General features: G+C 68.3%; 42 protein-coding genes (2 of these 42 cut by a window edge). 9 read left to right on the top strand and 33 right to left on the bottom strand.

What is annotated here, in order from left to right:
- The 4 genes from H7F51_RS07080 to H7F51_RS07065 all read right to left on the bottom strand — a co-directional run.
- Positions 1-2,587, bottom strand: partial view of a hypothetical protein gene (locus tag H7F51_RS07080; RefSeq protein WP_185663530.1) — the 5' portion only. The gene continues 1,367 nt to the left of window position 1, outside the view; only the first 2,587 of its 3,954 coding nucleotides appear in the window; its start codon is at positions 2,585-2,587; its stop codon lies beyond the left edge, outside the window.
- Between the two features lie 760 nt (positions 2,588-3,347).
- The gene (bla, locus tag H7F51_RS07075) at positions 3,348-4,301 is read right to left on the bottom strand and encodes a subclass B3 metallo-beta-lactamase (RefSeq protein ID WP_185663529.1); all 954 of its coding nucleotides are present in this window, start codon (positions 4,299-4,301) and stop codon (positions 3,348-3,350) included.
- Between the two features lie 234 nt (positions 4,302-4,535).
- A complete protein-coding gene (glsA, locus tag H7F51_RS07070) occupies positions 4,536-5,522 on the bottom strand; it encodes a glutaminase A (RefSeq protein WP_185663528.1) in 987 nt (328 codons plus the stop codon).
- 164 nt (positions 5,523-5,686) lie between these two features.
- A complete protein-coding gene (locus H7F51_RS07065; RefSeq protein WP_185663527.1) occupies positions 5,687-6,400 on the bottom strand; it encodes a PP2C family protein-serine/threonine phosphatase in 714 nt (237 codons plus the stop codon).
- Positions 6,401-6,528: 128 nt separating this feature from the next.
- On the opposite strand from H7F51_RS07065, the gene H7F51_RS07060 reads away from it, so the two are divergent.
- A complete protein-coding gene (locus H7F51_RS07060; RefSeq protein ID WP_185663526.1) occupies positions 6,529-8,712 on the top strand; it encodes a serine/threonine protein kinase in 2,184 nt (727 codons plus the stop codon).
- A gap of 67 nt (positions 8,713-8,779) precedes the next feature.
- Here H7F51_RS07060 and H7F51_RS07055 read toward each other — a convergent pair whose 3' ends face one another.
- Genes H7F51_RS07055 through H7F51_RS07045 form a run of 3 tightly spaced genes read right to left on the bottom strand, consistent with a single transcriptional unit; the run spans position 8,780 to position 10,684 of the window.
- On the bottom strand, positions 8,780-9,211 hold the full coding sequence (locus H7F51_RS07055; RefSeq protein WP_185663525.1) for an ATP-binding protein: 432 nt from the start codon (positions 9,209-9,211) through the stop codon (positions 8,780-8,782).
- A gap of 4 nt (positions 9,212-9,215) precedes the next feature.
- Positions 9,216-9,554, bottom strand: coding sequence for an STAS domain-containing protein (locus H7F51_RS07050; RefSeq protein ID WP_185663524.1), 339 nt, complete (start codon positions 9,552-9,554; stop codon positions 9,216-9,218).
- Positions 9,555-9,568: 14 nt separating this feature from the next.
- Positions 9,569-10,684, bottom strand: coding sequence for a PP2C family protein-serine/threonine phosphatase (locus tag H7F51_RS07045; protein ID WP_185663523.1), 1,116 nt, complete (start codon positions 10,682-10,684; stop codon positions 9,569-9,571).
- A gap of 254 nt (positions 10,685-10,938) precedes the next feature.
- Here H7F51_RS07045 and H7F51_RS07040 point away from each other — a divergent pair, with 254 nt between their 5' ends.
- Both H7F51_RS07040 and cueR read left to right on the top strand, forming a co-directional pair.
- Entirely contained in the window at positions 10,939-13,275 is a 2,337-nt protein-coding gene (locus tag H7F51_RS07040; protein WP_185663522.1) for a heavy metal translocating P-type ATPase, read from the top strand.
- Positions 13,272-13,658, top strand: coding sequence for a Cu(I)-responsive transcriptional regulator (cueR, locus tag H7F51_RS07035; protein ID WP_185663521.1), 387 nt, complete (start codon positions 13,272-13,274; stop codon positions 13,656-13,658). Before H7F51_RS07040 ends, cueR begins: the two co-directional genes overlap by 4 nt.
- Before the next feature lie 158 nt (positions 13,659-13,816).
- Here the strand turns inward: cueR and katG are convergent, their stop codons facing one another.
- Complete coding sequence (gene katG / locus H7F51_RS07030; RefSeq protein WP_185663520.1) at positions 13,817-16,006, bottom strand: catalase/peroxidase HPI; 2,190 nt, start codon at positions 16,004-16,006, stop codon at positions 13,817-13,819.
- Between the two features lie 260 nt (positions 16,007-16,266).
- Between katG and H7F51_RS07025 the strand changes: the two genes are divergently transcribed.
- From H7F51_RS07025 to H7F51_RS07010, 4 genes are read left to right on the top strand one after another with little or no spacing between them, the layout of a single operon-like run.
- Positions 16,267-17,490, top strand: coding sequence for an efflux RND transporter periplasmic adaptor subunit (locus tag H7F51_RS07025; protein ID WP_221774032.1), 1,224 nt, complete (start codon positions 16,267-16,269; stop codon positions 17,488-17,490).
- 6 nt (positions 17,491-17,496) lie between these two features.
- Entirely contained in the window at positions 17,497-20,658 is a 3,162-nt protein-coding gene (locus tag H7F51_RS07020) for an efflux RND transporter permease subunit (RefSeq protein WP_185663519.1), read from the top strand.
- Positions 20,655-23,837 carry an efflux RND transporter permease subunit gene (locus H7F51_RS07015; protein ID WP_185663518.1) on the top strand — a complete coding sequence of 1,061 codons (3,183 nt, stop codon included), beginning with the start codon at positions 20,655-20,657 and terminating at the stop codon, positions 23,835-23,837. Before H7F51_RS07020 ends, H7F51_RS07015 begins: the two co-directional genes overlap by 4 nt.
- Positions 23,834-25,231, top strand: coding sequence for an efflux transporter outer membrane subunit (locus H7F51_RS07010; RefSeq protein WP_185663517.1), 1,398 nt, complete (start codon positions 23,834-23,836; stop codon positions 25,229-25,231). The genes H7F51_RS07015 and H7F51_RS07010 overlap by 4 nt, the downstream gene beginning before the upstream one ends.
- 24 nt (positions 25,232-25,255) lie before the next feature.
- Here the strand turns inward: H7F51_RS07010 and H7F51_RS07005 are convergent, their stop codons facing one another.
- The 5 genes from H7F51_RS07005 to H7F51_RS06985 form a co-directional block, all read right to left on the bottom strand.
- Entirely contained in the window at positions 25,256-25,891 is a 636-nt protein-coding gene (locus H7F51_RS07005) for a nucleotide-binding protein (protein WP_185663516.1), read from the bottom strand.
- A gap of 100 nt (positions 25,892-25,991) precedes the next feature.
- A complete protein-coding gene (locus H7F51_RS07000; RefSeq protein ID WP_185663515.1) occupies positions 25,992-27,401 on the bottom strand; it encodes a uracil-xanthine permease family protein in 1,410 nt (469 codons plus the stop codon).
- Positions 27,402-27,411: 10 nt separating this feature from the next.
- Positions 27,412-28,773, bottom strand: a complete 1,362-nt coding sequence (locus H7F51_RS06995) for an 8-oxoguanine deaminase (RefSeq protein ID WP_185663514.1) — start codon at positions 28,771-28,773, stop codon at positions 27,412-27,414.
- A gap of 24 nt (positions 28,774-28,797) precedes the next feature.
- Positions 28,798-29,916 carry a purine nucleoside permease gene (locus H7F51_RS06990; RefSeq protein ID WP_185663513.1) on the bottom strand — a complete coding sequence of 373 codons (1,119 nt, stop codon included), beginning with the start codon at positions 29,914-29,916 and terminating at the stop codon, positions 28,798-28,800.
- 67 nt (positions 29,917-29,983) lie between these two features.
- Positions 29,984-32,512 carry a TonB-dependent siderophore receptor gene (locus tag H7F51_RS06985; protein WP_221774031.1) on the bottom strand — a complete coding sequence of 843 codons (2,529 nt, stop codon included), beginning with the start codon at positions 32,510-32,512 and terminating at the stop codon, positions 29,984-29,986.
- A gap of 366 nt (positions 32,513-32,878) precedes the next feature.
- On the opposite strand from H7F51_RS06985, the gene H7F51_RS06980 reads away from it, so the two are divergent.
- Entirely contained in the window at positions 32,879-33,805 is a 927-nt protein-coding gene (locus H7F51_RS06980) for a LysR family transcriptional regulator (RefSeq protein WP_185663512.1), read from the top strand.
- Positions 33,806-33,886: 81 nt separating this feature from the next.
- Complete coding sequence (locus tag H7F51_RS06975) at positions 33,887-34,417, top strand: phosphoribosyltransferase (RefSeq protein ID WP_185663511.1); 531 nt, start codon at positions 33,887-33,889, stop codon at positions 34,415-34,417.
- A gap of 130 nt (positions 34,418-34,547) precedes the next feature.
- Here the strand turns inward: H7F51_RS06975 and H7F51_RS06970 are convergent, their stop codons facing one another.
- The 20 genes from H7F51_RS06970 to H7F51_RS06875 all read right to left on the bottom strand — a co-directional run.
- On the bottom strand, positions 34,548-35,564 hold the full coding sequence (locus H7F51_RS06970; protein WP_185663510.1) for an adenosine deaminase: 1,017 nt from the start codon (positions 35,562-35,564) through the stop codon (positions 34,548-34,550).
- Entirely contained in the window at positions 35,561-36,862 is a 1,302-nt protein-coding gene (guaD, locus tag H7F51_RS06965) for a guanine deaminase (protein ID WP_185663509.1), read from the bottom strand. The genes H7F51_RS06970 and guaD overlap by 4 nt, the downstream gene beginning before the upstream one ends.
- Positions 36,859-37,779, bottom strand: a complete 921-nt coding sequence (xdhC, locus tag H7F51_RS06960; protein ID WP_185663508.1) for a xanthine dehydrogenase accessory protein XdhC — start codon at positions 37,777-37,779, stop codon at positions 36,859-36,861. The genes guaD and xdhC overlap by 4 nt, the downstream gene beginning before the upstream one ends.
- The gene (xdhB, locus tag H7F51_RS06955) at positions 37,776-40,085 is read right to left on the bottom strand and encodes a xanthine dehydrogenase molybdopterin binding subunit (RefSeq protein ID WP_185663507.1); all 2,310 of its coding nucleotides are present in this window, start codon (positions 40,083-40,085) and stop codon (positions 37,776-37,778) included. The genes xdhC and xdhB overlap by 4 nt, the downstream gene beginning before the upstream one ends.
- Positions 40,086-40,087: 2 nt before the next feature.
- Positions 40,088-41,506 (bottom strand): xanthine dehydrogenase small subunit, encoded by a 1,419-nt coding sequence (xdhA, locus tag H7F51_RS06950; protein WP_185663506.1) that lies wholly within the window; start codon positions 41,504-41,506, stop codon positions 40,088-40,090.
- Positions 41,507-41,508: 2 nt separating this feature from the next.
- Positions 41,509-41,838, bottom strand: coding sequence for a hydroxyisourate hydrolase (uraH, locus tag H7F51_RS06945; RefSeq protein WP_185663505.1), 330 nt, complete (start codon positions 41,836-41,838; stop codon positions 41,509-41,511).
- Positions 41,835-43,061: a urate hydroxylase PuuD gene (locus tag H7F51_RS06940; protein WP_185663504.1), complete on the bottom strand. Its 1,227-nt coding sequence runs from the start codon at positions 43,059-43,061 to the stop codon at positions 41,835-41,837. The genes uraH and H7F51_RS06940 overlap by 4 nt, the downstream gene beginning before the upstream one ends.
- The gene (uraD, locus tag H7F51_RS06935; protein WP_185663503.1) at positions 43,058-43,498 is read right to left on the bottom strand and encodes a 2-oxo-4-hydroxy-4-carboxy-5-ureidoimidazoline decarboxylase; all 441 of its coding nucleotides are present in this window, start codon (positions 43,496-43,498) and stop codon (positions 43,058-43,060) included. Before uraD ends, H7F51_RS06940 begins: the two co-directional genes overlap by 4 nt.
- On the bottom strand, positions 43,495-44,397 hold the full coding sequence (puuE, locus tag H7F51_RS06930; protein WP_185663502.1) for an allantoinase PuuE: 903 nt from the start codon (positions 44,395-44,397) through the stop codon (positions 43,495-43,497). The genes uraD and puuE overlap by 4 nt, the downstream gene beginning before the upstream one ends.
- Positions 44,394-45,578 (bottom strand): pyridoxal-phosphate-dependent aminotransferase family protein, encoded by a 1,185-nt coding sequence (locus H7F51_RS06925; RefSeq protein ID WP_221774046.1) that lies wholly within the window; start codon positions 45,576-45,578, stop codon positions 44,394-44,396. Before H7F51_RS06925 ends, puuE begins: the two co-directional genes overlap by 4 nt.
- Before the next feature lie 43 nt (positions 45,579-45,621).
- Positions 45,622-46,851: an allantoate amidohydrolase gene (locus tag H7F51_RS06920; protein ID WP_185663500.1), complete on the bottom strand. Its 1,230-nt coding sequence runs from the start codon at positions 46,849-46,851 to the stop codon at positions 45,622-45,624.
- Entirely contained in the window at positions 46,845-48,422 is a 1,578-nt protein-coding gene (locus tag H7F51_RS06915) for a gamma-glutamyltransferase family protein (protein ID WP_185663499.1), read from the bottom strand. Before H7F51_RS06915 ends, H7F51_RS06920 begins: the two co-directional genes overlap by 7 nt.
- 26 nt (positions 48,423-48,448) lie before the next feature.
- Positions 48,449-49,378 (bottom strand): 5'-methylthioadenosine/S-adenosylhomocysteine nucleosidase, encoded by a 930-nt coding sequence (locus H7F51_RS06910; protein WP_185663498.1) that lies wholly within the window; start codon positions 49,376-49,378, stop codon positions 48,449-48,451.
- The gene (locus tag H7F51_RS06905) at positions 49,375-50,736 is read right to left on the bottom strand and encodes an NCS2 family permease (protein WP_185663497.1); all 1,362 of its coding nucleotides are present in this window, start codon (positions 50,734-50,736) and stop codon (positions 49,375-49,377) included. The genes H7F51_RS06910 and H7F51_RS06905 overlap by 4 nt, the downstream gene beginning before the upstream one ends.
- On the bottom strand, positions 50,733-52,070 hold the full coding sequence (locus H7F51_RS06900) for an AtzE family amidohydrolase (RefSeq protein WP_185663496.1): 1,338 nt from the start codon (positions 52,068-52,070) through the stop codon (positions 50,733-50,735). Before H7F51_RS06900 ends, H7F51_RS06905 begins: the two co-directional genes overlap by 4 nt.
- Positions 52,067-53,206 carry an AtzG-like protein gene (locus H7F51_RS06895; RefSeq protein WP_185663495.1) on the bottom strand — a complete coding sequence of 380 codons (1,140 nt, stop codon included), beginning with the start codon at positions 53,204-53,206 and terminating at the stop codon, positions 52,067-52,069. Before H7F51_RS06895 ends, H7F51_RS06900 begins: the two co-directional genes overlap by 4 nt.
- An 84-nt stretch (positions 53,207-53,290) precedes the next feature.
- Positions 53,291-54,967 (bottom strand): FMN-binding glutamate synthase family protein, encoded by a 1,677-nt coding sequence (locus H7F51_RS06890; protein WP_185663494.1) that lies wholly within the window; start codon positions 54,965-54,967, stop codon positions 53,291-53,293.
- A 295-nt stretch (positions 54,968-55,262) separates the two neighbouring features.
- Positions 55,263-55,730 carry a hypothetical protein gene (locus H7F51_RS06885; RefSeq protein ID WP_185663493.1) on the bottom strand — a complete coding sequence of 156 codons (468 nt, stop codon included), beginning with the start codon at positions 55,728-55,730 and terminating at the stop codon, positions 55,263-55,265.
- Positions 55,731-55,816: 86 nt separating this feature from the next.
- Positions 55,817-56,287 carry a GreA/GreB family elongation factor gene (locus H7F51_RS06880; protein WP_185663492.1) on the bottom strand — a complete coding sequence of 157 codons (471 nt, stop codon included), beginning with the start codon at positions 56,285-56,287 and terminating at the stop codon, positions 55,817-55,819.
- 13 nt (positions 56,288-56,300) lie between these two features.
- Positions 56,301-57,671: the 3' portion of an ATP-binding cassette domain-containing protein gene (locus H7F51_RS06875; protein WP_185663491.1), read on the bottom strand. It continues 519 nt past the right edge of the window; only the last 1,371 of its 1,890 coding nucleotides appear in the window; its start codon lies off the right edge, out of view; it ends in the stop codon at positions 56,301-56,303.

The raw sequence follows: 57,671 nt of genomic DNA, 5'->3' as shown, positions 1-57,671 counted from the left end.
CGCCCTGATCCCAGCCGCTGTCGCCGTCGCTATCTTCCCACTTGTAGCCCGAAATGTCGAACTTCTCGAAGTTGGCGAAGTTGAAGGTCTGGTCGTTGCCCGAGGTGGCGACGATCGGATAGCCCGCCGTGCCCAGCGTCTGGACCCAGCCGGCCTGGTTCTGTTCGAGCACCTTGTAGCCGTTGTAGCTCTTGTCGAGCCCGGTGATCTCCCAGTAGCCGGTGGCGTCGGTGAAATCGAACTTCTCGCCCGCGTCCCACGTGCCGTTGCCGTCGCTCGTCTCGACCACGCCGTCGTTGTCGTTGTCGATGAACACCCGCCAGCCTTCGAGGCCGAGGTCACCGGCGTTGACCACGCCGTTGCCGTTCATGTCCTCGTACTTGTGGCCCGAGAGGTCGAACAGCTCGAAGTTGGCGAAGTCGAAGGTCTGGTCGTTGCCCGAGGTGGCAACGATCGGATAGCCCGCCGTGCCCAGCGTCTGGACCCAGCCGGCCTGGTTCTGTTCGAGCACCTTGTAGCCGTTGTAGCTCTTGTCGAGCCCGGTGATCTCCCAGTAGCCGGTGGCGTCGGTGAAATCGAACTTCTCGCCCGCGTCCCACGTGCCGTTGCCGTCGCTGGTCTCGACCACGCCGTCGTTGTCGTTGTCGATGAACACCCGCCAGCCTTCGAGGCCGAGGTCGCCGACGTTGACCACGCCGTTGCCGTTCATGTCCTCGTACTTGTGGCCCGAGAGGTCGAACAGCTCGAAGTTGGCGAAGTCGAAGGTCTGGTCGTTGCCCGAGGTGGCGACGATCGGATAGCCCGCCGTGCCCAGCGTCTGGACCCAGCCGGCCTGGTTCTGTTCGAGCACCTTGTAGCCGTTGTAGCTCTTGTCGAGCCCGGTGATCTCCCAGTAGCCGGTGGCGTCGGTGAAATCGAACTTCTCGCCCGCGTCCCACGTGCCGTTGCCGTCGCTGGTCTCGACCACGCCGTCGTTGTCGTTGTCGATGAACACCCGCCAGCCTTCGAGGCCGAGGTCACCGGCGTTGACCACGCCGTTGCCGTTCATGTCCTCGTACTTGTGGCCCGAGAGGTCGAACAGCTCGAAGTTGGCGAAGTCCATCCCGTCCTGGTCGTTGCCGGACGTGCCGACGATGCCGTAACCCAGTTCGCCATAGGTCTGGACGTAGCCCGCCTTGTCCTCCTCCAGCACCTTCATGCCGTTGTAGGCGCCGGTCAGGCCGGTGATCTCCCAGGTGCCGTCGGCGGCGGTGATCGCGAACTTTTCACCGGCGTTGTAGGTGCCGGAATTGTTGGCATCGATGAAGATGCGGAAGCCGCCAAGACCGGTGTCGCCGTTCTCGATCGCCCCGTCGCCGTCCATGTCCTCGAACTTGGTGCCGGAGATCGAATAGAGCTGGAAATTGCCGAAGTTGAGCGCCTGGGCAACGCCGAGATCGGCGTGCGTGTCGATGTCGCTGCCCTTGCCGTCGATATCGCCGTCAGTGAAGGTGATGACCGTCGGACTGACGGGGTCGGAATTGAGGTCGAGGTAGCCGCCGTAGGTGTTGGTCCAGACGGTCGGGTCCTGAAGCGTCTCGGCAATGGTCAGGGTATAGGCAATGTTCTGGATATTGGTGTCCGTGAAGGTCGGGACCTTGAAGGTGTACAGCCCGTTCGCGTCCGTTACCGCCGAAGCGGTGAAACTGTCCGAGACAGGGGGATTCTGGGTCTGGTTGCCCTTGTAGGTGATCGTATAGGCAACGGTGTAGTTGATCTGCCAGCCGGGGAGGACGCCCTCGCCCCCGTCCCACGCGCCGTCGCCATCGAGATCGTGCCACTTGTAACCGCTGAATTCGACGCCCGGAATCTGCTTGGCGACCGACCATTCCTCGAAGCCGTCGTTGGTCGCATAGTCGCCGTAGATGTCGCTGACCGTGTCGCCGCTGAGCGAGACGAGGCCATCGCTGGCGTCGATCGCGCCGATCTCGCCGAACGAGGAATAGAGGTAGACCACGGTGTTGTTGGTGGTCGTGCCGAAGCTGGCGACCGGGACATAGACGAAGAGGTCGGACTTGCCGCTGCCGGCCTGCAGCGAATAGTCGAGCAGGACCGACTTGTTGGTGCCGGTGTCGAGATTGTAGATGGGGGTCGTTGCGCCGGTGAAGGCGGGATCGGTGATCTCGGCGGTGAGGCTGCCGGTCGTGCTGGTGTAGATCTTGAGCTGGTCGAGCGAGATCAGCGGGCTGTTGTTGGTCTGGTTGATGTCCAACCGGAACTCGTAATAGAGCGTCCCGTTGATCTCGAGCGTCGGGATATCGGTGATCTTCAGGTTGTGCGTGAAGCTCAGCGACGTGTTCAGCTCGTAGTCGCCGTCGATCGGGCGGCCGCTGGTGTTGTAGCCGTCTTCCGTGCCGCTCGCCTGGAGGCGGACGAAGGCCTGGATCAGGCCGGTGCCGGATGAGCCCTCGGCCGGCTGGGTCAGGAACAGGGCACCGCCGAGTTCCTCGGTTGAATCGCCCGTCTTGGTGGTCAGGTCATAGTAGAATTGCGTGCTCGACGCGTTGCGATAGGTCGCGTCATCGTCGTTGAATACGAGCGTTACCATGACAGCCTCCAAGCGGTTCGGGCAGTGATCTGCCCGAAGTTCGGTCAAGCTGCGGCGGCCATACGAATGACCCCGCAGCAGCGACATTGGATGCGGCTGCGCCAGATATGTTCAAAGTATCACGCGAATACCAGCCTGATCGCCAGAGACGGGAATCCCCGGCGATTTATCCGCATTCGATGCCTTTGACCCTTTTGTTTGGGGAGCCGCGCTGCCTCTCCTTGCGAGAGACGAGTCGCCATGCTCCAAAGTTCGAGATTAATTATTGGTTAACTTTAAGTCAACTTGCAGCATGGCCGCAGCATGATTCAAGGGAACTGTTCGCTTACAGATGCTTACTCGGCTCAACGTGCGAACCGGCCTTGCCGTTCGTCGCAAATTGATACGCTCTTGGTCTGACCGCGCCGCTTTACCGCGGGCTGGACCGGTTCGCTGCGGGCGCAGCCGGGGTGGTGCGGCATATTGCGGATCGGCCGCCGGAGGCTGCGCCTTGGCTGGAGACATGATCGCGCCGTTTCGCGCCCTGCCCGAGGTGGGCGCCGTTTGCGTCTTCGATGCGGCCTATGCCAGTCATGTCGATCCGGCGAACCTGCCGGCGCGCAGCGCGGTAGGCCGAGGTGCGATTGCGGAGGAAAGCGGGATCGCGGGTCAAGCCCGGGATTACGGAAAGTGGGGGCATAGGTTCAGACCCATATCCCCACCTTTCCCGCCATTCACTCAGTCAGCGCGGATTCGCGGAACCGGACGCTGGCCGCGCAGATCAGCCCGCCGGAGGAGCGGCAGGCTTGGCCGTTGCTGCTGCGGCGGCGAGGGCTTCCTCTTCCTTCGTCTTGGCGCGGGCGAAGGCGGCCTCGGCCCGGTCGACGAAGGCCTTGTAGCCGGCGGGATCGACGAAGGCTTCGCTGTCGCCCGCCTTCCACTTGGCGTACTTGGTCGGGAGGTCGTAGTAATAGCCGTGGGGCCCAACGAAGATGTCGGCCGGGAGCGAGCGCAAGACCGCGAAGTTCTTGGCATAGTCCGCCACCAGGTTCGGATACTTGGGGTTGTTGATGATCTTCATCGCCCGGTTGGTGAGCGGGCCGCCGACGATCACCACCTTGCGCGCCTTGCCGTTCAGGTTGTCGGTAAAGGTCCAGGTCGTGTCACCCTTGGTATGGCCGGGGGTGAGATGGGCGGTCAGCGTGATCTCGCCGAGAGAGACCGTGTCGCCATCGTGCAGCACCTTGTCGACATGGGCGGCGGGGTAATATTCCTTGGGATCGTCGCCGTAGTTGTAGTCGAGCTTGCCGCCGGATTCGACGACGTCGGCATCGCCTTCCATCACGTAGTACTTCGCGCCCGACTTGGCGATGAATTCGACCGCGCCGGCATCGTGATCGATGTGGGCGTGGCTGATCAGCAGGATCTTGATGTCCTTCACCTTGAAGCCGAGGTCGGCCATCGACTTCTCGATCATCGGCGTATTGTAGGTGAAGCCGGTGTTGACGAGGATCAGACCCTTGGCGGTCTTGATGATGTAGGAGCCGAGGTTGGCGCCGCCGACATAGTACATGTGGTCGGTAATCTTGAAGGCGGGGAACGCGGTGTGGTTGGCGTCGGGCCCCTTCACGTCGCTGGGGCCCTGCCCCGGCGCGGGGGCGGCGGGCTGGGTTTGAGCCTGGGCCGGCACGGCGAGGATCGCGGCGACGAGAGCGCCACCGAGCGCCAGTTTCATTTTGCCGATCATTTGCAACAACACTCCCAAGTAATGCCATGTGACCGAAGCTCATGCCCCGGTCAGCCCATTCCCCGGGCGTCTACATGCTGCCATTCGCGGCCAAGGACAACCCGATCTTTCGCAGGTTGCTCGCACAAGTGCGATGAATGGCGGATTGCCGCGTGATCGGTCCCATAAACCGGGGCGGCGCGGCGACGGGACGGGCGCGGCGGGCGGGGGGCGCCCTTGCGTTCAGCGAATCAGCGAAGAGATGAAGCTGGAGCCGACATTGGTGCAGTCGAACGCATGGAGCCCGAAGTGTTCGGCCAGGACCTTGAACGCGCCGACGCCGCGCGCCGAATTGCCCTTGGCATCGAGCCGGGGCGAAAAGGAGGCGATGCCGAGTTGGCGGTTGACCACCCCGACGATGCCGCCGCCGACCCCGCTCTTGGCCGGGATGCCGACATCGTAGGCCCAGTGACCGGCATAATCGTACATCCCGCAGGTGAACATGACCGCGAGGGTCGAGCGCACCGGCCCCAGATCGAAGGCGTGTTCGCGGCTGCGCGGGCAGGCGCCCATGTTGGCGAAGGTCGCGCCCATCCAGGCAAGATCGGTGGCCGTGACCTCGATCGAGCACTGGCGGAAATAGAGGTCGAGCGCCGCGTCGGGCGCGACCGCCAGGGCATCGTTGGCGAGGAGCAGGTGCGCGATCGCGCGGTTGCGGTGGCCAGTTTCGGCCTCGGAACGGTAGACCGCCTCGTTAAGCGCGAGCGGGCGCCCGGCGGCGAGCGAGAAGCGCTCCATCATGAAGTCGAAGGCATCGGCGCCGAGGTGTTCGTGCAGGATACCCGCGACCGCGATCGCCCCGGCGTTGACCATCGGGTTGAACGGGCGGTTGGTGCCCGGATCGAACACGATCGCGTTGAAGGGATCGCCGCTCGGCTCCACCCCGACCCGCGAGGCGACGAGGTCCGGCCCGGCGATCTCGAGCGCGAGGCAGAAGGCGAAGGCCTTCGACACCGACTGGATGGTGAAGGGCACCTCGGCATCGCCGATAGTGTAGATCTGCCCCTTGACCGTGGCGATGGCCGCCCCGAAGTGACCGGGATCGGCCTTGCTCAGCTCCGGAATGTAATCGGCGACCGTGCCCGAGTGGTTTTCGCGCTGGGTGGACCACGCGCGAGTCAGGGCATCTTCGAATTCGGTGTGGGCTGACTGCTCCATCTGCGTTGCCATCTATGGCTCCCACCGTTTCTGCTGAAAGAACTGACGGTATTTACGCAGGGCATTCGCAAGCCGCTCTGGCTGCCGCCCCTCCCCATTCTGAATCGCGCCCGTTTGTGCAGTGCATCATGTTATTGCATGCAGTGCAACCTAAAATGGAACCGCGTGCGACCGGCTCAGGCGGCGCGTACCACGATCACAGAGACGTTGTCGGGCGCGCCGCATTCGAGCGCGCGCGCGATCAGCCGGTCGGCCGCGTCCTGCGGCGGCAGGGCGGAGAGGATGGCGAGCAGCTCCTCCTCGTGCACCAACCGCGTCAGGCCGTCGCTGGCGAGGAGGAACAGGTCGCCCGGCTCCAGCGCGCCGCGGCTGGTATCGACCTGCAGTTCATCGCGCGCGCCGACCGCGCGGGTGACGACATTGGCATTGGGATGGGTTTCTGCCGAGGCCTCGTCGAGCATTCCCGCGTCGATCAGGTTCTGGACCAGGCTGTGATCGCGGGTGAGCCGGGTGATCGCGCCGCCGCGCACGAGGTAGGCCCGGCTGTCTCCCGCCCAGAAGCAGGCAAATCCATCGTCGGCGGCGACGAGGCCGACCACGGTACTGCCGATCACCCGTTCGCGGTAGGAGGTCCGGGCCATCCGGACCAGTTCGGCATTGACGCCGTCGAGCACTTGCAGCGCGTGGCCGAGCATCTGTTCCAGCCCGCCGCCGGTGATCGCGCCGAGCCGCTCGACCACCATGGCGCTGGCGACTTCCCCGGCATGGTGGCCGCCCATCCCGTCGGCCACGGCCCAGAGGTCGGCCCCCGGCGCCTGCAGCACGGCATCTTCATTGTGTGCGCGCTTGTGGCCAACGTCCGTGCGGATCGCACAATCAAATCTCGCCATGTGCTGCCCTTGCCTGCAACCGGGTCAGGGCCAAGGCCAGGCCAGCGAACAAGGATAGTGCTGGACTCTGCGCCGTGGTCCGTGCGACGGTTGTTGCATTGCAATATCCGGTATCCGGAGGGGTGGCAATGAATAAGTCCTACAGCAACAAGGCGTTGCCGTCAGGAACCGTACTCAGGGAATGGCGCCTCGAGGAAGTTCTCGGCGTTGGAGGATTTGGCATCGTCTATAAGGGGCGCGGCATTTACTTCGACGAACTGGTTGCAATCAAAGAGTATTTCCCCAGCTCCATCAGCGAGCGCAAGGATGGGGACACGGTTGTCCCGATCGATTCCGACGCCGAAGAAGTCCACGCCCTCGGCCTCAAGAAGTTCGTCGAGGAAGCCAAGCTGCTGTGGAACCTCTCGACCCCCACGCGCCACCCCAACATCGTCAGCGTGCGCAGCCTGTTCGAGATTCACGGCACGGCCTACATGGTCATGGACTTCGAGGACGGGGTTTCGCTCTCGCGTTGGCTCAAGGAAGGCCGCCGCTTCAACCAGGCGAGCCTGATGGGGCTGGTCGCGCCGATCGCGCAGGGGCTGGAGCGGGCGCACCGGGTCGGCGTGCTGCACCGCGACATCAAGCCGCCCAACATCCTGATCAACGAGGACGGGCGCCCGGTGCTGATCGATTTCGGCTCCGCCCGGTTCGAGAGCGGCGAGGCCACCAGCACCACGGTGACCTTCCACACCCCGCCCTATGCGGCGATCGAGCAATATGTGAAGACCTATCCGCAGGGGCCGTGGACCGACGTCTATGCGCTGGGCGTGGTGCTTTACGAATGCGTGACCGGCACCAAGCCGCCCGAAGTGCTGGAGCGGCTGCACGGCGGGCTCGGCACGCCGCTCGCCGATGGCGTGTGGCCGGGATACAGCCGCGCCTTCCTCGAAGGGGTCGACGCGGCGATGACCATCCGCCCCGGCGACCGGCCGCAGTCGGTCTCGGAATGGCTGGCCATGTTCGACGAGAGCCAGCCGGCGCGCGGCGCGGTGGATGACGACGACGAGGCGCGGACCCAGATCCACATCGCCCCCGCCGCCCCCGACGTGATCGTGCCGGTCGCCCCGCCCCCGCCGGGCTTTCAGGAGGTTGGCGCGGTGGAGACCGGGGTTCCGGACAGCACCCGCGACGTCAAGTACAAGCGGGCCGGGGAAGACACCAGCCACCGGCGGCAGGACGAGGGCGGCGAGATGGCGCCCCCGCCGCTGGTGGAGCAACCGCCGGAAGCTGTGCCCAAAGGCAAGGCCGCGGGGGAGAAGGGCCAGTCCGGATCGCGCAAGGCCGTGGTGATCGCCGCCCTGCTCGGCGCCGCGGCGGCCGGGAGCGGCTGGTTCATGGCCCAGCGCGGCACCGGGGCTTCGCAAGCCGCGCCCGGGGAGGCCGTGGTGGAGGACAGCGCCGAGGCCAGCACCGTCGGCAGCGACGGGGCGAGCATAGCCCCGGTCGCGGCAGACGATCCGGCCGGAGCATTGCAGGCGCTGGCTGCCACGGCGCGCGCGGCCGGGGCTCCGGGCAATGCTGCGCTGAACGAGGCGCAGGGCCAGATGGGGCAGCTGGCCGGCGCGCAGCAGGCCGCGCTCGCACAGGGCGCGAGCCAGCGCTTCGCCGCAGCCCTTGCCGCCGATGGGCAGGCGCGGGCGCGGCGCCTCGCCGCCACGCCATCCGACACACCCGAGCGGCAGCGCGCCGCCGCCGACCTGCGCGGGGCCCTGGCCCGGCTCAATTCCGCCGCCGCCGAGGCCCGGGCGGCGAGCAGCGCGGAACTGGCGCTGCCGGCGGCGAGCCGGACCCTTGCCGCATGGCGCGGCGTGGCGGCAGCGCTGGGCGCGGCGGCCCGCGCCGGAGGGCCCGCCGCCGCGACGACCACGCCCGGAGTGCCCGCCGGCTCCGAACCCGCCTCCTCCGCCATCGCGGCGGGGGACGAGACGCCGACGAGCGTGGCAGCGAGCGCCGGGAGCAGCGGCGGCAATGTGACCTCGGGCCAGCGCGACAGGTTCAACAAGGCGCTGTCGGCCGCGCGCGCGGCTGCCAACGACGTGATCCGCCAAAGCCAGGCCAAGGCCGGGCAGGCCGGCGATGCCGAGACCAAGCGGCTGCTCGCGGCCAATGCCAAGTCGGCGCAGGACTATCTCGGCTATCTCGACACCATGGCCAATTCGATGCGCGGGGCGCGAAGCGAGCAGGAGGCCCAGCGGCTGACCGAGCAGGCCGAGCAGACCCGGCGTTATCTGACCGTGCTGAAGGATCGGGTGAACACCGGCGGGCGGTAAGCCCTCACAGCGATGCCAGCCTTCGCTGGTTGGCATGACGGATGGGCGCGCGCCTGCTGCCGCGCGCCTAGGTGGCAGCGACGCGCGCGGTCATGCGGTTGCGGCCGCCGAGGCGCTGGTAAGTCACTTCGTTTGACAGGCGCTTGATCAGCGGGATGCCTTGGCCGCCGGGGACGGCGTCTTCCAGCGTGACGTAACGTGCCGGCTCGGGACTGCCGAGCGGATCGAAGGGCTCGCCGTCGTCGGTCACCGCAAGGAGCAGCCCGTCCTCGTCGACCTCGGCCTCGAGCACGATCATTTCGGCATCGCAGGAGTGGCGCACCACGTTGGTCACCAGCTCCTCGAGCACCACCTCGATCCGGAAGATCGCCTGTTCGCTGAACGGGAACGGCGCAAGCCAGCCGAGCAGGGCGAGCCGGGCCTGCTCCGACGCGTCGCTGGCGGACGCCAGCTGCAGGAGGAAGGGGGCCTGCTCCCCGCCATGTGCCGCCAGCGCCACGGCGTCAGGAACTGATGGCGGCGATCGCTTCGCCTTCCGAGGCATACTGGGGAATGATGTCGGACAGGGCCGTGGTCTCGAGAATCTCGAGCACGTGGGGCGAGGCGCCGAACATGACGAGGCGCGCCTTGTGCCTGGCGAGCGACCGGGCCAGCGAGAGCAGCATCCTGATCCCGAGCGAGGCGATGAAGGTGACCTTGGTGAGGTCGATCATCGTGTGGCGGCCAAGCGGGAGGATGCTGGCGGTCAGCGATTGCTCGACCCGGTCGACATTGGCGGTGTCGAGCCGCCCTTCGAGCGCGGCCTTGGTCACTCCACTGACTTCACTGACGACAAATTCCATTATTGCTCCCCGGGTCATTCGAAGGTGGCGACCACGAACGAGAAATCATCGTCCAGCGTATGCGGCTGGGCGCGGGCGGCGATCGCGCGGTAGATCTTCTGCGGATCGCCCAGATAACCGGCATCGCGATCGCGCAGCAGGTCGATGAAGGTGCCGATGGTCCACTGCAGGCCGTCCTTGTCGACGATCTCAAAGACCCCGTCGCTGAACAGGCAGATCGATGCGCCGGGCGGGACCAGGACCGAGGCCTGGGTGAAAGGCATCGCCGGCATGGCGCCGATAATCACGTTGCGGGTGTGCAGCGGGGTGAACTCGGCCCCGTCGGCCGAGACGAGATAGGCCGGGTGATGGCCGCCGCTGGCGAAGGATAGCCAGCGCGTTTCCCGGTCGTAAACCCCGTACCAGATGGTGAAATAGAGCCCGGCGTGATCCTCCATCTGGAACAGCTCGTTGAGCGTGGAGAGCACCAGTTCGGGCCGGGCCATGTCGGTGTTGGGCAGGCTCTTCTGGCGCAGCTGGTTCATGATCGCGACCGCGTGCATCGCCGCGCCCGTGCCGTGGCCGGCGACGTCAATCAGGTAGCAGACGCTCTTGCCCTCGCCCAGCGGGCCATAGCCGAAGGCATCGCCGCCGAGCTTGGCCGAGGGCTTGTAGAACCATTTGACGCGGATCGGCCCCTCTTCCACCGGCGGGGGCAGCAGGGCCTTCACATAGGCGGCGGCCTTGTGGAGATCACGGTCGAAGTCGTTGGACTGCTCGATCTCGGCACGGGTGCGCCATTCGTGCTTGAAGGAACGGTTGCCGACCTGGAGGACCGAGCCGACCGGGAGCGTGCGGACGGCCGTGACCCGTTCTCCATCGACGAAGGTGCCGTTGGTGGAATTAAGGTCCGAGACCAGCAGTTCGTCGTTGAGCAGCGCGACCATGCAGTGGGCGCGGGAGATTTCGGAATCGGCGATGACGATGTCGGAAGGGGCGGTGCGGCCGATTTTCACGCCGAGCGGACCGACGACGAAGCGGCGTTCGATTTCTTCGCCCAGTGAAAGTTCGAGGCAATGAAGTCTGTCGCCCCGGATGAGGTCTATTGCTCCGGCGCGGGTGACAATCTGGGTTTGCTCATGCTCCTCCAAATTGTTGACTCCACTTGATGAATCGAAATTTCCCGAGAATCGACTTGGTCTATTGGAGGTTAACGATAAACCAGACTGCGCTTTTCGCAAGTGCAACAGCGAAAAGAACTGTGCCGCAATTTGCCCGGTAGTGGCGCCGTGACCATGTGCAAGGCTGCTGCAACGGCACTGCAACGGCAGTGCATCAATCCGCTTGACCTTGACACGATGTCAGGGTGCAAAAGCATCGGCACCACGCGACGAGGAGCCGGGCCATGAGCCAATGCCATCACGATCACCATGCGGACGCGGGAGCGGGCGCGGCCACCGTGCTCGATCCGGTCTGCGGAATGTCCGTCGATCCGGCGAGGAGCCCGCACCATGCCGAGGCGCGTGGGCGCGAGTGGCATTTCTGCAGCGCGGGCTGCGCCGCGAAGTTCGTGGCCGATCCGCAGCGCTACATGGGGCCGAAGGACGAGCCGGAGGCCATGCCGGAAGGGACGGTCTGGACCTGCCCGATGCATCCCGAGGTGCGCGCCGACCAGCCGGGGCCCTGCCCGATCTGCGGCATGGCGCTGGAGCCGGAGATGGTCAGCGCCGAGACCGGACCCAGCCCGGAACTGCTGGACATGACGCGGCGGTTCAAGGTGGGCCTTGCGCTGGGCCTGCCGGTCTTCGCCCTGGAGATGGGCGGGCACCTGGTGCCCATGCTGCATCACGTGGTGCCGGGGCACCTGTCCATTCTGGTGCAGATGGTGCTGGCGAGCCCGGTGGTGCTGTGGGCCGGGGCGCCGTTCTTCGCGCGGGGCTGGACCTCGCTCAGGACCCGCCACCTCAACATGTTCACCCTTATCGCACTGGGGACCGGCGCGGCATGGCTCTATTCGGTGGTGGCGGCGCTGGCCCCCGGCCTGTTTCCGCCGGCATTGCGCGCGGCGGACGGGACCGTGCCGGTCTATTTCGAGGCGGCGGCGGTGATCACCGTTCTGGTCCTGCTCGGGCAGGTGCTGGAATTGCGGGCAAGGGAGCGAACCTCGGGCGCGATCAGGGCCTTGCTCGGCCTTGCCCCGCGCACGGCCCTGCGGATCGGGGCGGACGGGACCGAGGCGGAAGTGCCGATCGAGGCCGTGGCCGTGGGCGACCGGCTGCGCATCCGCCCGGGGGAGAAGGTCCCGGTCGACGGGACGGTGAGCGAGGGTCGTTCCTCGGTCGACGAGGCCATGGTGACCGGTGAGCCGATCCCGGTCGAGAAGGCGGCGGGCGACGCGGTGATCGGCGGGACGATCAACAGCACCGGGGCGCTGATCATCGCGGCGACCAAGGTGGGGCGCGACACCATGCTGGCGCGGATCGTGCAGATGGTGGCGGAAGCCCAGCGCTCGCGCGCGCCGATCCAGCGGCTGGCCGATACCGTGGCGGGCTGGTTCGTGCCCGCCGTGATCGCCATTGCCGTGCTGGCCTTTGCCGGGTGGATGGCCTGGGGGCCGAGCCCCCGCTTTTCCCATGCGCTGGTGGCGGCAGTCTCGGTGCTGATCATCGCTTGCCCCTGTGCGCTGGGGCTGGCCACGCCGATGTCGATCATGGTCGGCGTCGGGCGCGGCGCGGGGCTGGGCGTGCTGATCCGCCATGCCGAGGCGCTGGAGCGGCTGGAGAAGGTTGATACGCTCGTGGTCGACAAGACCGGGACCCTGACCGAGGGCCGCCCGGCGCTGAGCGCGGTCGTGGCGGCCGATGGGTTTGCCGAGGACGATGTGCTGCGGCTGGCGGCGGCGGTGGAACAGGCCTCGGAACATCCGCTGGCCGAGGCGATCGTGGCGGGCGCCAAGGCGCGCGGGATCGCCCTGCCCTCAGCCCAGGACTTCGACGCGCCGACCGGGCGCGGGGTGATGGGCACGGTCGAGGGGCGCCGGGTGGTGCTGGGCACGGCGCGGTTCCTGTCCGAACAGGGGATCGACGCCGCCGCGCTGGCAGATAGGGCCGACGCACTGCGCATGGGCGGGGCGACGGCCCTACTGGTGGGGGTGGACGGTATGGCGGCAGGCGTGATCGCCGTGGCCGATCCGATCCGCGCCACGACGCCCGAGGCGCTCGCCGCCCTTGCCGCCGAGGGGCTGCGCGTGGTCATGCTGACCGGGGACAACCGCACCACGGCCGAGGCCGTGGCACGCCGGCTGGGCATTGCCGAGGTCGAGGCCGAGGTCCTGCCCGAGGAGAAGAGCGCGGTGATCGCGCGGCTGCGGAGCGAAGGGCGGATCGTGGCCATGGCCGGGGACGGGGTCAACGACGCCCCGGCCCTGGCCGCCGCCGACGTGGGGCTGGCCATGGGTTCGGGCACCGACGTGGCGATCGAGAGCGCGGGGGTGACCCTGCTCCACTCCGACCTTGTCGGCGTGGTCCGCGCCCGCCGCCTGAGCCGGGCGACCATGGCCAATATCCGGCAGAACCTGGCCTTCGCCTTCGTCTACAATGCCGCCGGGGTGCCGGTGGCGGCGGGGCTGCTCTACCCGCTGTTCGGCTGGCTGCTTTCTCCGGTGATCGCGGCGGCGGCCATGGCGCTGTCCTCGGTCAGCGTGGTGAGCAATGCGCTGCGCCTGAATGGAGTGAAGCTGTGAACATCGGCGGGGCCGCCCGCGCCAGCGGGGTCTCCGAACGGATGATCCGCCATTACGAGAAGATCGGCCTTGTCCCCGCGCCCGCGCGGCGGGGCAGCGGCTATCGGGACTATGGCGAGGATGACGTCCACCGCCTGCGCTTCATCGCCAATGCCCGCGACCTTGGCTTCGATACGGGCGAGATCGGGGCGCTGCTGGCGCTATGGTCGGATCGTGGCCGCGCGAGCAGCGAGGTCAAGGCGCTCGCGCTCGCCCGCGCCGAGGAACTGGGGCGCAAGGCGCGGCGGCTGGAGGAGATGCGGCGGAGCTTGCTGCATCTGGCCGACGAGTGCCGGGGGGACGAGCGGCCGGACTGCCCGATCTTGCGCGGGCTGGCGGACTAGGACGGATTGCACGTCATTGCGCTCGATTTCAGGTCGCGCGGCAATCGGCGGCCGGTGGATAGCTGCCCTGGATTGCCGCGGGGCTGCGCCCCTCGCAATGACGAGCAATGCAATGACGGGCGTTTCCGGTCAGGCGCGGCCTGACCGGAATGCGAGCGTCAGGCGAGATCGAGGCGATCGGCGTTCATGACCTTGTTCCAGGCCGCGACGAAATCGTGGACGAGCTTCGGACCGGCGCCGTCTTCGGCATAGACCTCGGCCAGGGCGCGCAGTTCGGAGTGGGAGCCGAAGATCAGGTCGACGCGGGTGGCCGTCCACTTCGCCTGCCCGGTGGCGCGGCTGCGGCCCTCGAAGCGGTTCTTGTGCTCGGTCGGGCTCCATTCGAGGTCGGGGCCGAGCAGGTTGACGAAGAAGTCGTTGCTGAGGGTGCCGACGCGGTTGGTGAAGACCCCTTCGCTGGAGCCGAGGCTGTTGGCGCCGAGGACGCGCAGGCCGCCGACCAGCGCGGTCATTTCCGGGCCGGACAGGCGCAGCAGCTGGGCCTTGTCGACCAGCGCTTCCTCGGGCGAGAGGTAGCTGGCGGGGTGGTAGTAGTTGCGGAAACCATCGGCCACCGGGCGCAGGGCCTCGAACGAATGCGCGTCGGTCTGGTCCTCGCGCGCGTCCATCCGGCCGGGAGCGAAGGGCACTTCCGCTTCGACACCGGCGGCCCGGGCCGCCTGCTCGATCGCGGCGGCGCCGCCGAGCACGATGAGATCGGCCAGCGAGACCTTCTTGCCGCCGGCCGCCGAGGCGTTGAAGGCGGACTGGATCTGCTCCAGCGCGGCGAGAACCCTGGCGAGATCGGCGGGGTTGTTGGCTTCCCAGTCCCGCTGCGGGGCGAGGCGCAGGCGGGCGCCATTGCCGCCGCCGCGCTTGTCCGAGCCGCGATATGTCGAGGCCGAGGCCCAGGCGGCGCCGACCAGTTGCCCCGTGGTGAGGCCCGAGGCAAGGATCTGCGCCTTGAGCGCGGCCAAGTCGGCAGCATTGGCCAGCGGATGATCGCAGGCCGGGATCGGGTCCTGCCAGATCAGGTCTTCGGCGGGGACCAGCTTGCCGAGGTAGCGGCCCTTGGGGCCCATGTCGCGGTGAGTAAGCTTGAACCACGCGCGGGCGAAGGCATCGGCGAACTGATCGGGGTTCTGGTGGAAGCGGCGCGAGATCGCCGCATAGGCCGGATCGAAGCGCAGCGAGAGATCGGTGGTCAGCATGGTCGGCCGGTGCTTCTTCGCCGGATCGAAGGCGTCGGGCACGTCTGCGGGCGCATCCTTGGCGACCCATTGCTGGGCGCCGGCCGGGCTATGGGTCAGTTCGTATTCGTAATTGAACAGGTTGTCGAAGAAGTGGTTCGACCAGCGGGTGGGCGTCTGGCTCCAGGTCACTTCGGGGCCGCCGGTGATGGCATCGGCGCCAATCCCGGTGCCGTGCGTGCTGTGCCAGCCGAGGCCCTGATCCTCGATCAGCGAGCCTTCGGGATCGGCGCCGACCAGCGAGGGATCGCCGGCCCCGTGAGTCTTGCCGAAGGAGTGCCCCCCGGCGATGAGGGCCACGGTTTCCTCGTCGTCCATCGCCATGCGGGCGAAGGTTTCGCGGATGTCATGCGCGGCGGCGACGGGATCGGGATTGCCGTTCGGACCTTCCGGATTGACGTAGATCAGGCCCATCTGGACCGCGCCGAGGCCGGGGTGGAGCATCCGCTCGCCCGAGTAGCGCTCGTCGCCCAGCCAGGTGCCTTCGGGGCCCCAGAACAGCTCTTCCGGCTCCCACGTGTCGGCGCGGCCGCCGCCGAAGCCGAAAGTGCGGAAACCCATCGATTCGAGCGCGACATTGCCGGCGAGGATGTAGAGATCGGCCCAGGACAGCTTGCTGCCGTACTTCTGCTTGACCGGCCAGAGCAGGCGGCGGGCCTTGTCGAGATTGGCATTGTCGGGCCAGGAATTGAGCGGGGCGAAGCGCTGCTGGCCGCCGCCCGCGCCGCCGCGCCCATCGGTGATCCGGTAAGTGCCGGCGCTATGCCAGGCCATGCGGATCATCAGGCCGCCATAGTGGCCGAAGTCCGCCGGCCACCAGTCCTGCGACGAGGTCATCAGCGCGGTGAGATCGGCGATGACGCCATCGAGGTCGAGCGACCTGAACGCCTTGGCATAGTCGAAATCGGGGCCAAGCGGGTTGGAGCGGGGATCGTGCTGGCCCAGCACCGACAGGTCGAGCCGGTCCGGCCACCAGTCCCGGTTGTGACGGGGCAAGGGCTGGCCGGGGCCGCGAGCGAAGGGGCAGCTTCCGCCCGGCTGGGAGACTTTCGCATCCATCTTCCTGCTCCTTCTCTTGCCCCCGCGCGGGGGCATGGTCCTGCTCGTTCGGCGGCGGGCTTGGCATCGGGCGGCTGTCCTGCCGCGAGCGGGCGATTCCATAGCACGAACGCCTGCGCGATGCTTCCCCGCAGATGGGCGGGGCGCAGTCATGCCAGCCGGGCCTGACAAACCTGTGCACGATTCAATACAATTTGCGACTGGAACCGGCGGTTGCTGTCTGACTTAAGGGGGGTGGGGCTTACGCCATGGAGCGTTGATTGACTTATTCAGAGCAGCCCCAGCCCTCTCCCCGTGCCCGCTGGAAATGGATCGCGATCATTGTCGTGGGGCTTGTCGCCGCCGCGCTGGTCGCCCGGACAATCGCCGGGTTCTCGGCCGAAAAGCCGCGAAACGGCCGGGCGCCCGCGCCGGTGGCCGTGGCCAAGGTGGGGCGCGGCGACGTGCCCGTGACCGTCTCGGCGCTGGGCACGGTGACCCCGCAGGTGACTGCCGTGGTCCGCTCCCAGCAGTCGGGCCGGCTCATGGCCATCGACTTCCGCGAAGGCCAGATGGTGGGCAAGGGCCAGCGGCTCGCGCTGATCGACCCGCGCCCATTCGCCCTTGCCAGCGCCCAGGCCGATGCCAACCTCGCCCGCGACGAGGCGCAGCTGAATGCCGCGCGGGTTGACCTGACCCGCTACCAGACGCTGCTTTCACAGGATTCGATCGCGCGCCAGACGGTCGACACCCAGGCCGCCACGGTCAAACAGCTGGCCGGGACCGTCGCGGCCGACCGCGCCGCGCTCAACACCGCCCGGCTCAATCTTGGCTATGCCTCGGTGATCAGCCCGGTGAACGGGCGCATCGGCCTGCGCCAGACCGACATCGGCAACTATGTCACCCCGTCCGATACCAATGGCATCGCCACGGTGACGCAAATCGACCCGATCGACGTGGAATTCTCCGTTCCGCAGGGCCAGCTCGCCGCCATCTCGGCGAGGCTCGGGCCGAGCGGCGGCGGGCTGCCGGTCAATGCGGTCGACCAGAACGGCGGGCAGACCCTGGCCCAGGGCAAGCTGCTGACCTTCGACAACACCATCGACACCGCCACCGGGACGATCAAGGCCAAGGCGACCTTCGCCAATCCCGGCGGGCATCTCGTGCCAAACCAGTTCGTCAACGTGACCATGCTGGTCGATACGCTGAAGGGCGCGCTGGTGGTGCCGGTGAGCGCGGTGCGCCACGGGGCACCGGGAGACTTCGTCTTCGTGCTTCAGCCGGACCAGACGGTGAAGCTGGTGGTGGTCAGAACCGGGCCGATGGCGGGCCAGAACATCGCGATCCTTGCGGGCCTGACCGGCAGCGAGACCGTGGTGACCGCCGGGGCCGACGGGCTGGAAGACGGATCGAAGGTGCGACTGCCCGGCAAGGGCGCAGGACCGGGCGCCGGCGGCGCGCAGGCCGCGGGCAAGCACCACCGCCAGCAGACCTCGCAGGGATAAACGGACATGGACAGCGGCGATCCGGTTACGGCGGCAGCATCCCTGCCCGGCGGTGGGCCCTCGCGCCCCTTCATCCTGCGCCCGGTGGCGACCACGCTGATCATGCTGGCGCTGCTGCTGGCGGGCTTCATCGCCTATCGCAGCCTGCCGCTGTCGGCGCTGCCGGAGGTGGACTATCCGACGATACAGGTCCGCACGCTTTATCCCGGGGCGAGCCCCGACGTGATGGCGCTGACCGTGACCGCCCCGCTCGAGCGCCAGTTCGGGCAGATGCCGGGGCTGGCGCGGATGACCTCGCAAAGCTCGGCCGGGGCTTCGGTGATCACCATGCAGTTCACCCTTGGCCTGTCGCTCGACGTGGCCGAGCAGGAGGTCCAGGCAGCGATCAACGCGGCGAACAGCCTGCTGCCCTCCGACCTCCCGGCCCCGCCGACCTATGCCAAGGTCAACCCGGCCGACGCGCCGGTGCTTTCGCTGGGCGTGACATCCTCGAGCCGCCCGCTGGGCGAGGTCGAGGCCATCGTCGAGCGCCAGTTCGCCAACAAGATCGGGCAGGTTTCGGGCGTCGGCCTCGTTTCCCTTTCGGGCGGGCAGCGCCCGGCAGTGCGGATCCAGGCCAATGTCCCGGCGCTGGCGGCGCGCGGGCTGTCGCTCGAGACGATCCGCACGGCGATTTCGAACGCCAATGCCAATGCCGCCAAGGGCAGCTTCGACGGCCAGTCCAAGAGCTGGACGGTCGACGCCAATGACCAGCTGGCCGATGCGGCGGCCTATCGCAGCCTCGTGCTGGCTTACCAAGACGGGGCGCCGGTGCGGCTGTCCGACGTGGCCAGCGTGGTCGATTCGACCGAGAACACGCGGCTTGCCTCGTGGATGAACCGCCAGCCGGCGGTGATCGTCGATGTCCAGCGCCAGCCCGGGGCCAACGTGATCGGCACGGTCGACGCGATCAAGGCGGCGCTGCCCGAGCTGGAGGCCCAGCTGCCCGCCGACGTCCACGTGACCCTGCTGGCCGACCGCACCGAATCGATCCGCGCCTCGGTTTCCGATGTCGAATTCGAGCTGGTGCTGGCCGTGGCGCTGGTGACGGCGGTGATCTTCCTGTTCCTCGGCTCGCTGCGCGCCACGGTGATCGCCTCGATCGCCGTGCCGCTCTCGCTGATCGGGGCTTTCGCGGCGATGTGGGGGATGGGCTTCTCGGTCAACAACCTGACCCTGATGGCGCTGACCATCGCCTCGGGCTTCGTGGTCGATGACGCGATCGTGGTGCTGGAGAACATCTCGCGCCATGTCGAGGAGGGGATGAATCCGTTCGCCGCCGCCCTGAAGGGGGCGAGCGAGATCGGCTTCACCATCGTCAGCCTGACGGTCAGCCTGATCGCCGTGCTGATCCCGCTGCTGTTCATGGGCGACGTGGTGGGGCGCCTGTTCCGCGAATTCGCGGTGACGCTGGCGGCGACGATCGTGCTTTCGGCGCTGGTGGCGCTGACGCTGGTGCCGATGCTGGCCGCGCGCTGGCTGCGCCATGACGATCACAAGCACCCCTCGCCCATCGCGGCCAAGGCGATGGCCGCCTTCGACCGGCTCTCGCACCGCTACGAGGGATGGCTCGACTGGGTGCTGGCGCGCCAGAAGCTGGTGCTGGCGACGTTCGCCGGGACGCTGGTGCTGACCGGGCTGCTGACCGTGGTGATCGAGAAGAACCTGTTTCCCGAGGAGGACACCGGCCAGATCGAGGTGGCGACGATCGCCGCGCAGCAGACCGGCTTTGCCGCCATGGCGAAGAGCCAGCAGCAGGTGGCTCAGACCCTGCTCAAGGACCCGGCGGTCTCCTCGGTCTCGTCCAGCATCGGGGTCGACGGGACCAACCCGACGCTCAACCAGGGCCGGCTGATGGTGACCCTGAAGCCGATCGAAGAGCGCGATTCGATGACCACGGTGCTGGAGCGGCTGCGCACGGGCACGGCCTCGCTCGCCGGGGTGACGCTCTATTTCCAGCCGGTGCAGGACCTGACCATCGACACCGAGACCGGGGTGACCTCCTACCGCTTCAGCCTCAAGGGCGCGGACCAGAACGAGGTCGACCTGTGGGGCGGCAAGCTCGCCGCGGCCCTTGCCACGAACAAGGCGCTGCGCGACGTCAGCGCCAATGGCCTTGGCCAAGGCGCCTCGGTGGTGGTGAATATCAACCGCGATGCCGCCGCCCGGCTCGGCCTGTCGGCGCTCGACGTGGACAATGCGCTTTACGATGCCTTCGGCCAGCGCATCGTCTCGACCATCTACACCCAGTCGAGCCAGAACCGGGTGATCCTCGAGGCGGGGCCCGACATGCTTTCGGGGCCGCAGGGGCTGGCCAACCTCTATATCCCGGTTTCGGGCGGGACGGCCGTGCCGCTTTCGGCCATCGCCACCTTCCGCGAGAGCACGGCCCCGCTGGTAATCGCGCGCGAGGGCCAGTTCCCGGCGGCGACCATCGGCTTCAACCTCGCGCCCGGCACCTCGCTCGGCCACGCGGTGAGCGAGATCGGCAAGGCCGAGAAGCAGATCGGCATTCCGGCCACGATCACTACCGATTTCTCGGGCGCGGCCGGGGCCTTCCAGTCCTCGCTCGGCAACGAGATGTGGCTGGTGCTGGCGGCGATCGTGGTGGTCTATATCGTGCTGGGCGTGCTCTACGAGAGCTTCGTCCACCCGCTGACGATCCTCTCCACCCTGCCCTCGGCCGGGATCGGCGCCCTGCTGGCGCTGGCCATGACCGGCTATGGGCTGGGGGTGATCGGGATCATCGGGATCGTGCTGCTGATCGGCATCGTCAAGAAGAACGCGATCATGATGATCGACTTCGCGCTGCAGGCCATGCGCGAGGACGGCGACAACCCCCACGACGCGATCCGGCGTGCGGCGATCCTGCGGTTCCGCCCGATCATGATGACCACCTTCGCCGCGCTGTTCGCCGCGATCCCGCTGATCTTCGGGCACGGGATGGGCCACGAGCTGCGCCAGCCGCTGGGCATTGCCATCGCCGGCGGCCTGCTGCTGAGCCAGGCCCTGACCCTGTTCACCACGCCGGTCATCTTCCTTGGCTTCGAGGCGCTGAAGGAGCGGCGGGCGGCGCGCAAGGCGGCACGGGAACGGGGCCCGGGTGAAACGGGAGCCCTGCCGGCATGAACCTGTCGGCGCCCTTCATCGCCCGCCCGGTCGGCACGATCCTGCTGACGATCGGCCTGATGCTGGCCGGGGTGGCGGCCTTCTTCTCGCTGCCGGTGGCGCCGCTGCCGCAGGTCGATTTCCCGACCATCGTGGTCCAGGCCAGCCTGCCCGGCGCGAGCCCGCAGACCATGGCCTCGACCGTGGCGGCGCCGCTGGAGCACCGGCTGGGGACCATTGCCGGGGTTTCGGAAATGACCTCGCGCTCGGGCGTGGGTTCGGCCCAGATCACCCTGCAATTCGACCTGTCGCGCAATATCGACGGGGCGGCGAGCGACGTGCAGGCGGCGATCAACGCGGCGCGGGCCGACCTTCCGGCGACGCTCAAGACCAACCCCTCCTACCGCAAGATGAACCCGGCCGACGCGCCGATCCTGATCCTGACCCTGACCTCCGAGACGCACACCCCGTCCGAGGTCTATGACGAGGTCTCGAACATCGTCGAGCAGCGGTTGCTGCAGGTGAGCGGGGTGGGCAATGTCGAACTGGGCGGGGCCGCCCTGCCCTCGGTCCGGGTCGAGCTCAATCCGCTGGCCCTGTCGCGCTATGGCATTTCGCTGGAGGACGTGCGCACGGCGCTGCAATCGGAAAGCGCCAACCGGCCGCGCGGGGTGATCGATGCCGCCGGACAATCGTTCCAGATCTATTCCGACCAGCCCGGCCTCAAGGCCTCTGCCTATGCCGGCACGGTGATCGCATACCGCGGCGGCGCCGCGGTGCGCCTGTCGGACGTGGCCGAGGTGAGCGACGGGCCCGAGGACATCCGCACCATGGGCCTGTTCAACGGCAAGAAGGCCGTGCCGATCATCATCAGCCGCCAGCCGGGCGCCAACATCGTGGCCACGGTCGATGCGATCAAGGCCCAGCTGCCGGGGCTGCAGAAGGCCCTGCCGGCCGACATCAAGCTGGCGGTCGCCAATGACCGGACCACGACGATCCGCGCTTCGCTCCACGAGGTCGAGGTGACCCTGCTGATCGCGACCCTGCTAGTCGTGCTGGTGGTGAGCCTGTTCCTGCGCTCGTGGCGGGCGACGCTGATCCCGGCGGCGGCGGTGATCGCCTCGCTGCTCGGCACGCTGGGGATCATGTATCTGGCGGGCTTCAGCCTCGACAATCTCAGCCTGATGGCGCTGACCGTGGCGACCGGCTTCGTGGTGGACGACGCGATCGTGGTGGTGGAGAACATCGCCCGCCATCTCGAGGAAGGGCAGCGCCCGCTGGAAGCGGCGCTGCGCGGCGCGCGCGAGGTGGGCTTCACCGTGCTCTCGATCTCATTGAGCCTCGTTGCCGTGTTCATCCCGCTGATCTTCATGGGCGGGCTGGTCGGCCGGCTGTTCCGCGAATTCGCGCTGACCATGTCGGCCGCCGTGGCGATCAGCCTGCTGGTCTCGCTCACCCTCACCCCGATGCTCGCCTCGCGCGTGCTGAGCGAGGACGAGAAGGAAGGCCGGCTGATGGCCCATGCCCGCCGCGCCTTCGACTGGGCCCAGGCGCGCTATACCGTGAGCCTCGACTGGGCGCTGGCCAATCGCGGCGCGGTGCTGCTGCTGCTGGCGGGGACCGTGGCGCTCAACGGCTATCTCATCGCGGTCGCGCCCAAGGGCTTCTTCCCGAGCCAGGACACCGGATCGCTGATGGGCGGAATCCGGGCCGACCAGTCAATCTCGTTCCGCGACATGCAGGACAAGCTGGGGCGGATCGTCACGGTGATCAAGGCCGATCCGGCCGTCTCCACGGTCGTCGCCTTCTCGGGCGGGGCCCGCGCCGGCGGCGGGTTCCTGTTCGCCACGCTGAAGCCGCGCGGCGAGCGCCCCGCCATCGACGACGTGATCGCGCGGCTGCGGCCCAAGCTGGGCCGGATCAGCGGAGTGACCGCCTTCCTCAACCCGGTGCAGGACCTGCAGGTGGGCGGGCGCCAGTCCAATTCGACGTACCAGTACGTGCTCAAGGCCGACAGCGCCGAGACCCTGAAGGATGCCGCGACCCGGCTGACCGACGCGCTCAAGCAGCAGACCGACGTGCTGACCGACGTCGACGTCGACCAGCAGGACGCCGGGGCCGATGCCTTCGTCAATGTCGACCGCGACGCGGCGGCGCGGCTGGGGGTGAGCACCGTGGCGGTGGACAATGCGCTTTACGATGCCTTCGGGCAGCGGCAGGTGGCCAACATCTATTCCGGGCTCAACCAGTATCACGTGGTGATGGAGGCGGCGGAGCAGTTCAACGGCTCGCCCACGGCGCTTTCCAACATTTACGTGCCCTCGACCGGGGTGGCCACGGCCAGTTCCAAGGTGGCGGCCAATGCCTCGATCGCGGGGGCGGCGACCGGATCGGCGGTGAGCACGACGACCCGGACGATGATCCCGCTCTCCGCCTTCTCGACCTGGTCGACCGGATCGACCAATGCCAACGTCAACCACACCGACGGCGAGCCTTCGGCCACGATCTCGTTCAACCTGCCGGCCGGAGCCTCGCTCGGCGATGCCTCGGCGCGGATCCAGCAGGTCCAGGCGGGGCTGCATTTCCCGGCCACGGTCCACGGCCAGTTCGGGGGCACGGCCAAGGTGTTCCAGCAATCGACCGGCTCGATGCCGCTGCTGATCCTCGGCGCGCTGCTGACGATCTACATCGTGCTCGGCGTGCTGTACGAAAGCGCGATCCACCCGCTGACCGTGCTGTCCTCGCTCCCCTCGGCCGGGGTCGGCGCGGTTTTCGCGCTGATCGTGACGGGCGGGCAGTTCGACCTGATCGCCCTGATCGGGATCATCCTGCTGATCGGGATCGTGAAGAAGAACGCGATCATGATCATCGACTTCGCGCTGGATGCCGAGCGGTCGCGCGGGATTTCCTCGTTCGCGGCGATCCGCGAGGCCTCGATCCTGCGCTTCCGCCCGATCCTGATGACCACGCTGGCGGCGGCACTGGGTGCCCTGCCGCTGGCGATCGGCTTCGGCGACGGGGCCGAGCTGCGCCGCCCGCTCGGCATCGCGATCATCGGCGGGCTGATCGCCAGCCAGTTCCTCACCCTGCTGACCACCCCGGTGGTCTATCTCGCGCTCGACCGCTTCCGCCGCCGCACCGGCCACGAAAGCCTGCTCGCCCGGCACGGCGACAATTCCCCCGAAGGAGCCCCGGCATGATCCGCCCCCGCCTGCGCCAGACCGGCGCGCTGCTCGTCAGCGCGGCCCTGGCCGGTTGCAACCTCGCCCCCAGCTACCGCCCGCCGACGATGGCCGCCGCCCCGGCCGCGTTCAAGGAGGCGCCGGGCTGGAGCCTGGCCGCGCCGTCCGATGCCGTGGCCAAGGGGGAGTGGTGGACACTGTTCGGCGATCCGCAGCTTGATGCGCTGGCCGCGAAGGTCGCGGTCTCCAACCAGACAGTGGCCCAGTACCGCGCCGCCTGGTCCGAGGCCCGCGCCGCCACGCGCGGGGCGCGCGCCGCGCAGTTTCCCACCGTGACCGGCGGGGTTGGCGCCACCCGGTCGGGCGGCAGCGGGGCCTCGTCCGGCACCAAGGGAACCGAGGTCAGTGCCCAGCTCTCGGCCTCGTGGGAGGCGGACCTGTGGGGCAAGCTTGGCAACGGGGTGAAAGAGGCCAGCGCCAGCGCCGAGGCGAGTGCCGGCGACCTTGCCAATGCCACGCTTTCGGCGCGCGGCGCGCTGGCGACCGACTATCTGGAGCTGCGCGGGATCGACGCCCAGCGCAGCCTGCTGGGTGCCACGGTGACCGCTTACCAGAAGGCGCTGGAGATCACCGGCAACAAGTATGCCGCCGGCACCGTGGCCCGCTCCGACGTGGATACGGCGCAGGCCGCGCTGTCGGGCGCTGAGGCTGACCGGCGCGATCTCGACCGCCAGCGCGCGGTGCTGGAACATGCCATCGCCGTGCTGGCGGGCGAAAACCCATCGACCTTCGCCATCGCCGCCGATCCCGCGTGGACGCCCGTGGTGCCCGAGGTGCCCTCGGCCCTGCCCGCCCAGATCCTTGAACGGCGGCCCGACATTGCCGCGGCCGAGCGGCGGGTGGCGGCGGCCAATGCCGATATCGGCGTGCAGCGCGCCGCCTATTTCCCGCAGGTCTCGCTCACCGCCGACGGCAGCCTCAGCGCGACCTCGGTCGGCAACCTGGTCACCGCGCCGCTCAGCCTGTGGTCGCTCGGCATGTCCGCGCTTGGCACCCTGCTCGATTTCGGGGCCAACAAGGCCAAGGTCGACCAGTCCCGCGCCGCGTTCGACGCGGCGGCGGCCGCTTACCGGCAGACCGTGTTGACCGCGTTCCAGCAGGTCGAGGACAATCTGGCCGCCGGCGCGGCCTATGCCGACGAGGCCGGGATGCGGAACACGGCCTCGGCTGCGGCGGACCGAGCCGAGACCATCGCCCGCAACCAGTACCTTGCCGGGACGATCGACTATTCCTCGGTGGTGGTGGCCCAGACCACGGCCTATTCGGCGCGGCAGGCGCGGATCCAGGCGGTGATCGACCGCCAGACCACGGCGGTGGCGCTGATCCTTGCGCTGGGCGGGCAGTGGAAATGAGCCGAGGGCACTGAGCCGAGGCGGTCAGGCCCCGGCGGGCAGGCCGATCTGCGCGCGGACCCATTGCCACAGCGCATCCACCTCGGCCGCCGCCTTGCCCTCGGGGTCGGATTCGCGGGCGACTTCGCCCGTGGCGGCGGAGCGGTGGAAGGCGGCGCGTTCGCCGAACAGGACCGGGCAGACCTTGAGGCCGAGCCCCTCGGCCACGGCGGAGGCATCGGCAATGACCTTGCTGGCCCGCGCCGGCACAGCGTTGAGCACGACCCAGACCGGCTTGCCCGAGATGCCGACCAGTTCGGCCGTGGTTTCGAGCGAATGGAGATCGAAGGCGCGCGGGCGGGTGGGCACGAGGATCAGGTCCGCCGCCTTGACCGATTCCCGCGCGGCGGCATCGGCATGGGGCGGGGTGTCGATCACGGCCAGTTCGACGCCGTTCTTGACCACCTTCTGGATCGTGGCACCGATCCGCGCCGGCGGGCTGGTGACAACTTCGGGCAGGAATTCGCCGCGCCAGTCCCCCCACGCGGCGGCCGTGGCCTGCGGATCGGTGTCGATCACGCAGGAACGGACCCCGCTATAAGCGGCGGCGGCACCGAGGTGCAGGGCCAGCGTTGTCTTGCCCGATCCGCCCTTCTGGCTGACGATTGCGACTGTCGGCATCTGATCCCCACCTTCGCCTGCGTCGGGCGACTGTAGGCGCGCATCCGGCCCGGTCAATCGGGAATTGTGCGTTGCAGCGTAAAACGGGCCGAAGGGCCGGTCAGTGCCCTTCGGCGAGGATTGCGGGAGCGGCGGCAATTTCCGCGCCGGCCGCGCCTTGCGGGAGCAGCAGGTTGAGCACGATGGCGAGGAAGGCGGCCGGCAGGACGCCCGAGCCAAGCAGTATCCGCGCGGTTTCGGGCAAGTGCGAGAGCGCCTCGGGTTCAAGGCTGAGGCCGAGGGCGAGCGACAGGCTGACCCCGAAGACCAGCATGTTGCGCTGGTTCCACTCCACCGCCGAAAGCATCGACAGCGCCGCCGAGGCGACCATGCCGAACATGACGATGACCCCGCCGCCGAGCACCTCGATCGGGATCGTGGTGACCACGGCGCCGATCTTGGGAAGCAGGCCGCACAGCACGAGGAACAGGGCGCCGAGGGTGACGACGTGGCGGCTCATCATGCCGGTGATCGCGATCAGGCCGACGTTCTGGCTGAAGGTGGTATTGGGCATGGCGCCGAACACGGCGGCGAGCGCCGTGCCGACGCCGTCCGCCGCGACGGCGCCTTGCAGTTCCCCGTCGCTTGCCTTGCGGCGGGCCGTGCCTTCGCAGATCGCCTCGACATCGCCGATCGATTCGATCGAGGAGACGAAGCCGGTGAGGACGAAGCCGGCGATGGCCGAGGCGGAGAGAGCAAAGCCGAAGTGGAAGGGCGTGGGCACCATGACCCACGGGGAGGTGCCGACAGCATCAAAGGAAATCCGGCCCATGGCAAGCGCGGCGCCATAGCCGGCGAGCAGGCCGAGCAGGACCGAGGCGGTCGACCAGATGCCGCGCGCGAAGAACTTGAGGCCGAGCGTGGCGACGACGACCACGCCCGCCAACAGCCACGATTGCCCCGCGCCGAAGGCCGGCGTGCCGATCGCGGGAACGCCGCCGGCGGCATATTGCACCCCGATCCGCATCAGCGAGAGGCCGATCATCAGCACGACGAGGCCGGTGATCAGCGGCGGCAGGGCGAAGCGGATGCGGCCGACGAAGCGGCTGAGCACCGCATGGAACAGCCCGCCGATCAGCGCCGCCGTGGTGAGCGCGGCCATCGCGCCTACCCCCTTGCCCGCCACGATCGGGATCATCACCGGGACATAGGCGAAGCTGGTGCCCTGAACGAGCGGCAGCCGCGCGCCGACCGGGCCTGCCCCGACCGTCTGCAGCAGGGTGGCGATCCCGGCGAAGAGCATCGACATCTGGATCATGTAGATCAGCTGCGAGGGGTCGGCCGAGCCGTAGCCGAAGCCCGCCGCCCCCGCGACGATGATCGGCGGCGTGAGGTTGGAGACGAACATCGCCAGCACGTGCTGGATGCCGAGCGGGATCGCGGCGGAGAGGCCGGGGAAGTAATCGGGATCGCGCGCCTCGGCGGGATTGGCAAGCGGGCTGGCCGGGGACGGGGCGGGCGATCCTGACATGCGGGTTCTCCTAGGCGAGGCTCATCAGGCGGGAGAGGCTGCGCTGGGCAGCACCGATCACGGCGCAGCGCGGGGTGCGGACGAGATCGCCGCGGCGAACCACGGCCCGGCCCTCTACGAACAGATCACGCACGGCGGGCGGCGGGGCGAGGACCAGCGCGGCAACGAGATCCCACGCGCCCGTCGAGGCGATCTGGGCCATGTCCCAAACCGCGAAGTCCGCGCGCTTGCCGGGCTCGAGGCTGCCGAGATCGGGGCGGCCGAGCACCTGCGCCCCGCCGCGCGTGGCAAGGCGCAGGGCTTCGCGCGCGGCGAAGGCATGGCCGCCGAGGCTGGCGCGCTGGAGCAACATGGCCTGCCGCGCCTCGCCCAGCAGGTGCCCCGCATCGTTGGAGGCCGAGCCATCGACGCCGAGCCCGACCGGCACCCCGGCATCGACCATCGCGCGGAGCGGGGCGATCCCCGAGCCGAGGCGGCAGTTGGAACAGGGGCAGTGAGCAACGCCGGTGCGGGTGCGGGCGAAGAGGTCGATCTCGGCCGGGTCGAGCTGGACGCAGTGGGCGTGCCAGACATCGGGCCCGGTCCAGCCCAGTTCCTCGGCATATTGGCCGGGACGGCAGCCGAAGCGTTCAAGGCTGAAGGCGACGTCTTCGGCATCCTCGGCCAGGTGCGTGTGGAGCATCACCCCCTTGTCACGCGCCAGCAGGGCGGCATCGCGCATCAGGCCGCGGCTGACCGAGAAGGGCGAGCAGGGCGCGACCCCGACCCGGACCATGGCGCCTTCGCCCGCGTCGTGGAAGCGGTCGATCACCCGGATCGTGTCATTGAGGATCGCGGCCTCGTCCTCGACCAGCGAGTCCGGCGGGAGGCCGCCGGCGCTTTCGCCCACGGACATCGCGCCGCGCGTGGCGTGGAAGCGCAGGCCGATCCCTGCGGCAGCCTCGATCGTATCGTCGAGTGTGACGCCATTGGGGAAGAGGTAAAGGTGATCGGAGCTGAGGGTGCAGCCGGACAGGGCCAGTTCGGCAAGGCCCAGCTGGGTGGCGGCGAAGACGTCGTCGGGCGTATAGGTGGCCCAGACCGGGTAGAGCTTCTTCAGCCAGCCGAACAGGGAGACGTCGGTCGCCCCCGGCAGGGCGCGGGTCAGGGTCTGGTAGAGGTGGTGGTGCGTGTTGACGAGCCCGGGAGTGACGACGCAGCCGGCGGCGTCGATCACTTCGTCCGCCTCGGCGGCGAGGGGAGAGAGTTCGGCGCTGGTGCCGACCGCGACCACCACGCCGCCGCGAAAGGCAAGCGCCCCGTCCGCGATCTCGGCGGCGCCATCGTCCATCGTGACGAGGGCCTCGGCATGGCGGACGAGGGTCAGGGTCATCTTGGCACTCTCACTTCTGCGCCGTCATCGGGGCGGCGCCTGTTCATAGCGCTCCCAGTGCGCGGTCAGTTCGTCGACCACGACCGAGCCCAGCTTGTAGAGGTTTTCGAGCGCGGCGGTCATCCCGGCATAGCCCTCGTTTTCGCGCAGCAGGTAGCCGGCCGGGTCGGCGCCCGGCGGGGGCATGGTGAAATTGCTCCCCGCGCGCAGGACCATGACGCGATTGCGGTCCGCCCGGCCGACCTTGCTGAGATATTCTAGCGACTGGATCGTGCCGGTTTCTTCCATCGCGGAGGTCACGAATTCGCCCTTCCCCCGGGTCCAGAACTTCGTCCACCGGTTGGCCCAGTCGTTGAGCCTGGCGCCGTGCCAGAAGGTCATGGCGGCGAGGTTGTCACCCTTGAGCACAAAGGGCGGCTTCTGCGCATTGGGATAGCCGGTGAAGCGCATCCGCTCCTTGGCGATCTGCGGATCGTCGGCCAGCTTGATGCCCTTGGTGAGGGCAAAAGCCCAGTCGGCCAGGGCCGGGTTCAGCTCGAACATCTCGCCGTTGACGGGGTCAAGCGGGGCGGGATCGGCCGGGCCTTTGGAGTGCAGTGCGAAATAGCCGCTGGTCCAGCCCGCCGGGATCTCGCGCGCGTCGATCTCGTGAGCGATATCGCCATCGACGAGGTAATGGGCCCAGGCGGCCGAGCCGATCGAGGCGTCTTGCGGGTCGATCCCGGCGATGCCGGCGACCAGCCAGTAGGCCTTGGAAAGGTCGAGCCGGTCGTCCAGCCCCACGGCAAGGGCGGCGGTGGCCGACTTGATCGAGCCCATGCCGGTGACCATGGCGAGCACCCCGGTCTCGGGATCGTAGGACAGGTCGTGCCAGCCTTGCGGGAACGGCAGGGTGACGGGGAACTTGCGGCGCTCGCGCCAGAGCTGGAATTCGCCCGGCTTGTCGCCGGTATCGGCGCCGACCTCGAACATGGTGACGACGACGACGCGGACCGGCAGGCGCGCGGCGCAGGGCCGGGCGGGAAGGCAGGCCTTGACCGCAGCGACGGTAGCCGCATCGGCCACGGGCGCCGCATGGGCGGGCGCGGCGACAGTAAGCAGCGCGCCGAGCAGCAGGGCGGCCTTGTGGAACGGGCGGATCATCAACGGTACTCTTGAAATGGCCGGGGGAGAGGCGGCAGCGCGCCGCCGCCCCTCCCCGCGAGGAAGATCAGAACTTGTACTTGATCGAGGCCTGCCACGAGCGCGGCAGCTCCGGCAGCACGTTTTGCGAGCCGTAGAGCTCGACGAAGTTCGCGCGGAAATAGCGCTGGTTGAGCGCGTTCTTGAGGTTGAAGCGGAACATCCAGTGGTCGGTCTCGTAAGTCACGCCGAGGTCGACCAGGGTGTAGGCCGGCAGCTTCAGCGTGTGCGCATAGTCCGCCCAGACCGATTCCACGTGGCTGGCGCTGGCCGAGAGGGCCAGGCCATTGTCGAACGAGTAGGTCGCCGTGGCCGAATAGAGGTTCTTCGGGATGCCCGGACGCTCGGCCATGCTCGCATCCTTGAGCGTGACATAGCCGTTGGGCGCGCCGCCATAGAGCAGGGCCGGATTGACCCCGAAGGACTTCACCAGCTCGGCGCCGTAGTAGTAGAAGAACGTGCCGCCGCCGTTGAGGAAGGGCAGGTTGACCACCTTGGTGTGGGTATAGGCGCCGGTCAGCAGCAGGTGCTTGTCGACCGACCAGCGCACCTCCGCCTCGACGCCGGTGGTCTTGATCGCCTGGTTCACGGTGAGCGAGCCGACCGTATAGTCGGTGCGGGTCTGCTTGTAGACCGACAGGGCCGCATAGAGCGTATTGTCGAGCCACGAGCCCTTGATCCCGCCTTCATAGAGCTTGGAATCGGTCACCCAGGTGTCGTTGTAGACGTTGTTGGGATCGACTTCCGCGCCCTGCCCGGCGATGATCACCGCCTGCTTGGCAATCGTGCCGTAGGGCACGAGGCCGAAGGGCAGCTTGTAGTTGGCGCTGGCGGTCCACGACCAGACGCCCTTCGAGCCCTTGGCGGTGGAATAGCCGCGGGCAAGGTCGGCCGAGGTGGTGAGCGCCGCGGTCGGGATGTTCAGCCAGAACTGCGTCGAGTCCATCTTGGAGAGGATCGCGTTCGAGGTGACGCTGAGATAGTCGTACCGCCCACCCAAGGTCAGATCGAGGCCGAAATCGAAGTTGAGGTCGGTCAGCGCGCTGACCGAGGCATCGGAATAGTGCCCGGTGAAATAGCTCGAATAGCCCGAATCCGTCTGGGTGGAGAGCAGGCGGGTCGAGAGCGGGGTATAGCCCTGGGTCAGGTCGACGCGGCCGAAGTATTCATAGCCGAAATCGTCCGCGTGCTTGAAATTGGTGTAGCGGATCGACGGCGCCAGCTGGAACGAGAAGGTGCCGAGAGCGGACTTCACCTTCTTGGTGGCGACGATCTTGTCCTCGATCACGTAGGAATCGGCGAACTGGGAGAAGCCGTAGGCGTTCTCGTTGATGTTGTAATAGCCGTCGTAGAAGAACTGGTTCTTGATCTCGAGGCTCTCGGGATCGCCCCAGATCAGGTCGGCGTAAGCAGTCTTCACATTGCTGTCGAGCTTGTCGTCCTGACCGGTCAGGGTGTTGCGCGGACTGAGGATCGCGGTGCCGACGTTGGTCAGGCCAAGATCGGGCACGTTGGCCGCGAGGCAGGAATTGGTCAGCCCGCTGGCAAGGATGCCGCCGCCGCAGACGAAGGAACCGAACAGCCCCAGCCCCGCCCCGCCGTTGGCGGCGCGCGCCTCGGCCTGCGAGATCTTGCCGTCGGCATTGGTGTCGAGCGGCTTGGCCTGGCCGGTGGTGTAGATGCCCTTGTCGATCAGGTCCTGGGTCACGCGGTTCCAGCCGCCGTTCTGCACGCCCCGGTAGTTCTGGTACATGCCGCCGAATTCGAGCCGCAGCTTGTCGGTGATGTCGGTATCGAACGCGGCCTGCAGCAGGGTCTGGTGGGTGAAGACGTAGCGATAATAGCTATCCGAATTGGTCAATTCACCATAGAGACTGTAACCAAACTCGTGATCGCCGAGCTTGCCCGGCCCGACCACGCTGGCCGCCATCTTGCTCCCGTTCCAGGCCGAGCGGGTATATTCGATCTCGGCCTTGGGCTCGCTCATGAAGCTGCCGCCAGCCACGCGCGCGGTCTTGGGCACGAAGTTGATGTAGCCGCCGGTCTTGGCCGGGCCCATGATCGGCGAGGCGGGGCCGCGCACGATGTCGATCCGGTCGGCCGCGCCGATCGGGGTAGGATAGTTGCCCGGATTGTCGAGCCGGCGCATGCCCCGGAAATAGGTCTCGCCGGGGGTGCCGCGAATGTCGAGCGAGCCGCTGACTCCGAAGAACGAGTTGGTGAAGGTGCCCGGCGCCTGGGCGATCAGGTCGTGGATGTCGGTGATGCCGAAGCGCTCGATCTGCTCCTTCGACACGGTCGAGGCCGAGCGCGGGGTTTCGACGAGGTTCTTGTCGAAGCCGAAGATCGTGCCGACGTCCTTGACCGGCAGGGCGTTGAGCGCGCCCTTGACGACGATCTCCTCGCCGGCCGGGGCATCGGCGGCTTCGGCCTCGGCCTCCTCGGCGAAGGCCGGGGCGGTCATCGCGGTGCAGGCGAGCAGGGTGGCGGCGGCGAGCAGCGTCTTGCGGCGGCGGCCGAAACGGGCCGGGTCGGATTGGGTCGAACGCATGTTCATGGTTGATACCCCTCATGGTGGTTGGGCCGCCGCAGGCTTTGCAGATGCGGCCGGTGTCGGTTGCGAAGGGCCTCTCCCGTATTGGCGCCACCATTCCCGCCGTGCTGCATTGCAGCAGTTCCGTCGCGGGATGAGCAGTCTTTCGATTGTTGGTTATTCTGCCGGATCATGGCTGCGAACATCGCAGGCCCGGCGGCGCAGCGACGGCGACCGGCGCAAGCGCAAGCATAATCCTGCCTTGGCCGACCCCTGTCATGCTGCCCGTCCCTGTCGCGAAAAATGCGATGGCGGTGGACTAAGGGCTTGACCTCTCTCTCGCAAACGCAATGATTCCCACGCTGCGTTGCAAAAAATAGGTAGGGTTCCATGCCAGCCTTTTCGAGATTCCTGCGCTACTTCATGGCCGTCGGGCGGCTCGGTTCGATCCGCAAGGCGGCCGAGGAACTCAACGTCTCGGCCTCGGCGATCGACCGGCAGATCCTCAACGTCGAGGCGGAGATCGGCATGCCGCTGTTCGAGCGGCTGCCGACCGGCCTGCGCTTGACCGCGGCGGGCGAGATCATGATGGCGGCGGGCGGGCGCTGGCACAAAACCCTCGGCGAAGTACGCGCCCAGATCGAGGACCTGCGCGGGCTGAAGCGCGGCCATGTCGACATCGCGATCATCGATGCCCTGACGAAGGGGGCGATCCCGGCGGCAGTCCAGTCGATCCAGAGCCGCTATCCCGGCATCTCGATCGGGGTGAAAGTGGCAAGCAACGATCTCGTCCGGCGAATGATCGTGACCAACGAGGTCGATTTCGGGATCTTCTTCGAACCCGAGTCCTATCGCGACATCACCGTGCGGGCCTTCGTCGACGTCCACCTCGGCTTCGTCACCCCGGCGGGATACCCCTTCGGCCAGCAGCGCGAGGCGCGCTTTTCCGCCTGCATCGGCTCGCCCGTGGTGGTCCCCGCCCCGCCGCTGGCCGTCCACCAGCAGGTGGCCGTGCTGGAAGGGGCAACCAAGGCGACGCTCGACCGCAAGGTGAGCAGTGACAACATCCAGATGATCACCTCGCTGGTGCTGCAGGGGGTGGGCATCGGCATCCTCACCTCGCTTGATGTCTTGACCGAGGTGAAGGCGGGGCTGCTGTCCTTTACCCGGATCACCGACCCGGTGCTGCGCCCGATGACGCTGGCCCTGTGCACCGCCGCCGCGCGCTCGCCCTCCTATGCCGCCGATATCGTGCTGGGCGAAATGCAGGCCGCGCTGGGCCAGCTGGCTTGGCCCTCGCCCGTACAGGCGGGGTAAACGGCGGAAATCCGTGTTGCCCGCAAGCACGGCAGGCGATAACCGCAGGGACAGACAGCAACCGACCGGACTTGCCTTGCCATGACCGATTCTGCCGCGCCCGTACTCAACTACATCGCCTACGAGGATTTCCTCGGCAAGGTGCGCGGCGTGACGCGCATGGTGGCGGACGGGGCGTGGAAGCCCGATTTCATCATCGGCATCGGGCGCGGCGGGCTGGTCCCGGCGGTCTATATCAGCCACGAGTTGCAGGTGCCGATGCTCTCGATCGACCATTCGTCGAAAGTGCCCGGCTTTGCCGACGAACTGCTGGGCAAGGTCGCCGCCAAGTCGGTGGCCGGCACCCGGCTGCTGTTCGTGGACGACATCAACGACAGCGGCGGGACCATCGCCTATGTGCGCGACCTGCTGGCCCGCAATGGCTGCGTGGCCGAGAACCTGCGCTTTGCCGTGCTGATCGATAATACCCGCTCGCAGGCGCGGGTCGACTATGCCGCCGAGGCGATCGACCGGGCCGAGGACAAGCGCTGGTTCGTCTTCCCCTGGGAAGCGGTGATGACTGCCGAAACGCTGGTCGGCGAAGCCCAGGCCGTTCCCGAACGGCTGGGCTGAGCGAAGTCCCAAAGCAGCTCAGCATCGTCATTGCGAGCGGCCGCAGGCCGCGTGGCAATCCAGGGCCGTTGCGAAATACCGCCATGGATTGCCGCGGGGCTTCGCCCCTCGCAATGACGAGCGCCTTGGGTCAACCGTCCGACAGCCAGGCATCGACCGCCAGCAGATGGCGGTCGATCGCGGCGGCGGGCAGGAACGATCCGGTGAAGCTGTTGCGGGCAAGCGTGGCCAGATCATCGCGCGAAAGGCCGCGCGCCTTGGCGATGGCGCGGTAATTGTCGGCCACATAGCCGCCGAAATAGGCCGGATCGTCGGAATTGACCGTGGCGCGCAGGCCCTCGGCCAGCATCCGGTCGAGAGGGTGATCGGCAAGGTCCCCCACCACGCAGAGCTTGAGGTTGGACAGCGGGCAGACCGTGAGCGTCATGCCGGCACCGGCGAGGCGGCGGACAAGCCCGGCGTCTTCCATCGCGCGGTTGCCGTGGTCGATCCGGTCGACATGGAGCAGGTCGAGCGCCTCGACCACATATTCGGGCGGGCCTTCCTCGCCCGCGTGGGCAACGCGCTTTAGCCCCTTGGCGGCGGCGGCGGCAAAGACCCGTGCGAACTTGGCCGGGGGATGGCCCACCTCGCTGGAATCGAGGCCGACGGCGGCGATCCGGTCGAGATAGGGCTCCGCCATGGCCAGCACCTCGAAGGCGGCTTCCTCGCTCAGGTGGCGCAGGAACGAGAGGATCAGCGCGCTGGTCAGGCCGTGTTTCGCTTCCGCCTCGGCCATGGCGGAAAGCAGGCCTTCGATCACCGTGGCGAAGGCGATGCCCCGGTCGGTATGGGTCTGGGGGTCGAACATGATCTCCGCATGGCGGACGCCGTCGGCCGCCGCGCGGTCGAAATAGGCCATGGCGAGATCGTGGAAGTCCGCCTGCGTGATCAGGACGCTGGCCCCGGCATAGTAGATGTCGAGAAAGTCCTGCAGGTTGGAGAAGGCATAGGCCGCCCGCACGTCCTCGACGCTGGCATAGGGGATCTCGATCCCGTTCCGCGCGGCCAGCGCGAACATCAGTTCGGGTTCAAGGCTGCCCTCGATGTGGAGGTGCAGCTCGGCCTTGGGCAGGCCGGTGATGAACTGGTCGAGATCGGTGGTCATGAAGGCAATCCTGGCTGGTCGCGGTCCCAGGCACATTTGCCCATGACATGGGTGCGCGCAATGGCGCGGTCGTCGCCCAGCACCTGCAGCGCGAAAAGCCGCTCGGCAAGGCCGGCCCCGGCGGTGCGGCGAGCGAGGAGCGGCGTGGCCTTCTCGTCGAGCACAACGAAATCGGCCTCCTGCCCTTCGGACAGGTTCCCGACCTTGTCGGCAATATGCAGCAGGCGGGCCGAGCCACCGGTTGCCAGCCACAGGGCGCGGAAGGGATCGAGACGGTAGTGGTTGAACAGCCCCGCCTCGTAAGCAAGGCCCGAGGTGCGCAGGAGCGAGAACGAAGTGCCCGCGCCGATGTCCGTGCCCAGGCCCAGCCGGACGCCGTGCGCCTCGGCCTGGGCGAAGTCGAACATGCCCGAGCCGAGGAAGAAGTTGGAGCTGGGGCAGACCGCGATCCCGGCGCCGGTTTCGGCAAGGCGGGCGCAGGAACGGTCCGGCAAGTGGATGCCGTGGGCGAAAACCGAGCGCGGCGTGACGAGGCCGAAGCGGTCGTAGGCGTCGAGGTAATCGGCCGCATCGGGGAAGCGCGCGGCGACCTCGGCCACTTCGCGGGTGTTTTCGGCGAGGTGGGTGTGAAGCAGGACCTGCGGGTGAGCCTCCAGCAGGTCGCCCGCGACCGCCAGCTGGGCGTCGCTGGAGGTGAGCGCGAAGCGCGGGGTGACGGCATAGGTCAGGCGGCCCTGGAGGTGCCAGCGGCGGATCAGGGCCTCGCTGTCGTCCCGCGCGGTCTCCGGCGTATCGCGCAGCCCTTCGGGGCCAAGGTCCATCAGCACCTTGCCGCAGGCCATGCGCAGGTTCCGCCGCTGTGCCTCGGCCATGAAGGCATCCACCGAGCCGGGATGGACCGTGGCGAAGACCAGCGCCGAGGTGGTGCCGTGGCGCAGCAGTTCGTCAAGGAAGGCCCTGGCCACGCTGGCAGCATGAAGCGGATCGGCGAAGGCCATCTCGGCGGGAAAGATGTGCCGCTCCAGCCAGTCGAGCAATTGCTCGCCATGGCTCGCCACGCGGTCCATCTGCGGATAGTGGACATGAGCGTCGATGAAGCCGGGGACGATCAGGCCCTTGATCGCTTCGGGTGCGAGGCCGGGGAAGCGCGGCGCAAGATCGGCATGGGGCCCGCGCGCCACGACGATCCCGTCCTCGATCACCAGCAGGCCATCGGGATCGTGGCGGACGGCCCCCTCACCCTCCGCCGGATCGTGGGCAAGGCTGAGGATCTCGCCGCGATAGGCGGTGATGGTCATCCCGTGCGGTCCAGTTGCAGGAGCTGTGCAATCAGGGCGACCGCGATCACGTCGGGCTCCTTGCCGGTGATGCCGGGCAGGCCGATCGGGCAGGTCAGCCGGGCGCGGGCGGCCTCGTCCACCCCGTCGCTGGTGAGCCGCGAGAGGAAGCGGGCGCGCTTGGTCTGCGAACCGATCAGGCCGGTGAAGGCCACCGGCGGGCGCGACAGGGCAGCCTTGGTCAGGCGATAGTCGAGCGCGTGATCGTGAGTGAGGATGACGATGGCGCTGTCGTCTGGCGCCTCGGCCACGCAGTCTTCAACCGCCGCTTCCGGCACGATGGCCACGCCCTCGATCGTCTCGAATACCGGGCGCGTATCGAACCAGCACAGGCGCAGCGGCAGGCCGGGGGCATGGCGGGCAATGGCCTGGCCGACATGGCCCGCGCCGAACAGGTAGAGCGGGCGGCGGTGCCGGCCGATCAGCTCGGCAAAGCGCGCGCCTTCGCGCGGGCGGTCGCCCCGCGCCGAGGGCAGTGCCACCGGGCCGTCCTCGATCTGGCGGAAAACCTGCCCTTCGTGGAGGTGACTGACGAGGAGGCGGCCCTCGCCCGCTTCGTCCAGCCAGCCGAGCCGGTCGGGATCGACATGCTCGACCAGCACGCGCACCCGCCCGCCGCAGCACTGGCCGAGCAGGGGGCCGAGCGGATAGTCCTGCACCCGCCATGTCCCCGGCGGATGGGCCAGGATCGCGCGGGCCTGCTCGATCACCCGGAATTCAAGCGCCCCGCCCCCGATCGTGCCGTATTCGCCGTGAGCCGTGACCAGCATCCGCGTGCCCGGTCCGCGCGGGGCCGAGCCTTCGGTGGCAAGCACGCTGACGAGGGCGGTCGGTTCGCGCGGGGCAAGCTCGCGCAGGATGTGGAGCCAGTCGGTCATGTCGCCTTGTGCGCGGCGATCGCCTTCAGCACGGCCTCGGGCGTGGCCGGGGCGTGCAGCGGGGGCAGGTCGCGCCGCGCCGGGTTGGTGGCGGCAATGGCTGCGGAAATGGCGCAGAACACCGAATTGGCCAGCATCAGCGGCGGCTCGCCCACGGCCTTGGAGCGGTGGACCGTGGGCTTGGCGTTCTCGCCGTCCCACAGTTCGATGCGGAAATGCTTCGCCCGGTCGGACGCGGTCGGGATCTTGTAAGTGGCGGGCGAATGGTTGAGCAGGCGGCCCTTGCCGTCCCACTCGACGACTTCGGTGGTCAGCCAGCCCTGCCCCTGGATGAAGCCGCCCTCGATCTGGCCGCGGTCTATCGCCGGGTTGAGCGAGCGGCCGACGTCGTGGAGGATATCGACCGCCAGCACCTTGTGCTCGCCGGTCAGGCAATCGACCACGACCTCGCTCACCGCCGCGCCATAGGCGAAGTAGTAGAACGGGCGGCCCTTGTGAGCCGCGCGGTCGTAGGCAATGTCGGGCGTGGCGTAGAAGCCGGTGGAGGACAGCGAGATCCGCCCGATATGCGCGCGGCGGGCGGCGTCAGCGAGAGGGATCAGTTCGGAGCCGGCGCGGATGCCCTCGGCGGTGAAGCTTACCTCTTCGGGCGCGCAACCGTGGGCTCCGGCGAGGAAGGCGCAGAGCCGGTCGCGGATCGCCAGAGCGGCGTAGTGCGCCGCCATGCCGTTGAGATCGGCGCCCGACGAGGCCGCCGTGGCCGAGGTGTTGGGCACCTTGTCGGTCCGCGTCGCGGTGATCCGCACGGAGGAGACCGGGACGGCGAAGACATCGGCCACGATCTGGGCAACCTTGATGTAGAGGCCCTGCCCCATTTCGGTGCCGCCGTGGTTCACCTGGATCGAGCCATCGGTGTAGAGATGGACCAGCGCGCCGGCCTGGTTGAGGTGGGTCGTGGTGAAGCTGATCCCGAACTTGACCGGGGTCAGGGCGATGCCGCGCTTGAGCACCGGGCTGTTCGCGTTGAACGCGGCCACGGCTTCGCGGCGGGCGGTATAATCGGACGTTTCCTTGAGCCGCGTGATCAACTGCGGGGCGATATTGTCTTCCAGTTGCATGCCGTAAGGCGTGACGTCGCGCCCCGGGCCATAAAGGTTGGCCTGCCGCACGGTGAGCGGATCGAGCCCCAGGCGGGCGGCGATGTGATCGCAGACCCGCTCGATCCCCAGCATCCCCTGCGGGCCGCCAAAGCCGCGAAAGGCCGTGGCCGAGACGGTGTTGGTCTTGAGCCGCTCGGACACAATCTCGACATTGGGGAGGAAATAGCAGTTGTCGGCATGGAACATCGTCCGGTCGTTGATGCCGGGCGACAGGTCCATCGTCGCGCCGCAGCGGGCGGCATAGTTCAGCTTCAGGGCAAGGATGCGGCCAGCATCGTCATATCCGGCCTCGTAGCTCACCTCGAAATCGTGGCGCTTGCCGGTGACGATCATGTCGTCATCCCGGTCGCAGCGGAACTTGGCCGGGCGCCCGGTGTGGTGCGCCGCCAGGGCGGCGGCGGCGGCGAACAGGGCGGCCTGGCTTTCCTTGCCGCCGAAGGCCCCGCCCATGCGGCGCACCTCGACCGTGACATCGGCGCTGGGCTTTTCCAGCATGTGGGCGACGATGTGCTGGATCTCGCTCGGGTGCTGGGTGGAGGAGACGACGTGGATCTGCCCGTCCTCGCCGGGGCGGGCATGGGCGACCTGACCTTCGAGGTAGAAATGATCCTGCGCGCCGATGGCGAGCCCGCCCGACAGGCGGTGCGGCGCCGCGGCGAGCGCGGCCTGCGCATCGCCCGCCGCCATGTGCTGGTCGGCCTCGATCCGCTCCCCGGCTACGCGGGCCTGAGTGACCGTAAGGCGCGGTTCCAGCGGCTCATAGGTGATCGCGCCGAGCCGGGCGGCCTTGCGCGCGGCCATGCGGCTGGTGGCGGCAACGAGGAACACCGGCTGGCCGTGGCTGATCACTTCGCGATCGGCGAGCAGGCGATCGTCGTGCGCGATCGGGCCGACGTCGTTGGCGCCGGGAATGTCGGCGGCGGTGAAGACCGCGACCACGCCGGGGGCGGCGCGGACGGCATCGAGGTCCATGGCGACAATCTTGGCCCGCGCCTCGCTCGACAGGCCGAAGGCGAGGTGGAGCATGTCGGCCGGTTCGGCCTCGTCATCCACATAGCGGGCGAGCCCGGCAACGTGGAGATGCGCGCTGTCATGCGGGTTGGATGGCCTGGTCCCGGCCGGCCAGAGCGGATCGCGTTCGGCCATGGTCAGGCCTCCACGCTGAGCACCGAAACCGCCGCGCCCTGTTCGCGGTGCCACAGCCGCCAGAGCAAGGCAGCGGCGGCATCGAGCCGGTAAGCGGCGGTTCCGCGCACGTCGGTCAGCGGGGCGAAATCGGCGCGCAGGGCCTCGGCGGCGGCCGTGATGGTCTGCTCGGTGAAGGGCCGGCCGGTCAGCGCGGCCTCGCACCCGGCGGCGCGGCGCGGGGTGGCGGCCATGCCGCCGAAGGCCACGCGGGCGGCGGTGATCGTACCGTCGTTCACGGTGAAGGCAAAGGCGCCGAGCACGGCGGAAATATCGCTGTCGAACCGGCGGGAGAGCTTGGCGACGTGGATCACGGCATCGGGCGCGGGGCGCGGGATGAAGACGCTTTCGACGAATTCGCCGGGCTGGAGGTCCTGCTGGCCGTAGTCGATGAAATAGGCCTCGAGCGGGATCGTGCGCCGCCCCTTGGCGCTGCGCAGGGTGAGGCTGGCGCCAAGCGCGATCAGCGCGGGCGGGCCATCGCCAATCGGCGAGCCATTGGCGATATTGCCGCAGACCGTGCCCGAATTGCGCACCTGCAGGCCGCCGATGCGGCGGACCAGTTCGCCCAGATCAGGGTGAAGCCGGGCGAGCGGGGCATGGGCATCGGCATAGCGGACGGCGGCACCAAGGGTGAGGCCGGTGTCGTACTCCGTGATCCCGGCAAGGTCCGCGACATCGCCGATGAAGACCAGCGCCTCGATCTCCTTGAGGCCCTTGGTCACCCACAGGCCGACATCGGTGGCGCCCGCGACGATCCGGGCGCCGGGATGTTCGGCCAGCACCGCGGCCAGCTGATCGGCGCTGCGCGGGGCGAACCAGCGGCGCGGACCGACAGTACCGCTGGCCATTTCGCCATCGGCGATGGAGCGCAGCGCGGCGATGGTGGCGGTGTCGTCCTGCGCAATGTGGGCGCCTTTCTCGCCCGCCTCGAGGATCGGGCCGTAGCCGGTGCAGCGGCACAGATTGCCCGCGATCACGTCGGGCAGCGGCAGATCGCAGCCGATGGCCCCGATCGCGCGGCCGTGCAGCGACATGACGAAGCCGGGGGTGCAGAAGCCGCATTGCGATGAGCCGTTGGCGGCCATGCAGGCCTGCAACGGATTGAGCGCACCGCCGCCCGCAAGGCTCTCGACCGTCATCAGCGCCTTGCCGTGGATCATCGGCAGGAACAGGATGCAGGAATTGACCGCCCGCCAGTTCACCTGTTCCCCGGCAAGTTCGCCCAGCAGCACGGTGCAGGCCCCGCAATCGCCCTCGGCGCAGCCTTCCTTGGTGCCGATGCGGCTGAGCGGCCCGCGCAGGTGATCGAGCAGGGTTCCGGTGGGATCGGGATCGGCGATCTCGATCACATCGCCATCGAGGATGAAACGCACGGCCATGGTCAGCTGCCCCGGTAAGTCGAATAGGCGAAGGGCGAGACCAGCAGCGGCACATGGTAGTGGCCCCCGTCCGCCATGCCGAAGGCGATCGTCACCTCATCGAGGAAGGGCGGATCGGGCAGATTGACCCCGGCCGCCCCGAAATAGTCGGCCACGGCGAAGACCAGCGCATAGCGGCCCGGCGCCAGTTCCGGCAGGCCTGGGCAGCGCCCATCGGCATTGGTCTTGCCGGTGAACAGCACGGTGCCGGCGCCGTCTTCCAGCCGCAGGGCGACGCCGGGAGCGGGCCCGCCGCGCGTCGTGTCGAGGACATGGGTGGACAGCGTTGTCATTGCGGTGTTCCTGCGGCGATCCAGCGGCCTATGGTGTCGCGCTCGGCGCGGGTCATCCCGGTGAGGTTGCCCAGCGGCATGATCTCGGCGGCGACCGCGACCTTTTGCACCCGGGGCGCAAACGACCTAGCGTGATCGAACGAATCCAGTTTTACCCCCAGCGGCGGGGCGGGGAAAGCGGGATTGCTCGGATGGTCGGAATGGCAGGCGAGGCAGTGCTTCGTGAAGATCGGCTGGACCGAGGCCCAGCCGGCCGCCATCGGCACGGCGGCCGCCGCGCTGGCGGCGGGGACCGGCACGGGCGGCAGGGTGGCCTTTTCGCCCGAGACATAGGTCACGCTGACCAGCGCCATAACCGCGGCGACCGCAATCGCCCGGCCGGTGGGCGCGCCGCGATGGCGCAGGTTGAAGACATGGCGCACGGCCACCCCGGTCAGCCCGAGCAGGGCGAGCACCAGCCATGGTCGCGCCGCGCCATAGGTCATCGCATAGTGGTGGCTGATCATGATGAACAGCACCGGCAGGGTCATGTAGTTGTTGTGCACCGAGCGCTGCTTGGCCGCCTTGCCCAGCGCCGGGTCCGGCTCCTTGCCCGCCACCAGCGCGGCGACGACCTTGCGCTGGTTGGGGATGATCACGAAGAACACGTTGGCGACCATCGCCGTGCCCATCATCGCGCCGATGTGGAGATAGGCGCCGCGCGCGCTGAAGATCGTGTTGAGGAACCATGCGGCCAGCACGAGGAAGCCGAACCAGATCGCGCCGAGCACCCGGCCGTCCCGCCCCAACGGCGAGCGGCACAGCGCATCGTAGAACACCCAGCCGACCAGCAGGGCCGAAAGCCCGAGCGCGATGGCATCGGGGCTCGACAGCTTTGCCTTGGCCGGATCGATCAGGAAGCTTTGCGCGCCGACATAGTAGACCAGCACCAGCATCAGGAAGCCGGTGATCCAGGTGGTATAGGCCTCCCATTTGAACCAGTGCAGTTCATCCGGCATCTGGCTGGGTGCGACCTGGAATTTCTCGTTGTGGTAGAAGCCGCCGCCGTGGACCGACCAGACCTCGCCCGAGGCTTCGCCGCTCTTGGGCGGAACGAGGTGATTGTCGAGCCAGACGAAATAAAACGACGAGCCGATCCAGGCGATGCCCGCCGTCAGGTGAAACCAGCGGACGGCGAGGTTGAACCACTCGGCCCAGTCGACCGAGAATGTCGCCGCGCTCATTGCGGCGCCTCCAGCCTCAGGCGCACGATCTCGCCGATCTGTTCGATGGCCTTGGCGATCTCCTCCTCGCGCGTGTTGGCCAGCCGGCGCTCCATCGCGGCGAGGATCCCGGCCTTGTCGGTCAGCCGCACGCAGATGATGAAGGGAAAGTCGAACCGCGCGCGGTAAGCGGCGTTGAGCTGGTGAAAGCGGGCGAATTCCTTTTCCGTCAGCCGGTCGAGCCCGGCGCTGGCCTGTTCGGCGGCCGAGGCTTCGGTAAGCGTCCGGTCGACCGCCGCCTTGCCGGCGAGTTCCGGGTGGGCGCGGATCAGGGCGAGCTGTTCCTCGGCCGTGGCGGCGCGGACCACGGCCATCAGGTCGGCATGGCGATCGCCCGAGGCGGGCGCGGCATCGGCGCGCTGCTCCACCCAAGGGCTGTGTTCGAACAGCGCGGTCATGCCCCCGCCTCGAGGTAGGGGTGATGGTCGAGCCAGTGGTGGGCGATGTCGATCCGGCGGGCGATCCAGACGTCCTCGCTTTCCAGCACATGGTCGAGGAAGCGGGCGACGGCGCGGGCGCGGGCCGGGCGGCCGGCGATGCGGGCGTGGAGGCCGATGGACATCATCCGCCCGCCTTCCTCGCGCAGCTGGTCGTAGGTATCGCGCAGGTAGCGGTAGAACTGCTCGCCCTCGGCAAAGCCGTTGAGCGCGACCAGCTTCATATCGTTGGCGTCGAGCGAATAGGGCACGATCAGCTGCGGCTTGCCGTGGCGATCGTCCCAATAGGGCAGGTCGTCTGCGTAGCTGTCGGCGTCGTAGACGAAGCCCCCCTCCTCGGCCACGAGCCGCGCGGTGTTGGGCGAGGTGCGGCCCTGATACCAGCCGAGCGGACGGCTGCCGGTGAGGCGGGTGTGAATCTCGATCGCGCGGGCGATATGCTCGGCCTCGACCTGTTCGGGGACGTACTGGTAATCGATCCAGCGATAGCCATGGCTGGCCACTTCCCAGCCGGAATCGAGCATGGCCTCGACCGCCACCGGGTTCATTTCCATCGCCGCCGCCACGCCGAAGACCGTGACCGGCACCCCGCGCGCGGTGAACAGGCGGTGGAGCCGCCAGAACCCGGCGCGGCTGCCATATTCGTAGAGGCTCTCCATCGCCATGGCGCGGGCCGGGTGGCTGGCGGCGCCGACCATGTCGGACAGGAAGGCTTCCGAGCCCTTGTCGCCATTGAGGACCGAGTTTTCGGCCCCTTCCTCGTAATTGATCACGAATTGCACGGCGATCCGGGCGCCGCCGGGCCAGCGCGCCTCGGGAATGGTGGGGCCGAAGCCGGTGAGGTCGCGCGGCAGGCTCATGCCGCCTCCCACGCCGCGATGGCGGCGGGCACGGCCTCGCCCAGCGGAAGGCGGAAGCCGTTCGCCTTGAGGCTGGCCTCGAGCGCGCCGAGGGTGATCAGGACCTTGTGCTGCATCGCGTTGTAACCCATCGCCCCGATCCGCCAGATCCGGCCCTGAAGCGGACCGAAGGCAGTGCCGATCTCGATCTCGAACACCTCGCGCATCATGGTACGGATCGCCTCGCCGTCAACGCCCTCGGGCACGTGGACGCCGGTGACATTGGCCATGCGGTGCGCGTCACTACCGAAGACGGTGAGGCCCATGGCGCGCAGGCCCGCTGTCATCGCCGCGCCGGCCTTGCGGTGGCGGGCATAGCGGGCCTCCAGCCCTTCGGACAGGGCGACGCGGGCGCATTCGCGCGCGGCATAGAGCATCGAGGTCGCCTCGGTATGATGGTTGAGGCGCTTTTCGGACCAGTAGTCCATGATCATGGCAAGGTCGAAATAGTTGGAGCCGATGCGCGGCCCCGCGCCGTCATGGTCGGCGGCGCTGCGGATGCCCTGTTCGACATGGCGGCGGGCGAAGATGCGCTCCGCCGCATAGTCGGAAATGGTGATCGGGGCCGAGCCGGAAGGGCCGCCGAGGCACTTCTGCAGGCCGCCGGTCATCACGTCGACCTCCCAGCGGTCGGCGGCGAGTTCCATCCCGCCGATCGTGGCCGTGGCATCGACGTAGGACCAGGCCCCCGCCGCGCGGCACAGGGCACCGAAGCCTTCGAGCGGCTGGGCCATTGTGGTCGAGGTATCGCCGTGGACGCAGGCGACGACCTTGGGCCCGCAGCGCGCGATGGCCGCCGCGATGGCCTCCATCGGCACGACTTCGCCCCACGGCGCCGAGACGGTTTCGATCCGGGCACCGATGCGCTGGAGGATCTCGGTCAGGAGCAGGCCGAAGCGGCCGAAATCGACCACCAGCACGGTATCGCCCGGCTCGACCAGGCTGGCCAGCGCCGCCTCGATCCCCGCGCGGGCCGTGCCGTTGACCAGCAGGGTCCAGCGATTGCGCGTGCCGAAGACCGGGCGGTAGAGCGCCATGACCTGTTCCATGTAGCCGGTCATCTCGGGATCGAACTGGCCGAGCAGGTCCGCCGCCATGGCGCGCAGCACGCGCGGATGGGCATTGACCGGGCCCGGCCCCATCAGCAACCGCTGCGGCGGGTCGATGTCCCCGAAGTATGTCGGCTCAAGCAGCACGCATGGCTCCCAGTCGGTCGATGAAGCCGAGCATGACCTGCAGCGCCGCCTCGGCATCGGCGGGTTCGACATGTTCGGCGGGATTGTGGCTGATGCCGGCGCGGCAGCGCAGGAACAGCATGGCCGTGGGGCAGAGCGCGGCCATGTTCATGGCATCGTGGCCGGCGCCGGAAACAAGGCGGAACGGCGGGTGACCGGCCTCGGCCAGCGCCGCGTCCATCAGGTCCATCAGCGCGCCGTCGCAGGGGCTGGCGGGCAGGTCGTGAATGCGGGTGATGACGAAGTCGAGCCCGCGCCGCTCGGCGACTTGCGCGATGGCATCAAGGATCGCCTCGGCGCCGCGATCGCGCCGCGCCTCATCGCCCGAGCGGACGTCCAGGGTAAAGCGCGCCTCACCCGGGATCACATTGGCCGCCCCCGGCAGGGCCTCGATCCGGCCGACCGTGGCGACGAGATCGGACTGGTCGTCCCGCGCGATGCGCTCTGCCGCGAGGATCGCCTCGGCGGCCCCGGCCAGCGCATCGCGGCGCAGCGGCATCGAGGTCGTCCCGGCGTGGCCCGCCATGCCGCTGAGCGTGACCTGGTAGCGCAGCTGGGCGGCAATGCCCGTCACCGTGCCGAGGGCCAGGCCCTTGTCCTCCAGCACCGGGCCCTGCTCGATATGGGCCTCGAGGTAAGCGAAGATCGAGCCCGGCGCGCGCGCCGCCGAAGGATAGGCGGCAATGTCGACGAGGTCGGCCAAGGCCACCCCTGCCCCGTCGCGCAGGGCGAGAGCGGCGGGGTCCAGCGTTCCGGCAACGGCCCGGCTGGTCAGCATGGCGGCGGGAAAGCGCGAGCCTTCCTCGTCGCCGAAAGCGATCACCTCGATGGCGAAGGGCAGGCGCTGGCCGGCGGAGGACAGGGCGGCGACCGCCTCGACCCCCAGCATGATGCCGAGCGGGCCATCATAGCGCCCGGCGTCGATCACGCTGTCGAGATGGCTGCCGATGAGGAGGATCGGCGCGGCGGGATCGGTGCCCTCGTAGCGCCCGACGAGGTTCATCGCCGGATCGCGCCGCACGCTCATCCCGGCCTGTTCCATCCACAGCGCCAGCCGGTCCTGCGCGGCGAGATAGGCGGGGCTGAGATAGGTGCGGGTCAGCCCCTCGGCGCTGTCGCTGTAAGGCGCCGCGCCCAGTTCGTCGCACCGCGCCACCGCCCGTGTTCCGCCGCTTACCATGCCGCCACCTTGCCATCGCTGCGCGGGTCCGTCGCCCCTTCGAGACGGCCATCGGCGTGGCGCACGATAGCTCCGGCATGGCCCATGGTCGCGGTCAGCGGCCCGGCGCGCTCGACATCATGGCCTGCGGCGGCGAGCTGGCCGTAAAGCGCCGCGTCGAAGCCGTCCTCCAGCTTGAGCGTGGTCGACTGTTCGCCCCAGGTCCGCCCGAGCAGCCAGCGCGGGGCGCTGATCGCCTCCTGAAGGTCGGCGCCGAAGCGGGCATAGCGAGTGAACAGCGCGGCCTGGGTCTGCGGCTGGCCCTCCCCGCCCATCGTGCCATAGGCCATGGTGCGGCCATCGTCGAACCGGGCGAGTGCGGGGTTGAGGGTGTGGAACGGCTTGCGCCCAGGCTTCAGCGCGTTCCAGCCGGTGGCGGCGAGGCGGAACGAGCTGCCCCGGTTCTGCCAAGTGATCCCGGTCTTCGGCAGGACGAGACCCGAGCCGAATTCGAAATAGGTCGACTGGATCGTGCTGACCACGCGGCCTTCCTTATCGGCGGCGGCGAACCAGCATGTATCGCCCCATTGCGGCGGCTGCGGCCATGGCAGGGCCTTGGCCGGGTCGACCTTCGCGGCAAGGGCGTCGAGGGCCGCCGGATCGGCGAGCAGGCCCTGCCAGTCGAAGTCATGGAAGGCCGGATCGCCGACATGGACATCGCGCAGCAGGAAGGCCTGCTTGGTCGCCTCGACCAGCCCGTGGACATGGGCGAAGCCGTCTGCCGCGTCCGCGCCGATCCGGTCGAACAGGGCGAGGATCAGCAGTGAGGCAAAGCCCTGGGTTGGCGGGGCGCTGTTCCACAATTGCGCGTCGTGCAGGCGGGTGGTGAGCGGTTCGGGCCGGGTTGCGACGTGCGCGGCAAGGTCAGCGGCCGAGACCGGGCTGCCCAGTGCGGCAAGGTCTCCGGCGATGTCAGCTGCGAGCGGGCCGGTGTAGAAGCTGTCCAGCCCTTCCTCGCCAAGGCGGCGCAGGGTCCGGGCCAGAACCGGCTGGCGCAGGATATCGCCCTCGGCCAGCGGACGCCCCTCGGGCTCGAACGTCGCGGCATAGGCGCCGGGCTGAATGCGCAGTTCCGCCCCCTTGCCCGCCGCGATGGCGGCATGGCCGGCCGTGACCGCGACCCCGGCCTCGGCATGGGCGATGGCACTTTGCAGCAGGCGGGCAAGCGGCAGTTTTCCGCCCGAGGTTTCCAGCGCTGCCTGCCAGCCGGAGATCGTGCCCGCCACGGTATTGGCCGCGAGCGGACCGCGGAACGGAACGCCGTCCAGCCCGGCATAGAGATCGAGCGTGGCCGAACCCGCCGCGCCGCCGCAGCCGTGAATGCCGTGAACGCGCCCGTCCGGCTCGGCGATCAGCCAGAAGCCGTCGCCGCCGATCCCGGTCATATGCGGATAGACCACGGCGAGACAGGCCGCGACCGCGACGCAGGCCTCGACCGCGTTACCGCCATCGCGCAGCACCGCCAGCCCCGCCTCGGCGGCGAGGAAGTGCGGCGCGGTGACCATGCCGCTGCTGCCCGTGATGGTGGCCATTCTGATCGATTCCCGGCCCATCTCCGTCAATCCGGCAGGGCGGCCACGAAGGCGCGCACGACGTGAGCCGAATTGACCGAGGCGAGATGCTCGAAGGTGTCCTCCATGTTCTGGTGTTTGTCGCCCCCGGCGAGGTCCGACAGGCTGCGGAAGACGATGGCGGGAACCATGTTGGAATAGGCCACCTGCATCACCGCGGCGCTTTCCATGTCGAGCACGCGCGCGTCCCATGCCTTGTGGAGGTAGACGCGAAACTCGGCATTGTCGGCGAAGATGCCGGCCGTGACCCCCGTGCCGCCGACTTCGAGCCGGGGTTCGCGCGGTAGGCACAAGGCCGATCCGGGCAGCATCTTCTCGCTCGGCGGCACGCAGCGTTCGAGCCGGGTGCCCGGCACGACCGTGCGGGCGAGCGCGAGAAGCCCGGGATCGACCGGGATGCGAAACATGCGCTTCGGCGCCGCCTGCGCATTGCCGACCACCGTGCCGCGCGGGAAGATGAAGAACCAGTTGGCCGGAGCCTCCTCCGCGCGCTTTTCCGGCGTGCCCCAGCCGGACTTCGTCTTGCGGGCAAAGGCGGCTTCCAAATACTGGCCCCAGTCTTCCGGCACGACCACGTCGCCGATGGAGAGCTTGGGATCGACGCCCCCGGCAATGCCGGAAAAGACGATCCGCTTGACCGTGAAGCGGTCCAGCACGAGCTGGGTGTTCATCGCCGCGTTGACCACGCTGACCCCGCTCTGCATCAACACCACCGGCTTGCCTTCCAGTTCGCCGGTCAGGAAGGTCAGGCCGTTGACCTTGTGCTCGACCGGGTTGTGGATGGTCTGGACCAGCGCGTTCCATTCCGGACGGAAGGCGGTCATCACCACGGTGCGCGGGGTGGGATCGAGCGGGGCGGCCTGCACCGCGTCAGGCAGGACCAGCGCAGCGAGCGCGAGGGCAAGGCGGCGGATCATGCTGCGGCCATCCAGGCGAAACGGACGACGAACAGGCCCGCGAGGGTGAACAGGAACCAGTCGGCCTTGCTCGCCTGCCCCTTGATCAGTTTGAGCAGGGCATGGGCGGTGATGCCGAAGGCGAGGCCATTGGCGATGGAGAAGGTCAGCGGGATCATCGCCACGGTCAGGAAGGCCGGGATCGCGGCCATCGGGTCTTCCCAGTTCACTTCGGTCAGCGGCAGCAGCATCAGCCCGCCGACCACGATCAGCGCCGGAGCCGTGGCCGCCAAGGGCACCAACTGGGCATAGGGCGCGACGAACATCGTGGCGAGGAACAGCAAGCCGGTGACCACGGCGCTGAGGCCCGTGCGCCCGCCCGCCTGCACGCCGGCCGCGCTCTCGACATAGCTGGTGACCGTGCTGGTCCCGGCCAAGGCGCCGACCATGGTGGCCACCGCGTCGGTCATCAGGATGCGGTTGAGCCCGGGAATGCGGCCCGCCGCGTCCATCAGTCCGGCGCGCTTTGTGACGGCGACGAGGGTGCCGATATTGTCGAACAGGTCGACGAAGAGGAAAACGAACAGGATCTCGAACAGGCCGAGCCCGTGGCTGCCGGTCAGGCCGAAGACGCCCGGCAGGTCTAGCTTGAAGGCCGTGCCGGTGAGCGCGGCAAGGCTGTACGGCTCGCTCGGCGCCGAGACTTCGCCCAGCAGCCAGCCGGCGATGGTCGTCAGCACGATGCCGATCAGCATGGCCGCGCGCACGTTCCAGACGCTGAGCGCGCCGATCACCGCAAGCCCGAACAGGGCCAGCGCCGGCCCCGGCTGGGTGACGCTGCCGAGCGAGACGAAAGTGGCCGGGTTGGCGACGACGATCCCGGCATCCTTGAGCCCGATGAAGCCGATGAACAGGCCGATCCCGCCGGCCACGGCAGCAAACAGGTGCTGCGGGATGACCGAGACGATCATCTGCCGCACGCCGGTGAGGGTGAGGACGAGGAAGGCCACGCCCGAGATGAAGACGCAGCCCAGCGCCACCGGCCAGGGGACGCCCATCTGCTGGACCACGGTGAAGCTGAAATAGGCGTTGAGACCCATGCCCGGGGCAAGCGCGAGCGGGGTGTTGGCGGCCATGCCCATCAGGATCGAGGCGAAGGCCGCAGCAAAGCAGGTGGCCGCAGCGACCGCGGCGACCGGAAGGCCCGCCTGGCCGAGGATCGCCGGGTTGACCAGCACGATATAGGCCATGGTGAGGAAAGTGGTGACCCCTGCCAGCACCTCGGTCCGGGCCGTGGTGCCGCGCTCGGTCAGTCTGAACTGGCGTTCGAGCGCGCCGGGCGGCGCCTCGCCCGCGTTGATGGCCTGGGCGTCGCTCATGTCGTTTCCCCCTCGAGAACCCCTGCCGGCGCGGTCACACCGACAATTCCGGATTGTTCCAGCCTTGCGGCAAAGCGCAAGAGTTTCGCTTCATGGCCCGGACGGCCGATCAGTTGCAGGCCGAGCGGCAGCAGCCCCGGCCGCCGCAGCGGCACGGCGAGCGACGGCAGGGCGGCGAACGTGATCGGCTGGGTATGGATGCCGAGATCGGCCCGGGCCGGGCGCTGTTCGCCGTCGATCGTGATGCGCGGATCGGCGATCGGGGGCGCCGGGCACGGCGCGGCCGGGGCCAGCAGCACGTCGAATTCGGCAAAGCGGGCGCGGACCTGCGCCATGAATTCGGCGCGGAAGGCCTGGGCGTGATTGTAGAGTTCGTCCGGCAAGAGCGCCCCGGCCAGCAGGCGGTCGCGCACCTGCGGGTCGAATTCCATCGCCTGTCCGGCCAGCGCCGCGCGGTGGAGGGCCCCGCCCTCGCGCGCGGTGATCAGGAAGGCGGCCGAGCGGGCGCGGGCGATGTCGGGCAGCTCGACCAGCGGGGCGCCGGGCGCGGCGGCGTCGATCGCGGCGAGCTGGGCCGGGTCGGCATTGTCGCGGAAGCGGCCGCCCAGGCGGGCGACGCGGATTTCCGCGCCGTCATCTCCGGGAATCGGGGCGCCGAGCAGGACTTCCCAGACCAGCGCCATGTCGGCGAGGCTGGCGGTGAAGGGGCCGATGTCGTCGAAGCTTTCGGCGAAGGGGAAGACCCCGCCCAGCGGCAGCGAGGCGTGGGCGGGCTTGAGGCCGTAGAGCCCGCAGAGGCTGGCGGGGACGCGGATCGAGCCGTTGGTGTCGGAGCCGAGGGCGAAGGGCAGGAGCCCGGCCGCCACTATTGCGGCCGAACCGCCGGAGGAACCGCCGGCGAGACGGGCGGGATCGTGGGGGTTGCGGGTGGTGCCGTGAGCCGCGTTGATCGTGGCGAAGCCGTAGGCGAATTCATCCATGTTGAGCGTGCAGGCCAGAACTGCACCGGCACTGCAAAGGCACTGCACCGCCGCTGCATCGGCCTGGGCTGGCGCGGCATCGGCAAGGAGGCGCGATCCGGCGGTGGTGGTCAGGCCGGCGACGTCGAACAGATCCTTCACGCCGAAGGGGACCCCGGCGAGCGGACCCGGGTCCTGCCCCCGCGCGACCATGGCATCGACCCGCGCGGCATCGCCGAGGGCGCGGGCGGCGAGGACGCGGGTGACGGCGACGTGGCGGTCGGCTTCCAGCGCAGTGAGGGCTTGCCCGGCGAGTGCGGTGGCGGTGATCTCCCCGGCCCTGACGGCGGCGGCGATGTGAGCGGCCTCGATCATGGCTTGCCCTCCCCCAACAGAACGCGGGCGTGGGCGGCGAGGAGATCGAGATTGGCGACCACGCCGGGGCGGCATTCCTCGGGGATCGGCAGGCCAAGCGCGCTGGCGCGGGCGAGCGCCTCGGCCTCGCCCCGTGGGGGCATGGGGACGGCGGGGGCCTGCGCATCGCCTTCGCGGCGCAGGCGCGCGGCCATCCAGGCGCAGAGGAACAGTTGCAGCTGGTGGAAGATCATCAGCGGCAGGACGACGACGCCGACCTGGGCCGGGGCGAAGAGGGCGCCGGCCATCGGCACGCCGGAGACGAGGCTCTTCTTCGAGCCGCAGAAGAACAGGACCACGGCATCGGCGCGGGGCAGGCCGAACAGGCGGGCGGCGAGCGCATTCCAGCCCATGACGAGGGTGAGGATGGCGCTGGAGGCGAGGAGCAGGACGAGGAGGTCTTCCGGGCCGACCCGGTGCCAGATCCCGTTCACCACGGCGGCGCTGAAGGCGGTATAGACCACCAGCAGGATCGAGCTGCGGTCAACCGGCTGGAGGATTGCCTTGTTGCGATCGATGAACCGGCCGATCAGCGGGCGCAGCAGGTGGCCCGCGGTGAAGGGCAGGAGCAGCTGGGTGGCGATGGTTTTGACAGAGTCCATCCCCGCCGCGCCGCCGTGCCCGCCCGCCTGCATCAGCAGGCCGACCAGCAGCGGGGTGAGGACGATGCCGAGGAGGTTGGAGAGCGAGGCGCTGCACACCGCGGCGGCGACATTGCCGCGCGCCATGGCGGTGAAGGCGATCGAGGACTGGACCGTGGAGGGCAGCAGGGTGAGAAACAGCACCCCGGCGGCCAGCAGCGGATCGATCAGCCCGCCCGCAAGCCGGACCGTGAGCAGGCCCGCGACGGGAAAGAGCAGGTAAGTCGAGGCGAGGACCAGCAGGTGGAGCCGCCAGTTGCCGATGCCCGCCATGATCGCATCACGCGAGAGCTTGGCGCCGTGGAGGAAGAACAGCAGGGCGATGGCGAGGTCTGCCGCCACGTCGAAAGCGGCGGCGACCTGCCCTTTCGCGGGCAGCAGGCTGGCCGCGAGCACGGTGCCCGCGAGCCAGACCAGAAAGGGGTCGACAGAGGGGATGCGAAGGCCGCGGACCATGGTGGAAGCGGCTATGCCCGCGCGGGGCCGGACTATCCAACGCAATGATTTACACGGATGGTTGCAAAAAATAGCGCAGGTCCGTCAACTCGCCCGGCGCGCATGGAAGTCCACCGGGTCGGCCCGGTCGAGCTGCGGCTTGAACGTATCGGCATCGGCCAGGTCCCACCAGCGGCGCAGCACCGAATGGCGGGTGCCGGCGAGCAGTTCGCCTTCTTCCACGAAGGGGTAGATCTCGTTCATCTGGCGCATTTCCGCGACGTTGATGCGCTGGCGCAAGTGGCCGGGGCGGAATTCGTCCGGCGTGTCGAGCCCGGCGGCGACGACGATGTCATGCAGGGCATCGAGCGTGGCGCGGTGATAGCGGGCGACGCGCTCGGCCTTGTCGGGCACGTAGAGGCCGCGCTGGCGCGCCGGAGACTGGGTGGCGATCCCGGTCGGGCAGGTGTCCTTGTGGCAGTTCATCGACTGGACGCAGCCCAGCGCGAACATGAAGGAGCGGGCGGCATTGCACCAGTCCGCCCCCAGCGCCGCGTTCATGGCGAGCGCCGCGCCCGAGGCGACCTTGCCCGAGGCGGCAAGCTTGACCTGCCCCTTGAGCCCGGTGCCGACGAGGGCATTGCGGGCGATCACCAGCCCTTCGCGCAGCGGCATGCCGACGCGGTCGGACAGTTCGGTCGGCGCGGCACCGGTCCCGCCCTCGGCGCCGTCGATCACGATAAAATCGAGCGTGATCCCGGTTTCGAGCATGGCCTTGACCACGGCGAACAGTTCATGCGGGAAACCGACACAGAGCTTGATCCCGACCGGCTTGCCGCCCGACAGATCGCGCATCTTCGCCGCGAATTCGACCAGCTGCTTGGGCGTGGAGAAAGCGCTGTGCGCGGGCGGCGAGATGCAGTTCACCCCTTGGGGCACGCCGCGAATCCCGGCGATCTCGGCCGTGACCTTCGGACCGGGGAGCATGCCGCCGTGGCCGGGCTTGGCGCCCTGGCTGAGCTTGATCTCGGTCATCTTCACCGCATCATGCGCGGCGCGGTCGCGGAATTTCTCGGGATCGAACTTGCCCTCGGCCGTGCGGCAGCTGAAATAGCCCGAGCCCAGTTCCCAGACGATGTCGCCGCCGTGCTTGAGGTGATAGGGCGACAGGCCGCCCTCTCCGGTGTCGTGGTAGAAGCCCCCGAGCTTGGCGCCGAGGTTGAGCGCCTCGATCGCATTGGCGCCGAGCGAGCCGAAGCTCATCGCCGAGATGTTGAAGCGCGAGGCCTGATAGGGCTTGGCGCACTGGCTGGAGCCGACATGGACGCGGGTGTCCTTCGGCGCGGAAGCATTGGGCAGGATCGAGTGGGCCAGCCACTCGTACTCGCCCGAATAGACGTCCAGCTCGGTGCCGAAGGGGTGGGAATCGACGTCGCCCTTGGCCCGGGCATAGACCAGCGCGCGCTCGTCGATGGAGAACGGGCGGCCATCGAGATCGCTTTCGACGATGTAGGAGCGCAGGAACGGGCGCAGCCATTCGAAGAACCAGCGCAGCCGGGCCGAAGCAGGGAAATTGCGGCGCAGGCTGTGCTCGGACTGGAACAGGTCGAGCAGCGACAGCGCGAGCAGGGGGAGCGTGACCGGCAGGGCCCAGACGATGTGCGGATGGTACGGGGCGATGAGCAGGGCGGCGATTGTCAGGCCGAGCGCCGACCACAGGACGAGGTTGCGGCTGAAGGGGCGGTCGGTGAATAGGGCGGCCGTTATCGTGGCTCTCGCCATCCTGCTCTCCTGATAATCTCGCGCCCCGTAGTGGCGGTACCCCGCCACGGGGGGCACCCGCAAGTGTCGAGGTTAGCCTTGCGAACCCTGCCGGGCTGGTCAATCCGGGTATCCGCAGAGTTCTGGAGGCCCCATTGGCCGGCTGAATGGGCGAAGGGTTGGAGTTTTTGGCCATGACCTCATCCCCGCCATCCCGGACTTGATGAGGGATGCGGCGTTTTCTCACCGCCGTCGCTGAAGGCAGCGGGGCCCCGGATCAAGTCCGGGGCGACGGGTATGTTGGGGGGAGCGGACGCTAATCCTTCGGGATGTTTTCGACCCGATTATTCGGCAATATGCGGAAGCGACCGCCGCCGTAACCCGACCCGCTGCCGGACATGTCAACGTCATAAATTACGCCGGTCAGCAGTGGCTTAGGTTCCACGCCTCCATGCAATCCGTCTTTGTAAACGAACGGCTTTCCCTTCAAAGGTGCGCCATAAAACACTGGAAACGGATTCAGGCATTCATCAACGGCTGTGTCTTTCCACCAAAAGGCTCCATTGGCGACCAACTGCCTGTCGTCGCTCGGAACAGGAGTTGCGCGAGCAGATTCACCGGTGGAGACATGAATGCTGCGTATACAATCTGCGCCACTCTGCGATTTTGGATCGACGATGAATGCCAGTCGACCATCAACAATGACCGCGACGACATCGTAGACGTAAGAACAGCCCCCGACCGAGAGGGCAGCTACAATCGAACACAAGATGCGAAGCATCATATATTGAGGATGCGCACAATCTGATCATGTCCGCAATGTCGGCGAAAGCGGACGGTGGGCTGCGTGATCGAATTCGTCCCTGCGCCTCAGTCCTGCACGGTGATCGAGAGAACTTCCAGCGCGTCTTCCTTGCCGGCGAAGGGGAGCCATTCGCCCGGCTCGGCGCCGATCAGGGCGCGGGCGAGCGGGGCGGAGAAGGCGATTTTCCCGGCGGCGGGATCGGCCTCGTCATCGCCGACGATGTCGAGAGTGCGCTCCTTGCCATTGTGGCGGAAGGTGACGCGGGTGCCTAATTCGACCGTTTCGCCGGAAGGCGTGGGCGCCGGCTCGGCGGTGATCTGGCGGGTCTGCCAGTAACGCAGGTCGCGCTTGGCCGCCTTGATTTCTGCCTCCTCTGCACCGGCGAGTTCGGCGAGCCGCGCTTCCAACTCGGTGACCCGCGCGCCGATCATGGCGAGGCCGCGCGCGGTGACAAGGTTGGGACCGGGAGGGATCGGGATCTCGAACTTGGGTTCGAGGTGTTCCTCGTCCCCGTCGCGCCGGAAGGCCACGCTCATGCCTGCGCGCTCCTCAAACCGCGATCGCTTCGAGGGCTTCGCTCGCCTTCAGCCAGGCTTCCTCGGCCTTTTCGAGCAGGGCCTCGGTCTCGGCCCGGCGTTTCATCAGCTCGGTCATGGTCAGCTTCGCCAGCGCGGGCTGGGCGGCCTTGGGATCGAACATGGCCTGATCGATGGCACTCAGCTGGGCGGTGAGCTTCTCCACCTCGGTCTCTGCGATTTTCGCGCGCTTGCGCAGTTCCTGCCCCTTTTCGCGGGCCTCGGCGGCGGCCTTGCGCTGGTCCTTCTTGTTGACGCCCTTTTCGGCTCCCCCACGCGCCGTGGCCGGTTCCTTGGCGAGGACGAAGGCGATGTAATCGTCGATCGAGCCGTCGAACTCCCGCGCCGTGCCGCTATCGACCAGCACCAGCCGGTCGGCGGTCATTTCCAGCATGTGGCGATCGTGGCTGACGATGACCACGGCGCCGGAATAGGCATTGAGCGCCTGGATCAGCGCCTCGCGCGCGTCGACGTCGAGGTGGTTGGTCGGCTCGTCGAGGATCAGCATGTGCGGCGCATCGCGGGTGATGAGCGCCAGCGCGAGGCGGGCGCGTTCACCGCCCGAGAGCTTGCCGACCTCGGTCGTCGCCTTGGGCCCGGCAAAGCCGAAGCGGCCGAGCTGGGCGCGCACGGCGGCGGGGGTGGCGCCCTTCATCTGCACGGTCATGTGCTGGAGCGGGGTTTCCGAGCGATCGAGCTCTTCCACCTGATACTGGGTGAAATAGCCGACCTTCATCTTGGAGCTGGCGTTCATCGCCCCGTCCATCGGCGCCAATTGGGCGGCGAGGAGGCGGGCGAGCGTTGTCTTGCCGTTGCCGTTGCGGCCGAGGAGCGCGATGCGGTCGTCCGGATCGAGCCGCAGGTTGAGGCGCTGCAGCACCGGCTTTTCGCCATAGCCGACCGAGGCGAGATCGAGCGTGATCAGCGGCGGGCGCAGCTCGGCCGGATCGGGGAAATCGAAGTGCAGCGAGGGATCGTCGATCATCTCGGCGATCGGCTGCATTTTCGCGAGCGCCTTGGCGCGCGACTGGGCCTGCTTGGCGGTGGAGGCGCGGGCCGAATTGCGGGCGACATAGTCCTGCAGCCGCTCACGCTCGGCCTGCTGCTTGGCGCGGGCCGAGGCGATCTGGGCCTGGCGCTCGGCGCGCTGGCGCTCGAACGCATCGTAGCCGCCCGGATAGAGCGTGAGCTTGCCGCCCTGGAGGTGGAGGATGTTATCGACCACGTTGTTGAGGAAATCGCGCTCGTGGCTGACCAGCAGGATCGTGGCCGGGTAGGAACGGAGGAAATCCTCGAGCCAGAGCACGGCTTCGAGATCGAGGTGGTTCGACGGTTCGTCGAGCAG

Origin of the sequence: Novosphingobium flavum (genome assembly GCF_014230315.1) — a bacterium.
Lineage (GTDB): Bacteria > Pseudomonadota > Alphaproteobacteria > Sphingomonadales > Sphingomonadaceae > Novosphingobium > Novosphingobium flavum.
This window is presented reverse-complemented; position numbering and strand designations above follow the sequence as displayed.

Bases quoted from the DNA above. Each gene is read 5' to 3' on its own strand.
- bla (WP_185663529.1), bottom strand. From the start codon at position 4,301: ATGAAACTGGCGCTCGGTGGCGCTCTCGTCGCCGCGATCCTCGCCGTG.
- glsA (WP_185663528.1), bottom strand. From the start codon at position 5,522: ATGGCAACGCAGATGGAGCAGTCAGCCCACACCGAATTCGAAGATGCC.
- H7F51_RS07065 (WP_185663527.1), bottom strand. From the start codon at position 6,400: ATGGCGAGATTTGATTGTGCGATCCGCACGGACGTTGGCCACAAGCGC.
- H7F51_RS07060 (WP_185663526.1), top strand. From the start codon at position 6,529: ATGAATAAGTCCTACAGCAACAAGGCGTTGCCGTCAGGAACCGTACTC.
- H7F51_RS07050 (WP_185663524.1), bottom strand. From the start codon at position 9,554: ATGGAATTTGTCGTCAGTGAAGTCAGTGGAGTGACCAAGGCCGCGCTC.
- H7F51_RS07040 (WP_185663522.1), top strand. From the start codon at position 10,939: ATGAGCCAATGCCATCACGATCACCATGCGGACGCGGGAGCGGGCGCG.
- katG (WP_185663520.1), bottom strand. From the start codon at position 16,006: ATGGATGCGAAAGTCTCCCAGCCGGGCGGAAGCTGCCCCTTCGCTCGC.
- H7F51_RS07020 (WP_185663519.1), top strand. From the start codon at position 17,497: ATGGACAGCGGCGATCCGGTTACGGCGGCAGCATCCCTGCCCGGCGGT.
- H7F51_RS07015 (WP_185663518.1), top strand. From the start codon at position 20,655: ATGAACCTGTCGGCGCCCTTCATCGCCCGCCCGGTCGGCACGATCCTG.
- H7F51_RS07010 (WP_185663517.1), top strand. From the start codon at position 23,834: ATGATCCGCCCCCGCCTGCGCCAGACCGGCGCGCTGCTCGTCAGCGCG.
- H7F51_RS07005 (WP_185663516.1), bottom strand. From the start codon at position 25,891: ATGCCGACAGTCGCAATCGTCAGCCAGAAGGGCGGATCGGGCAAGACA.
- H7F51_RS07000 (WP_185663515.1), bottom strand. From the start codon at position 27,401: ATGTCAGGATCGCCCGCCCCGTCCCCGGCCAGCCCGCTTGCCAATCCC.
- H7F51_RS06995 (WP_185663514.1), bottom strand. From the start codon at position 28,773: ATGACCCTGACCCTCGTCCGCCATGCCGAGGCCCTCGTCACGATGGAC.
- H7F51_RS06990 (WP_185663513.1), bottom strand. From the start codon at position 29,916: ATGATCCGCCCGTTCCACAAGGCCGCCCTGCTGCTCGGCGCGCTGCTT.
- H7F51_RS06985 (WP_221774031.1), bottom strand. From the start codon at position 32,512: ATGAACATGCGTTCGACCCAATCCGACCCGGCCCGTTTCGGCCGCCGC.
- H7F51_RS06980 (WP_185663512.1), top strand. From the start codon at position 32,879: ATGCCAGCCTTTTCGAGATTCCTGCGCTACTTCATGGCCGTCGGGCGG.
- H7F51_RS06975 (WP_185663511.1), top strand. From the start codon at position 33,887: ATGACCGATTCTGCCGCGCCCGTACTCAACTACATCGCCTACGAGGAT.
- H7F51_RS06970 (WP_185663510.1), bottom strand. From the start codon at position 35,564: ATGACCACCGATCTCGACCAGTTCATCACCGGCCTGCCCAAGGCCGAG.
- guaD (WP_185663509.1), bottom strand. From the start codon at position 36,862: ATGACCATCACCGCCTATCGCGGCGAGATCCTCAGCCTTGCCCACGAT.
- xdhC (WP_185663508.1), bottom strand. From the start codon at position 37,779: ATGACCGACTGGCTCCACATCCTGCGCGAGCTTGCCCCGCGCGAACCG.
- xdhB (WP_185663507.1), bottom strand. From the start codon at position 40,085: ATGGCCGAACGCGATCCGCTCTGGCCGGCCGGGACCAGGCCATCCAAC.
- xdhA (WP_185663506.1), bottom strand. From the start codon at position 41,506: ATGGCCGTGCGTTTCATCCTCGATGGCGATGTGATCGAGATCGCCGAT.
- uraH (WP_185663505.1), bottom strand. From the start codon at position 41,838: ATGACAACGCTGTCCACCCATGTCCTCGACACGACGCGCGGCGGGCCC.
- H7F51_RS06940 (WP_185663504.1), bottom strand. From the start codon at position 43,061: ATGAGCGCGGCGACATTCTCGGTCGACTGGGCCGAGTGGTTCAACCTC.
- uraD (WP_185663503.1), bottom strand. From the start codon at position 43,498: ATGACCGCGCTGTTCGAACACAGCCCTTGGGTGGAGCAGCGCGCCGAT.
- puuE (WP_185663502.1), bottom strand. From the start codon at position 44,397: ATGAGCCTGCCGCGCGACCTCACCGGCTTCGGCCCCACCATTCCCGAG.
- H7F51_RS06925 (WP_221774046.1), bottom strand. From the start codon at position 45,578: ATGGGGCCGGGCCCGGTCAATGCCCATCCGCGCGTGCTGCGCGCCATG.
- H7F51_RS06920 (WP_185663500.1), bottom strand. From the start codon at position 46,851: ATGGTAAGCGGCGGAACACGGGCGGTGGCGCGGTGCGACGAACTGGGC.
- H7F51_RS06915 (WP_185663499.1), bottom strand. From the start codon at position 48,422: ATGGCCACCATCACGGGCAGCAGCGGCATGGTCACCGCGCCGCACTTC.
- H7F51_RS06910 (WP_185663498.1), bottom strand. From the start codon at position 49,378: ATGATCCGCCGCCTTGCCCTCGCGCTCGCTGCGCTGGTCCTGCCTGAC.
- H7F51_RS06905 (WP_185663497.1), bottom strand. From the start codon at position 50,736: ATGAGCGACGCCCAGGCCATCAACGCGGGCGAGGCGCCGCCCGGCGCG.
- H7F51_RS06900 (WP_185663496.1), bottom strand. From the start codon at position 52,070: ATGATCGAGGCCGCTCACATCGCCGCCGCCGTCAGGGCCGGGGAGATC.
- H7F51_RS06895 (WP_185663495.1), bottom strand. From the start codon at position 53,206: ATGGTCCGCGGCCTTCGCATCCCCTCTGTCGACCCCTTTCTGGTCTGG.
- H7F51_RS06890 (WP_185663494.1), bottom strand. From the start codon at position 54,967: ATGGCGAGAGCCACGATAACGGCCGCCCTATTCACCGACCGCCCCTTC.
- H7F51_RS06885 (WP_185663493.1), bottom strand. From the start codon at position 55,730: ATGATGCTTCGCATCTTGTGTTCGATTGTAGCTGCCCTCTCGGTCGGG.
- H7F51_RS06880 (WP_185663492.1), bottom strand. From the start codon at position 56,287: ATGAGCGTGGCCTTCCGGCGCGACGGGGACGAGGAACACCTCGAACCC.